This is a genomic window from Mycobacterium fragae (genome assembly GCF_002102185.1).
Lineage (GTDB): Bacteria > Actinomycetota > Actinomycetes > Mycobacteriales > Mycobacteriaceae > Mycobacterium > Mycobacterium fragae.
In genome coordinates, this window is the sequence record NZ_LQOW01000028.1 from 115,344 (window position 1) to 170,117 (window position 54,774).

Consider the following 54,774-nt stretch of genomic DNA (forward strand, 5'->3'; position numbering starts at 1 on the left):
GGACGTGTTTGGTATCGGCTCGCAACTTCGCGACGAGGCCGTTGTAGTAGGTGTGCGCGTCCTGGCCCAGCGGCTGATCGCCTTCGAGCACGATGACGGCGGCACTGTCGGAGTTGAACTCGCCGAATTTCTTCCCGATGTGCTTCATGGCCATGACCGACGGAGAGTCAGGGGCGTTCAGGGCCACCGAACGCTCGGTACCGACGATCTCGAGTTGGGGCACCAGCACGTTCGTCGCGCCGGCGACCCCGATCCAGATCAGAATGATCGGTAGGGCGAGTGTGCGGAGGACACGCGCTGCCCGAGAGCGCTCGGATCCGTCTGCTCCGTGCTGGCTCACGCCGTCTTGTCCAGACAGGCGATGTATCCGTTCACGTCGCTGGAAGACCTTTCATCCTTGACGATGCCATTGACGGTTATGCGGCAGGTGATGCTGCTCGAATCTCCCTGAGCGCGCAGGTCGGCGAACAGTGTCGGATCGTCGGTGACCAAGTCGTGCGACCACGGCAGGGGTGCGTTGTCGACGCGCTGGGGTTGAGCGTCCTCGTCGAGGAAGTTGATCGTTGCCCGCGCGCCGGGGTCTCCGAGGACCTGCAGCTGGACCCGTTTGGGGTTGAATCCGGTGTTCTCGGGCGAATCGGCTGAGGGCCTTGATGTTTGGTCCTGCGATCCGAAGATGCCGTGCAAACGGTAGACGCCGCTGACGACCAAGGCCACCACGATCATCGCCACGAGCACCGCCCAATGGCGGGTGGCTGCCCTTCGTACCGGCGATGTCGGCATGGGCACGTGGCCCGTCACCCCTGGACGCCTAGGGATTTGCGCAATTGTTTGTCGAAGATTCCGCGGGGCGCAAAGCGACGCATGATGCTGAGCTGACGCGCTGAGCCCGCGGGGTAGCGCAGCTTCGGCTTGGAGTCTGTTGCTGCGGCCACGATGACCTTCGCCACGACGACGGGATCGTCGCCGTTGTTGACTTGTTCGCCCACTGCCTCGTTGGAGCGCTCCCGCTGGCGCTCATAGGCCGCAAGCGCGTTGTCCGGTTGTGCGGTGTTGTCGTCGAATCCGGTTCGGGTGGCACCGGGCTCGACGAGGAGCACGCGGATGTTGTGTTCTCTGACCTCGTGGTCGACGGACTCGGAGTAGCCCTCGACGGCGTACTTCGTTGCGCTGTAGGCAGCCATGTAAGGCGCAGGCATCACACCGAAGATCGACGAGATGTTGATGATGCGTCCGCTGCCCTGTCTGCGCATGTGCGGTAGGACGGCGTTCGTCATCCGGATGACGCCAAACACGTTGAGGTCGAACAGTTTCTGCGTCTGGGCGAGCGAGTTCTCCTCGCTGGCTCCGGCCAGTCCCATACCGGCGTTGTTGACCAGCACGTCGATCCGCCCGAACCGCGCGATCACCGCCTCAACCGCCGCAGTAACGGACTCGTCCCGGGTGACGTCGAGATCGACGAACGTCACCCCCAGACTGGAATCCAGCCCTGCCGTATTGCGGCTGGTGCCCACTACGGTGAATCCTGCGTCGATCAGGCTGCGGGCGGCGAACTTGCCAAGACCCGAGCTGGCGCCGGTGACGAGTGCGATCGGTCGTGTCGTTGTCATTGGAACTTGTTTCCTAACCTCGTAGGGGTGGGTGTGCGTCAGTTCAGGAGAAGGCCGTGTCTGCGCAGGCCTGCCAGTGACCCCGCGAAGCAGTCCGGCCGCGAATACCCCTGGCCCCACGCGGGCCCTGGCCGTTCCTGCTGCACCGGCGGCTTAGCCCAGGTAGAAGTCCTTTCGGGCGGCCACGAACTCCTCGATCGACTGAGAACCGATGCCGGTTACGCGTTCGACGTCAGCGGAGGTGCGGTCGTAACGATTGTCGCGGTGGAGCTGGGCCATGGTGGCGAGATGCTGTGCGACGTGCGGCGAGATCCCGAGCTTGGGGAGCTGGGCGGTCCACGCCTCCGGAGGCAGGTCCACGTATGACACCGGACGCCCCAGAGCGCGAGAGAACGCGTCGGCCAGTTCCGTCATGTCGACTGAGCGCGGACCAGTCAGCTCGTACACCTGCCCGATGTGCGGAGCAGGGTCACTCAGCACGGTGGCAATGACCCGCGCGACGTCCTCGACGGCAATCGGCGAGGTACGCCCGGAGCCGAACGGCAGCGCGATCGTGCCGCTGTCCTGAATCGATCTTGCCGGCATCGTGGTGAATAGCGGACTGTCCAGGAACGCAGTCGGCCGGATATGCACCACCGGCAGCCGCGACCAGTCGAAGACCTGCTCCGCCAACCAGTGCAGCCGCTGCTGGTGCGATTCCTCGGTGCTGGTGGCGGTCATCTGTGACACGGTCATCTGCGACAGGTCGACCAAGGCCCCCAGCTTCCCGTACTCCTTCGCAACCGATGCGACGACTGTGGCGGCGAGCAGATGGTCCGGCGATGCCTGCATTCCGAAGTACATTCTGGACACCCCCTGCAGCGCGGCCGCCACCGTCTCGGGTTTGGTCAGGTCACCGATGACCACTTCGGCGCCGAGCGCTCGCAACTCCGCCGCACGCTCGTCTTCGCGACGGGCCATGAACCGCACAGGCACCTGTTGCGTCCGCAGCTGCTCAAAGATCGTGCGGCCCACACCGCCGGCTCCGGGAATGAGTACGAGGTTGTCAGAAACCATCGGAAGATCCCCTTTCGAACCGTCCGAGATCGGGGTTTTGGCCAGCGTCAGTCATGGTTCGGTCAACCCTTCGAGGTCTGGGTGGTTATTATGAACATAATCGTTTAATAGCGGAACGTCAACGTTCTATTCCCGGGCGACTACGATCACATCATGTCCTCGACAAAGCAACTCCCTGGTGTGCAAGCGCGCACCAGAGCCGCGATCCTGGCTGCTACGGCTTCTGCGCTGGCCGCCAACCGGAAGGCCACCATGCCCCAGATCGCCGCCGCGGCCGGGGTCGGCCGCACCACGCTGCACCGCTACTTCGCCGACCGCGAAACGCTGATCTACCAAGCGACCCTGGACGCGATCCGCGTAGTCACGGAAGCGGCGGACGAGGCCGCCACCGAGGACGGACCAGCACTCGATGCGATGCGGCGCTTCATCACCGCTGCCGTCTCCATCGGCGAACGCCTGGTCTTCCTCTTCGGCGACCCGTCAGTACTACGCGACCTCCGACCGGCCCAGTCCCCGACATATGAATTGGTGCTCAACCTGATCACACGCGGACAACACGAAGGCGTGTTCGACCCGGACCTCAACCCGATATGGATCCGGCACGCGCTCTACGGATTGATCCTGCAAGGCTGTGAGCAAGCCATGGCCGGCGCACTGCCGCGGCACACCGTCGCGCCACTGATCACCCGCACCTTCGAGCGCGGCATCTGCCCGGCGCCCTAGCGCAACAGCAATGTAACGAGGACCGCACTCCAATTCCGGGATCGCGCCGCGGCCGATGACTTCAGAGCCATGCGTGCTCTGCGGCGGCAAGGCGGGGCGATAGATCGAATTCCGTTGTCGCACTCATCAATTGGTCCGAACACCTTTATCGTAGACGCATTGTGCATCGCGGTAGCCAACAATCGGCCCGCCGCCGACAGTGGTTGCTCGGACATAAGCATCCCGAGGACTATCCGCACGTGTCGGCAACCGTGCATGCCATGGGTCAGTCGCATCGGCCGTTCAGCACCCGCCACCGCATCGTCACCGTCCAAGGCGAGACGCGTGACGTCGTGGTCATTGGCGAGGAACTCCGCGACGACAGCGGCACCCTGATCGGCACCCACGGCTACTACATCGACGTCACGCGCATTCGGGACGCCCAGATGGACGCCACCGTCGCCAACATCGTCGACACTCGTCGATGACGAACTTAAATGGTTCGTCGGCAGGCGGGTGAGGCAACCCGCCAACTGACCCGACGTAAGCGCAGGTTATCGGTGTGGGGCCAGGATGCGGGCGGCGGCCTCGACGGCGGCGGCGCGGTTGACGGAGGGAAGGTCGGGTGGGTCGGTGGGCCAGCTGGCCCAGGCGGTTCCGATACCGAACAGCATGATAAGTAGTTGCTGGGGTGGCCATCGCCGGTCGATCAGGCCAGCGTCTTGGGCTGCTGCGATCACTGCGGCGTCGCGTTCGCGAATGTTGCGGCCGTCGATTTCGGGTTCATCGAGTCGGATGCCTTCGAGCCGTGCCCACGTGATCATGCGGAGGTGTTCGGGCATGCGAGTGGCCAAGTCGAAGATGTCGCCGGCGAATTCGGCGACCGCGTCGGCCCGCACGGAGATCGCGCCGAAGAACTCCGTCGCGTCAGCGGCAACGACGTGCCGGAAGAGGGCTTCCTTGTCTCCGAAGTGGGCGTAGAGCCGCTCCTTGCTGGCGTTGGCGGATCTGGCGATCCGGTCGATGCGGGCGCCGGCCAAGCCGAACTGAGCGAACTCGGCGCGGGCGGCGGCGACGATTTCGCTGCGCAGTTCGGTGCCGTGAAACGGCACCGCCTGGTCGCGATCCGGTTCACTCCTGCGACGTAGCCGTCGACGTAGCCGTCCTCCGAGTGGGCGAGCAGGCTGGGCACCTCGGCCTGAAATCGGTTGCGGCAGTTCAATCTACCCCCGTACCCCAGGATTTGGGAACCTACACTAGCCCCAGTAAGCGAAGTTACATGTGGGCCGCGGTTCGCTCTTGAGAGACACAAGCTTGTCGCCGTTCATGATGATCGTGCAAGTGAGGGCGGTATCCCCGCCGTCGGCGGTGACCTGTGACTCCACTTCGTTGTAGACGGGGTACTGCTTTTCCCACGGCAGCGGCACATTCGTCTCGGTCTGTTCCGGGCCGCCGTTGATTCGGTAACGGATCGTCACCGGGGCGTTGCCGCCACGGACCTTCATCACCGCCGTACCGACCGGTTCGCCGGTTGGCCCCGCTGACGTTGGCATCGCTGACGTTGGCGCCGCAGGCGCCGACGTCGTGGTGTGCGACATCGCTGAACTGCTAGTGGTATCGGCGGCAGGTCCGGTGCTCTTGGCACATCCCGTCGCCGCAACGCCAGCCGACACAACGCTGACGATCACCCCGACGGCACAACCATACGAACGCATGCCCAAAGCCTACGAGTCAGCGGAAGCGGATGTTCATCGTCGCCAGGCCGAAAATTTTTCGGCCACCGGACTTCGCGGCGACAATGACGACGCCCGTGCGGGTCGCGGGATCCAGCGACTTGATCCGGCCGCTGAACTCGATGTCGGCGCCCTCCTTGGCCGGCACGATCGCGGGCGCGGACAGTCGTATCGCGTAGCGGGTAACCGCACCGGGGTCGCCCGACCATGCAGAGGTGAATCCCGCCCCCAAACCCATCGTCAGCATCCCGTGCGCGATCACGTCCGGCAGCCCGGCGAGCTTGGCGATGTCCTCATCCCAGTGAATCGGGTTCGCGTCGCCGGCCACACCGGCATAGTTCACCAAGTCGCCGCGGGACAGTCGCGCGTGGTGCACCGGTAGTTCGTCGCCTACCTTCACGTCATCGAAGGACGGCGTCGCCGGCGTTCGGGTCATGCCTGCCTCGGCGATCCGAACCTCGCCTTCAGGGCGCACCGTCTTCTCGTAGGCCGCATCGTTTTCGCCAACGGCGAGAATGTTCACGTCGTGCATCATCGCGTTCTGCACGGCCGTCTTGATTGCCGGATCGACATCCTCGGAGGTGAGACCGACGACGGTGGTGTGCAGGGTGTGGACCCGCTCCCCGGCAGTATCGGTGAACGTGTTGGTCACCGTGATGAAATCTCTGCCGGCGGTCCTGCGCACCGACGACAGTTCGACGTCGACGCGCAGCTCGTCGCCGGCCACGATCGGGCGGTGCTGCTCGAAGACTTCTTCGGTCTGGAGGTAGGTGTCGTAACCGACGACCACCGATTCGAACATGCGGCGGTTGCAGGTCATCCCCGGCGTCGAGGTGAAGGTTACCGGCGCTACCAGATCGGAGTAGCCAAGTTCTGCGGCGGCGGCGACATCCCAGTGCGCGGGGTGATAGTCCTGCACCGCGCGGGCGTATTCGCGTAGCTTCTCGCGGCCGACCAGGTACGGGTCGTCCATCTGGTAGTAGTGGCCGACCCGAGATTCGATCGGCGACGCTTCTGCTGCTGCGGTCATGAATTCGCCCAACTGTTCTGTCGGCTCGTTCGCTGAGGCCGACCAAAGCACCCTAACGCCCGGACTCGTAGAGATACTTGCCGATACGCCGGAGGCATCCGTCCAGCGCGAACTATTCCGGCTGATTCAGCTCGACCAAGTTGCCGAACGGATCGTGCAGGAAAGCCTGGCGCCCGGCGCCTGGGATGAACGGGACCCGGTGCACCTCGACGCCCTGCTCCTGCAGGTCGGTGACGGCGGCATCGATGTCGTCGACTCGGATCGCGAAGTGGTTCCCGCTGGGCGACCGGTTATCGGATTCCATCAGGTGCACCTGTTGGCCACCGGCGTCGAGCCAATAGCCCGGGCCGAGATCCGGGCGGGGCAGTTGCGTCATGCCAAGCACGTCGCGATAGAAGGCGAGACCCTGCTGCGCATCGGCGACGCAGATGGCGACGTGGTGTACACCGGCTGGCTTCATCGCTCAATTCTGCCTCGCATCCAAGCGCCATCGCGGCATAGTGGGGGCGCGACCAGGACACAGAGCTTCATGAGGAAGAAAACCGGCGGAGCGGTTGGCTCGCCAACCAGCTGTACGTGCGGCACGAGATATGTCGGCAAGACCATCGCGGTTGGAACTGTCGTCCTGGCACTCGCAGCCGCGTCGTCGGCCGGCTATGCGGCGCACAAAGCGGTAACAGCGGTAAGCCGTGGCGCGCAGCCGTCAGATGCCGCTCTCACGCCTGATTTCGCAACTGTCTCCAAGGTGATGAACGACGCGCTTGCGGCAGAGAGGTTGCCAGGTGCTGTGGTTGTGATCGGGCATGGGGGCAGGATCATCTTCGATCGGGCATATGGCTCACGCAAGCTTGCCGGCGAACCGGGACTAGACGGATCGCCCGCAGCCGCAGAGCCGATGACCGAAGACACGATCTTCGATATTGCTTCGCTGACGAAGTGCCTCGCAACGGCGACCGCCGTCATGCAGCTTTACGAACAAGGCAAGGTTCAGTTCGACGATCCGGTGCAGAACTACCTGCCCGACTTCAACGCCACCGCCAATCCACAGCGTGCAAAAGTGACCGTTCGCATGTTGCTCACCAACACTTCAGGCGAAGGGATTGACGTAAATCTCCAAGATCCGTGGGGACTAAGCGAAGCCAATAAAACCGAAGGCATTCATCGCGCCCTCACCACGCCGCTGCAGTCGGCGCCCGGTGAGGTATTCCGCTACTCCGACATCAACTACATCCTGCTGGGCGCGCTGGTCGAGAAAATCACCGGCGAGGCAGAAGACGTTTACGTTCAACAGAACATATTCGCGCCGCTTGGCATGAAAGAGACCCGTTATCTTCCTCCGGCGAAAGCATGCGGTCCCCACAAGCTCAGAGGGGCTGCGATTGCCTGGGCTCGCGCGCCAAAAGGCCGCATGCCGATCCCCTGTCCTCCGGGTACATGGAGCACCAGTCTTTTGTCGCGCATCGCACCAACAGCACACGACGAGGAAAGCCGAGGCGATCCGGGCAAAAATCCGAATTACGACCATCTGCTTCGGGGCACGGTGCATGACCCGACGGCGCGCCGCATGGGGGGAGTGGCCGGGCACGCGGGTGTCTTTTCGACGGCCCACGATGTGAGCATCTATGCGCAGGCCCTGCTCGACCGGCGCGCGGGCCGCCCGAGCAAGTTTCCGCTAAAGCAAACGACTCTGGAGTTGATGACAACTCCGCAGCAGCCCGGCCATTCAGCTCAACAACTCGAAGCAGCGAACCAGGCCGCGCGGGCAGCCATCGCAACGACACCAAGCACAACAGATCCGCTGCTCGCGCCGAACTATCCGGCGATCAACGGACAAAACCTGTTCGGCTTCGGGTGGGATATCGATACGGCCTTTTCCAAGCCGCGCGGCAAGGTCTTTCCCATCGGTAGCTTTGGCAACACGGGCTTTACGGGAACCTCGCTCTGGATGGATCCAGCCTCAGATACCTATGTGATTCTTCTCGCGAACTCAATCCATCTACGCGGCAGTCGACCGATTTCGGATCTACGAGGTGAGGTGGCAACTGCGACAGCCCAGGCGCTGCAGCTGCCATAGCTACCGAACCCGTAGAGCGGGTAACTCGAAGTACCGGATCGCCATTCGCCGAAAAACCGGAATGAAAAATCCAATAAATCGGAATTTTCGTTCACGAATCATCGGTGAGGAACAGCATCGATCAGCTACGCTCACCTCGCTCCCGGGAACGCACAGGCCCGGCCCGGCGCAGTGAACGAAACGAGGAGTCGAATCGATGGGGGCGACTAGCGACGACGCTGAGAACACTCCTGACGCCGGTGACCAAGACACGCAATTCGCAGTCGGTGCGCGGGTGCGAGTACATCCGGGGGCGGACAACGAATCCTTGGGCGTCATCCTCGAGGATTTCGGCGAAACGTCCGGGTTAGAAGTACGTGTCGGCGCGAATCAGATAGCCAACGCGGCGCGACGGTGGGCGGTGGCGTTGGATGACGGCACCTTGGTCTTCGTAGACAGCGACGAAATTACCGCCGATTAGACCGGCGGCGTCGCCTGTCCGCCGACGTTTAGCGAACACTCGTTCACGGGTAGTCCGGGGTTTCGGCGGTACGACTTGGCGCGGTCGCGATCGCGCCACCATCTGTTGGGGGAGAACGGTTGAAAGGATGAACGGAGACGTGACTGCAGCTCAAGCGGTGCCAGGCGTGCCCCATGAGGACCTTCGCCGTGGCCAACTGCTTGCACCCGAAGAGGACCCGTTCTATGAACCGCCGCCCGACTATCGGCACGCGCGTCCCGGCCAGCTGCTCCGCTCACGCGACGTTGAGCTTGGATTTCTCGGCCTGATCCCGCAGCGGGTGCGGGCCACCCAGCTGCTTTACCGCAGCACCAACCTGCACGGGGAGCCCGAGGTGGCGGTAACCACCGTTCTGCTACCCGAACAACGCGAGCGCGGACGCATCTGCCCGGTGTTGTCGTATCAGTGCGCGATAGATGCGGTGGCGTCACGATGCTCCCCGTCATACGCCCTTCGTCGCGGCGCCAAGCCGATCGGCGCCTTCGTCCAGTCCGAGTACCTGCTGGTCGCCGCCGCGCTGGCGGAGGGGTGGGCGGTCTCGGTGCCGGACCACGAAGGTTGCCACGGCATGTGGGGTGCACCCCACGAGCCCGGCTACCGGATTCTCGACGGTCTCCGCGCGGCTTTGCACAGTGACCGTCTGGGTTTGTCGCCCTCGGCGCCAATCGCGCTCTGGGGTTACTCCGGCGGCGGGCTGGCATCGGCGTGGGCCGCCGAACACAGCTCCGACTACGCCCCGGAACTCAACATCGTCGGCGCGGTCCTCGGGTCACCGGTCGGTGACTGCGGCAGCGTCGCGCGCCGGCTCAACCGCACCTTCTTCGCCGGCCTGGCCGCACTGATGATCGCGGCGTTGACGGACATCTTTCCCGGCGCGCAGCGTGTCGTCGACGAGCACGCCAGCGAGGAAGGCAAGAAATTGCTCGACGAGCTGCACTCGATGACGACGGCTCAGGCGGTCTGGCGGCTGCGGGGGACGGACATCGGCTCGTATGTGGACATGTCGGCCGATGAGCTCTGGGATCTACCCGAAGTGCGGGACATCTTCGACGCCACCAAGCTGGGTCAGTCGACCCCGGGTCCCCCGGTCTTGGTTGTGCAGTCGGTGCACGACCGGATCATCAGCGTCGACGCCATCGACAAGCTCGTCGCCTCCTACCAGCAGGCGGGGGCCACGGTCACATATCAGCGGGACCGATTCTGCGGTCATCTGCTGTTGCATCCGCTGTCGGCTCCGATGGCATTGCGATGGTTGCGTGACCGGTTCGCCCAGGCCGATGTCAGAAGGGGGCGCGCTCGCACTGTGTGGCCGACGGTATTCAACCCCTCGACCTGGGTCGGCATGCTCGAACTGGGCGTCATCACAGCGAAGGTGATCACCGGGCGGCCGGTCCAACGACATCGGTGAGTCAGCTTGTTCGGAAAGCGCTATTCATGCGCTGTTTGAACGCATCGTCGAAACGCCGGTAGGCGTCGCGCAGCTGAAGTCCGGGCCAATCCTCGGGGATGAGCTCGGCTGGCAGGAGGGGGTCAAGCTGAAGGTGGCGAACGACGGCGATGGACAAGGCGAATTGGAACCTGAAGCTATCGCTCGTGTCATCTTGCGACGTTGTGTCGAGTTCTCCCTGCATCGCGCCGATGAACCGAATCGCGTCGCGCGCCCAATCATCCAGGGCGAACAGCGATCTCACGGCGTGATGGTCGATGTCGGTGGCGGCGTTGTGGAAGTGAACGCACTGGCGGTCAAGGACGGCCCGCATCGTCGGGAGTCGTTGCGGGTCAAGGTTATCCGGGCGCAGCCAGACACCCTCGCGAAGCTCGGCCAAGTGCAGCGCCGTCGCGGCCCTGCGCAGCTCGAGGCGATCGGCCACCGACCGACGGTCCAGTGAGACGACCGCCAGCTCCCAGGTCCCATCCCATCGTTGTTTGGCGACATCGTCGATGCGCGACGCTTCGTCGACGCGTTCGCGTCGCTCCAGCAAGTGCCCTGCCAGCTCGTAGGTTCCGCCGTCGCTGGTCAGTTCCCCGTTGGAGACCATGCGCCACAGGCAGGTACGGGCGGCGCCGCCGCTAATGCCGAACAGTGACGCCACCGCAACGAGCTCGGCGACAGTGAGTCGCGGTTGGTCGGCGCCCAGCAGCGCGGTGGCCAGAACCGATCGCGCGCTCAGCGGGCGCTCTTCGATCAGGTCTGCGACCCGGGCTCGATGTGCGTGCACGGACGTATCTTTGCCGATCACCGACGAACCGGCGCCGTCGGCACTCAACGCAATGTCACAATTTGATTGACGTGTGACAGTCATAGTGTGATACTCACACGATGAGCACACGAACACAACCTCCGGTCGCCGAGGACGCTGAGGTCGTCCGGCGCGTCTTCGCCCATATCGACGCGGGCACCACCGACGAAGGCGAGGTGTGGCGCGAACCGGTCGAGAACTACGTGCAACCAAGCCGATTCGACAACGAGTTGCGGGCACTGCGGGCGTTCCCGAGTGTCTACCTGCCGTCGGCCGCTATTCCCAACGCAGGCGACCACGCCGAGCGCGTCACTTTTGGGGTGCCGCTGTTCGCGGTGCGCGGCCGCGACGGACGGGCGCGGGTGTTCCGCAACGCCTGCCGGCACCGGGGGATGGCGGTCGTGGAAGGGCGAGGCTGCTCGCGTGCGCTCGTGTGCCGCTATCACGGTTGGACGTATCGCCTGGACGGTTCGCTCTCACACGTCCCGCACGTCGAGGCGTTCCCGGGTCTGGACATGTCCACGCGCGGCTTGGTCGAGGTCGAAAGCCGCGAGGTCGACGGCCTGATAGTCATCGGTTCGCTGGATCCGCCGCCGACCGGTTCGCCGCGTCTTACCGATGCCGCGATGACGGCTCTGGCCGACGGTAGCCCGTGGCGGGACAAGCTGCTGCCGGCCGAGAAGCTGCTGTTGGTGAATGCTACTGCGCGACAGATGAATTGGAAGGTTCTCGTGGAGCAGTTTCTGGAGGGCTATCACATCCGCTCGACGCACAAAGACACCTTCTTCTCGCTCCAATACGACGACCTCAATGTCGTGGAGGCTTTCGGGCCTAATAGTCGGATCACGTTCCCGTACCGCAACATTGAGCGGTTACGCGACCGGCCGGAGTCGACGTGGAGCATCGATAGACGGGTCACATTCGTGTATCACCTGTTTCCCAACGTGATGTTTGCGACCTTCCCCGACCAGGTGTTGTTGATAGTGATCGAGCCGGTCGACGTCGGCAACTCCGTCGTGACGATCTATTCCATGGTCACCCCTCCAGTGGCCCAGAAGATTTCGGGCAACGGTGACGAGCACACCCTCCTCACGCAGGGCGCGCGCAGTTTGCTCGACGCAGGTGCGTTGGAGGACAACGAAATGTCGGAGGGCGTGCAGCGTGGGCTGCACGCCGGCGCGAACACCTTCCTGGAGTTCGGCCGCCATGAAAGCGCGATCGGCCGGTTTCACGCCACGCTCGATGAGCGGCTGACCCAAGTCGCGACGGCGAAGGTCTGACGACCAGACTGGTGCTGCAAACTGTGGCAGAACGGAGACCGACGTGGCGTGGGACTTTTCGACCGATCCGGATTTTCAGAAAAAGCTCGACTGGGTCGAGACGTTCTGCCGCGAGGAGGTCGAACCGCTCGAGTACGTGTTCCCATACGCGGTGCGTTCGCCCGATCCCACCGTGAAGGGCTACGTCCGCAGCCTGCAGCAGCAGATCAAGGACCAGGGACTGTGGGCGATCTTTCTTGACGAGGAGCTCGGCGGCCCCGGCTTCGGCCAACTCAAACTGGCGCTGCTGAACGAGGTCATCGGCCGCTACCCGCAGGCCCCACAGATGTTCGGCGCCGCCGCCCCTGATACCGGGAACATCGAGATGCTCGCCGCCTTCGGCACCGAGGAGCAAAAGAAGCGGTGGCTGGAGCCCCTACTGAACCAGGACATGTTCTCGGCGTACTCGATGACCGAGCCGCAGGGCGGGTCGGACCCCAACCTGTTCAAGACCCACGCCGTGCGCGACGGCGACCAGTGGGTCATCAACGGCGAGAAGTGGTTCACGTCGGCGGGGCGCGTCGCCGACATCCTCTTCGTGATGTGCACCAACGGAATGTTCGTCGTGCCGCGACAAACCCCGGGCGTGGAGATCCAGCCCGAGCCGCGCAACCACAACCACATCATTTACCGCGACGTCCGGGTTCCGCTGGATCACCTGCTCGGCCCGGAGGACGGCGCCAGGGTTCTGGCGCAACGTCGCCTTGGCGGCGGACGCATCCACCACGCCATGCGCACCATCGCCCAGTGCAAGCTCGCCTTCGACATGATGTGCGAGCGGGCGCTGTCGCGTGAATCGCATGGCAAGCTCATCGCCGAGCATCAGATGGTCCAGGAGAAGATTGCCGACTCCTATGCCGCCATTCGCATGCTGCGGCTCTTCGTGCTCGAGACCGCCTGGAAGATCGACAATTCGAGCACCAAGGCGGCCCGGACCGACATCGCCGCGGTCAAGTACACGATGGCCAAGGTGCTGCGCGAGGTGTCGTTCAACGCCCTGCACATCCTCGGGTCACTCGGGACGACCGACCTCACCCCGCTGCAGGCGATGTACGCGGCCGCGCCGACGATGGGGCTGGTGGACGGCGTCGACGAGGTCCACAAGGCGACCGTCGCCCGTCGCGTACTCGAGGACTACCGGCCCCAAGAACACCCGTACTGGCCCACCGAGTATCTCCCGGCCAAACGCGAGGCGGCGTGGGCGAAGTTCGAGCCGAAGTTTCAAGCCAACCCGCAGCTGCGTGCTGCGGCCGAGGCGTACAAGAAGTACTTCGCGCGCCGACGCTGACACGGAGACCCTCTAGGATGAACCGATGACGATAAGGCAACGCGATGCTCTTGTGATGGCCCTGGTAGCCATCGCCGTAATTGTCGTTTTTGTTTTGTTCGCCTGACGAAGCCGCCACGCGGCGTGACACGACCGCGCGGTGTTATGTCAGCGACGCGGCGTAAATCTCGTCGATATTCGATTTGAGCTTCTCGTCGAATTCCGCATCGGTCTGGTCGGCCGTCAACCCCTCCGTCAAGGCTCGCGAGAAACTCGCGATGAGGCCGTGATTACGGGCCAGGATTTCGCAACTCTGGGCAAGGCTGTAGCCGCCGGACAAGGCCACCACACGCAGCACCCGGGAATGTTCGATCAGCGGCGCATAGAGGTCGTCCTCGTCGGGCAGTGTCAGCTTGAGCATCACCTGCGTGTCCCCGCCGAGCTCGTCGAGCTTGGTGCTCAGCGCCGCCACCAGCATGGCGTCGGCTTTTGGTTTGTCGGGGCAGTCGATGCTCACCTCGGGCTCGAGGATCGGCATCAGTCCGCGCTCCGCGATCTTGTGCCCGTATTCGAACTGCTGGTCGACGATGGCATTGATCCCGTGGTCGTTGGGCTCTTTGACGAACGAGCGCATCTTGGTGCCGAAAATGCCCTTGTCGACGGCCCGATCCAACAGTGAGTCGAGCTTGGTCATCGGCTTCATGAGCTGCACACCGTTTTCGGCGTCGGCGAGCCCCTGGTCGACCTTCACGAACGGCACGATGTGTTTCTGCTTCCACAAGAACGCCGCGGTGTCCTCGCCGTTGATGCTGCGGTCCATGGTCTGTTCGAAAAGGATGGTTGCCAGCACCTTGTCGCCGGAGAAGCTGGGACTCGACATCAGACGCTCACGCATCTGGTGGATCAGATCGAACATCTGCTCGTCGTTGTCGTATGCGTCCTGTTCAATCCCATAGAGCTTGAGGGCTTTCGGTGTGCTGCCACCGCTTTGGTCCAGCGCGGCGATAAAGCCCTGCCCCGACGCCATCACCTTGCGTTGCTCTTCGTTCACTGCAGTCCTTCCATCGTTCGCGGCCCTCAAGTTCTAGCATCGCGCACCGCTGCCCCTTGCGGCTACCACTTCGGAGGGGCCGGCAAACCACCTCGCCCCATGGCCGGGGTGCCAGTCGCTACGGTTGGCAAAGACGGGAGGGGACCTGATGGGACACGGCGACCGCGACTCCACCGAAGGTCTGCTGCAAGAGCTGGTGTTGACCTATGGGCCGTGCGGCCAGGAGGACGTGGTGCGCGCGGTGTGTGCCCGCGAACTGGAACCTCTCGTCGACGACATGTGGACCGACCTCGCGGGAAACCTGATCGGCTATATCGCCGCGACCGACGGTGCTGCGGTACCCGACGAGCGTCACCGGTCGGCTGCGACGGCCGGCCCCAGCGCTGCGACGCGGGTGATGGCGCACATGGACGAACTGTCCATGCTCGTCAAGCGGATCGAGCCGGACGGCTCGCTGCACCTGACGCAGCTAGGGGTGATGTATCCCGGTAACTTCGGGCTCGGCCCGGTCGCCGTGCTCGGCGACCACGAGACCTTCACCGCGGTGCTCACCGTCGGCTCCGAGCACACCACCAAGGAGAGCCCGCGGATCTGGCAAACCAAACCCGATCAGGGCGACAAGGCGCTGGATTGGCAGCATGTCTATGTCTTCACCGGCCGCGACCCCAAGGCTCTGGCCGCCGCCGGAGTGCGCCCCGGCACCCGGGTATGTGTCGATCGCAGCAAGCGAACGCTGGTCGACATCGGCGACTACGTCGGCGCCTACTTCCTCGACGACCGCGCGGCGGTGACCGCTTTGCTGCGCTCCGCGCGTCTGCTGCGCGAGCGTGGACAGCGACCCGCCGACGACGTCTATCTCGTGTTCACCACCAACGAGGAGATCGGCGGGGTGGGCGGCTCTTATGCCAGCGCCTCCCTGCCCGGCACCCTCACCCTCGCCCTGGAGGTGGGGCCCACCGAGGAGGAGTACGCGACCAGCGTCACCGGCGGCCCGATCATCGGCTACAGCGACGCCTTGTGCGTCTACGACAAGGACATCGCCGACCGGCTGATGGCGATCGCCGACGAGCGTGGCCTGGCGCCCCAGGCGGCGGTGTTGGGCGCGTTCGAGTGCGACGCCTCCCACGCCAAGGCCAACGGGCTGACACCGCGCGCGGGCCTGCTGTGCCTGCCCACACTCAGCACCCACGGTTATGAAGTCATTTCCCGCAAGGCCATCGACGCCATGGCCGATGTCATCGTCGACTTCCTGCTACAGCCCGATTGAAACCAGGCCGCCTTCTAATCCGGCAGTCTCGGCGGAAACTCAGCGCGTTTACCAATGGCGTCCCGATAGGCGTACACCCGATCTGCAATCGTGCTCACCACCGCGATGGTGTGACCGCCGCGCCCGTAGGCAGCAACGAATTGCGACGTTCTGGGGTCGCCTTCAATTATCTGAAAAGAATCGTAATCGGTTGTGACACCTAGCAACTGGATCTTGAAGTCATATTGATCGGACCAGAAATAAGGTACCTCGTCGTAAGGCTCGGCATTGTCGCTGCCCGCCAACAGAGTTCGAGCCGCAGCAGCGCCCTGACGTGCGGCGTGGTCCCAGTGCTCGATACGCAGATGTTGCTCATATAGGGGATGCCACCAGCGGGCGACATCACCCGCGGCGACGACATCGGTTGCGCCCTCGGCCGCACCCGTCGCATCGCAGACGACGCCACCGTCGACACGCAATCCCGAGTCGGCCAGCCAGTCGGTGGCAGGAGCCACACCCAGGCCGACGACGACGACATCAGCCGAAAGCTGCGAACCGTCGGTAAGCCGCACGGCTTCCACCCTGCCGTTACCGATGAATTCGTCCACGCCGACACCGATGCGCACGTCGACGCCGTGCTGACGATGCAATTCGGCCCAGCAGGGCGCCAACTCCTCGCCCAATGCTTGTACCAACGGGCCGACAGCTTTTTCGATCAGTGCCACATCCAACCCCATCGACCGGCAAGTCGCGGCGACCTCGGCGCCGATGAACCCACCTCCGACCACCACTACCCGGGGACGCGACCCGAGCCGTTTCCGGATGGCCAGGCAATCCTCGACAGTGCGTAACAAGTACACCCCGTCTGGGACCGGGCCGCCCGGCCACTGGCGTGGATCAGCACCGCTTGCGATGACGAGGCCGTCGAACCTCAGTGACATGTCCTGGTTCTCGTCCCGGACCTGAACCGTGCGCGAGGACATGTCCAGGCCGACGGCAGATGCGCCTCTCAGCACGCGCGCATCAAGATCGAATTGCGGTGCCATGTCGATACCCGCCCGGTGCACCTTGCCGCTGAGCAGTTTCTTCGACAGCGGCGGTCGGTGGTAGGGGGCGTGCCGCTCGGCACCCACGATGGTGAGGGCGCCGTCGTATCCATCCAGGCGCAGGCTCTCTGCTGCCCGTGCCCCCGCCACGCCGGCACCGACGACGATGACCTGCTGTAGCTGATGATGCATCAGGTCAGTCCTTCACCGTGATCGCTTGGGTGGGGCACGACACTTCCGCGGCTTTCAACTTGCCGCGTAGTTCGGAACGCGGCTCCGCCTGCAGCACGTGCAGACCGTCCTCCCGCACGTCGAACACCTCATGGCAGAGACTCATGCAAACGCCGTTCCCGTCGCAGGTGTCAAGATCGACTGAAACCTTCATCCCACCTCGGCCTTTCCTTGCGACAACGCCCGCTCGCGGGCGGCTTTCGCTGCCGGTGAATACTCCAGATACTCGATCGCCATCTCGGTAACCGCCTCGGGGCCTGGATGATGACTCGGGCGCATATACCGGACCGGCGTCGTAACCAAAAGCTGCCAAGGACCCGGCAACTTGTACTGGCGGGCGGCACGCCACCAATCCCGCAAGCGCCACTTTGCGTCGATCGTCGGGTCTTGTGCCATCAGATATTTCGCGCCAGCGATCCACCAGCCGATGAACAGCGGCGCGGTCATGAACATCGAGAACGCTCTGATGAAATAGTTGCCGGACACGTGTTGGTAGACGTCGAACACCAGCGAGCGGTGCTCGACCTCCTCGGCGCCGTGCCACCGCAGCAGATCCAGCATGACGGGGTCGGTGCCCGCGTAATCCAGACCCCGATTCTGGAGCACCCATTGCCCCAACATCGCGGTGAAATGTTCCAGCGCCGCCACATCGGCCAGCCGCCGGTACAACCACCAGCGGTGCAACGCCTTAGGCAAAAACTTCGGAGGATCGCCCAGTGTCATCGACAACGTCTTGCGGAGTCGCTCGGTGTACGGCGCGGTTTCGATGCCCTGCTGGGCCAGATGGTCCAGCACCACCTGGTGGGCCCAGGCATGCCAAGACTCCTGCTGGATGAACGGTTTGATCGACGCCTCGAGATCGGGGTCATCGACCAGTGAGGACGCCTCCAGGACCGCCTTGATGAAATGTCGCTCCCCTTCGGGTAGCAGCAGGTGCAACACATTCATCATGTGCGTCGCGAATGGATCGCCGGGCACCCAGTGCAGCGGAGTGTTCTCCCAGTCGAAGCGCACCATTCGGCGATACTTCGGATGACCGTCGTGGTGAAGTTCGACCTCTGGCATGAGAGCTCCTCCCGGATTCGAGGCCGTCGTGTTGGACGCTTGCCAATTCGGAACAACTGTTCACTGAACTCGTACCCACCCGGGCGGCCGACTATGCGTGCCGGCGGCAGCCGCTTCCTGAAGATTTCCTAAACGGCCGCTCAGGCGCCGACCGCGCGCTCCAGATCTTTGAGCGACGTCTCCAGGTGTCCCAACAGACGCTGCAAGTGCGGGACACTGCGACGGCATCCGACCAGACCGAAGTCCAGGTTGTTTGCATTGTTGGTCACGGTGATGTTGACCGCCTGACCCTCCAGGGCGATCGACAGTGGGTAGTTCCCGTCCAACCGCGCGCCACGCCAGTAAAGCGGCTCAGGACGACCGGCCGAGACGTTCGAGATGACGATGTTGAACGGCGGTGCAGCGGCCGAGAGGTAGCCGGGGATCAGCCCGAAGAACAAGCCGCCGATATTGAACGCCGACAGCGCCAGCTGCTGCACGGGAGGCAGTTGCTGGAAAACGTCTTTGGTGTCGCGGATCGACGCGCTGATGATTTCGAGCCGCTTCGCCGGGTCGTCGAGGTCGGTGGCCAGATTGCATAGGAAGGTTCCCACCATGTTGCCGCCGCCGTCGTCTTCGCTCTTGCGGAGATTCACCGGCACCATCGCGGTCAACGGCTTGTCCGGCAGAGCGTTCTGCTCGAGGAGGTAGGCCCGAAGGGCTCCGGATGACATGGCGAGTATCACGTCGTTGACCGTCACGTCGGCGGCCGACTTGACCGCTTTGACGCGGTCCAACGACCAGGACTGCGCGGCCACCCGTCGGGCACCGCCGATCCGGACGTTGAACATCGTGCGCGGCGCGCGGAAGGGGAGCGTCAGTTGTTGTTCGAGCAGCGCAGCGCGCGCGAGCTTCAATGAGGACGGCGCCAGAGCGAGTGTCGACTGAGCGGTGCGGCCGGCCCGCTCGAGCAGCGACGGCCGCTTACGCCCTCCGCTGCGCTTGCGCCCAGCGAGGTTCCATGGAACCCGGACCTCGTCGTCGTCCGGATCGGGCGTGAACGCGCGTTGCATCAGCCGCAGCGCGGATACGCCGTCCATGAGGGAGTGGTGGTATTTCGTGTACACCGCGTACCGGCCGTCCTGCAGACCTTCGATGAGGTGCGCTTCCCACAGCGGACGGTGACGGTCGAGCAGGCTGCCGTGCAACCGGGAGGCCAGCTCCAGCAGGTCACGGACTCGTCCCGGCTCGGGTAGGGCCGAGCGGCGAAGGTGATAGTCGAGCTCAATGTCTTTGTCGAAGGACCATGCGACATTGGTGAGCCCGCCGAAGAAGGCGGGGTGCTTACGGAAGGTGGGTTGTACATCCGTGCACTCGAGCATGGCCTGATAGGACTCGGCGACGAAATGAGGTCCCGCGTCCTCGGGCTGCTCGAAGACCTGTAGCGCTCCTGCGTGCATGGGATGTTCGCGTGATTCACCGATAAGGAACAGCGCATCGGTCGGCGATATCGGTTCCATAGTCGATCCCGTTCCTTCCGGCTTTGCCATCCAGCTGATTGCTGGTTCATGTGCTTGTAGCCAAAGCCGGTGTCGCCCACACCTGAATCGGCACCTGGAAATGGCCAATGACGCGGTACCAGAATGACTTACGGAGACGGCCTCGAAGTCCAGAAGTCCGGACGAGCATTTACGTCCTCACTTTCAACATATAGCGCACCCCGGGGCTTGCGGCAAGGCCGGGGTCATGCTGCAAAATCGCTGGCCGGAGCCGGAACTCACTGAGGCGGGGGGCGATTGCTATGCGTGACCACGCAGTGGTGGTTGCCGGAGGAGGCCCGACGGGGCTGATGTTGGCAGGCGAGTTGGCATTGGCGAAAATCGACGTCGCCATTGTCGAGCGGCGGCCCAGCCAGGACCTGATCGGTTCGCGCGCGGGCGGGCTGCATTCACGCACCATCGAGGTCCTCGATCAGCGGGGCATCGCGGATCGGTTCCTCTCGGAGGGGCAGGTGGCGCAGGTTGCGGGGTTCGCTCAGATACGGCTGGACATCAGCGAGTTTCCGTCTCGGCATCCCTACGGGCTGGCGTTGTGGCAGAACGACATCGAGCGCATATTGGCAGGCTGGGTCAACGAGCTGGGAGTGCTGATCTACCGCGGCCGCGAGGTGGCGAGTATCGACCAAGACGCCACCGGCGTCGACGTCGGGCTGGTCGACGGTCAGCTCCTGAGGGCCGAGTATCTCGTCGGCTGCGACGGGGGACGCAGCCTGATCCGCAAAGCAGCCGGCATCGAGTTTCCGGGATGGGATGCGTCAACGAGTTATCTACTGGCCGAGGTCGAAATGGCACCTGACTCGGAACAGGTGCCGGAGTGGGGCATCCGCCACGACGCCGTCGGCGTCCATGCGCTGAGCATCTCGGAGGATGGGGGGCCGATGCGGGTCATGGTGACTGAGCAGCACCTCGGGCCGGGCAGCGAACCCACGTTGCGCGATCTGAGCGAGGCGCTCATCGCCGTCTACGGCACGGATTACGGAATTCACAGTCCCGCTTGGATTTCCAGGTTCACCGATACGGCGCGACAAGCCGCGAGCTATCGCGACAGGCGGGTCATGCTGGCCGGCGATGCCGCACATGTGCACCATCCCATCGGCGGACAGGGTCTCAACACCGGAGTGCAGGATGCGGTGAATCTGGGCTGGAAGCTGGCGCAGGTGGTCAAGCGAACATCGCCGGACAGCCTGCTGGATACCTACCATGCCGAACGACACCCCGTCGCCGCGCGTGTGCTGCGCAACGCGATGGCCCAGATGGCACTGCTCCGACCCGACGACCGCACCAAAGCTTTACGCGACACCTACGCCGAACTCCTCGGCATGGACGAGCCGCGCAAACGTTTCGCCGCCATGATGTCCGGTCTGGACATCCGTTACGACCTCGGCGAGGGACACCCGCTGCTCGGGCGCCGCATGCCCGACCTCGACCTGGTCACCGAAAACGGCGCTGTCCGGGTTTTCACGCTGCTGCATGATGCCCGACCGGTATTGCTCAACCTCGGCGAGCCCGGCGACCTCGACATCGCGCCGTGGGCCGGGCGGGTTCAGCTGATCGATGCGAAATATGTTGGCGACTGGGATCTTCCGGTGATCGGCGCCGTCGCCGCTCCCAGCGCTGTGTTGATCCGGCCCGACGGATACGTCGCTTGGGCGGGCGGCCCGCCCCACCTTGGCCTCGCCGACGCGCTCACCACCTGGTTCGGGCCGCCCAACGGGCAGGGGAGCGGGTAAGCGCTTACCTGCCAGTGCGCTCGCGGTGTTTGCACCCCGGCCAGCAACAGGGCCGGCGCTGGCCTTCTTCCAGCTCTTCCTGGGTCCGGCGAATGCGGCGCTTTCGAGTCGTCTCCTGCTTGGCATCCTCGACCCAGCAGATGAACTCGTTGCGCGCCAAGGGGGTGATGTCCTTCCACGCAGCCAGCGCAGTGGAGTTGGTGAGCAGCGCCTCGCGCAGGTCTGCGGGCAGATTGTGAACCACCCCGCCGGGAACTCGTGTGCTGGTCACCGGGCCAGGGTAGCCGAGGCCGCTGCGACTAGTCAGTCGGCGACGACAGAGCCTCGATGATTTCGTCCGTGGACACCACTGCGGTGGCATAGTTCGGGATGTTGACTTCCAGGGCGGCGTACATCTCTTTATCGGAGTAACTCGCGGTCGCATCCTTTATCACCGTGACCTCGTAGCCCAGTTCGGCGCCGTATCGAACCGTCGCCTCGAGGCAGGTATGTGCGATGAGTCCCGTCATGATGAGCTGATGAATGCCATGCCTTTTGAGGAGGAGATCCAGATCGGTAATGGCGAAACCGCTAGAACACCAATGCTCTTGAGCGACGACATTGCCCGGCTGGGGTTCTACTCGCGGCGCGATGTATGTCCAGCACTCGTAGTCGCCGGCCCTATACCGGTGGTGAAGCGCATAGAAAACGCGGATGCCGGCGGTGCGCGCAGCTTCCAGGATCTGGGTCATGTGCGGAACGCACTGGTTGGCTTCAGCGACGCCCCGAAGGCGATCCCATACTTTGCCGCCCTCGGAAATGAAATCGTTGTACGGATCAATTACCACCAGGCCGGTGCGGTCCTTGTTATAGATCACCTCGTCATCTTGCCTCTAGCCCGACGCCGCCGACCCTCTCGACCGTGATGCGAGTCAGATATCCCGGGGGTGATCCGGGCGGCGGAAAATTGGTGTCCGGTCCGGCGATCGCCGTGGCGAGCTCGCTCAGCAATTCTGGCGCGCCGCCCTCCTCGATGCGCGCCGTGCCCTTAATCGACAAATAGGGTGTCTGCAGCGTGCGGTCCGTGGATACGACGGTCACCGCCACCCGTGGATCACGCCGGATATTGCGGATCTTCTGGTGCTCCTGCAGAGAAGCGATGACCAGTTCGTCGTCGCCATCGGCTGTGCTCTGCACAACCATGTAAACCACGCTGACCTGCGGGCTGCCGTCGCGGTTGACCGTGACCAATGTCGCCGGTGTGGAACCGATGAGTAAGCGTGCGCTGTCTTCGAGTTTCATGTTCTCTTCTCCTGTAGTAGTCGCGATGTGAGGTACTGGGCGAGTCCTCGTCAATACGGAGGCGGCGAGTGCCTGAAACTCATCGGCATAGCCGGCTTTGGCCGATGAATTTGGGAACCAGCAGGCCTCTGTATTGGTGGAGGTGATTGCCGGTGAGGAGAGCCGCGGTGGTGCAGTACTCCACAACCAGGAAGGGCGCGCGACGCAACCGCGAACTGATCGAGGACGTCTTGTTCGAACTGGCTGCCCGAGATCCCGGCGGAGTCCAATATCAGGTATTGATGCTCGATGACGGGGTCGGATTCATCCATGTCGTCGCATTCGATGGCACCGCGGATCCGTTCGCCGACTGCGCCGCATATCACGAATTCCACCGAGATCTCGCCCAGCGCTTGGCGACAAAACCGGTCGTGACACATGCGGCGTTGATCGGCTCCTATCAGCACGAAAGAGGCAGCGGATCGGCATGAGCACCACCAGTGATGGCGGGTCAGGGGACTTCGCGCGGCTCGCCGAGCCGTTTCGCGGCGAGTTGATCGCGTACGGCTACCGTATGCTCGGCTCGGTCGACGACGCGGAAGAAATCGTGCAGGACGTCTATCTGGACGCGTGGCGGGCCTACGACCGCTTCGAAGGGCGTTCGTCGCTGCGCACCTGGCTGTATCGCATTGCCAGCCGGGCGTTCTTGAAGGCGCTCGAGCGCAGCAAGCGCCGCCCGCTCCCGTCGGACCTGCATGCTCCCGCCGCGGACCCGACGACGCGCGTTGTAGCCGCTGAGGCCGGGCTGGCATGGTTGCAGCCCGCGCCCGATTCGCTGCTGGCCGCCACGACCAGCGATCCTGCGACTGTGGTGGCTGCACGCGAAACCATGCGACTGGCTTTCCTGGCAGTGCTGCAGTTGCTTCCGCCCCGGCAGCGCGCGGTGCTGATCCTGCGGGACGTATTGGGTTGGCCCGCGGCCGAAGTCGCGGCGCTACTCGATTTGAGTGTGGCCGCGGTCAACAGCGCATTGCAGCGCGCTCGCGCACGCCTGCCCGCGGACAGCGACTCACTGGCCCAGCCGTCCGATGAGCGGCAGCGTGAACTGCTCGACCGGTACGTCGCCGCATTCCAAAACGCCGACGTCGACCAATTGGTCGCGGTGCTGAGCGAGGACGCGCTCTTTGAGATGCCCCCGTTCATCACGTGGTTTCAGGGCAGCGCGGCGATCGGCGCGTTCCTCGGCCCGCGCATGCGAGGCTTCGGCCAGACCCCTGTCATCCGCACCTCAGCCAACGGGCAACCCGCGGTTGCGCTCTACCCGGCAACTGCCGATGGGCAGCATTGCCTGCACGCCCTGCACGTGCTCACCGTCGGGCCACAGGGTGTCGGCCGCATCATCGCCTTTATGGACGTCGAGGCGTTGCGGCGCTTCGACCTGCCCCGCGTCCTGTCGACACAGGCAACCTGATTGCACTGCCGCACCGCAGCGGCAATTACACGGGCGCGCCGAGTTCGATCAAGCTGAACAAGGCATAGGCGAAGCAGACCAGGAAGTGCAACGTGACCAGAAGCAAGCCCACGAAGATCAGCGAGCGGGTGCCGCGGCGTTGCAGGCGCTTGAACTTCGCGCTGCGCTCGTCCCGCTCTAGCTGGCTGGCGATCAACGCGAAATTGAAATCCGTCACCTCGCTGGCCGCGACCGGCGCGCCTGCCATCATGGCCTGAAGGCGTTCCGGGGTGGCCGTGACGCCGACGCAAGCGAACTGCCGACTCAGCCGCCGCGCCTGCCTGCGGCCAAGAACCTGATGTCGGCTCTCTCGCCGATGCTTTGGATGCCCGCGTTCGTCCCGCCTTGGGGCCGACGGGGTCATCACAAGCCGGGATTCTAGTTCGGTTGGAGCTGGGAGTACATCACCTCGGCGATCTTGAGTATCTCCTCCCGGTCCGCCGGCAAGATGAAGCCCGCCTGAATCGCACTGTCGAGCGCCGCGGTGAATCGTTGCAGGTAGTCCGTGGCCCCGCCGGGGTAAAGGCTGCGCAGCGTGGCGGCGTCGAATGGTTCGCCAGAGCCGAAGATCGCCGACATGGCGGTTTCCTCCGAGCCGATCCCGGATGTGCGGGCAATCGGAACGTCCACCCACGGGGTCCTCACGCCGCCCTGCGCGAGCCCGTTCGCATCCGTGACGGGCTGCGGCGGGTCGGTCGCGCTCGACTCGATGGGATCGGCACTGGGAGGCGGCTGGCCCGTTTCGACCCACCGGCAAAGCGCAGACAGTGCCGCCTGCAGAACGTAGTGGTGTTGCGGAGCGAAGTTGATGCAATATCCCAACTGCTGACCCAGCAGTGTGTTGGTCGGCGCGTATGCCGCGACGATGTCGTCCAAGGCGGCCGAGCCGGTGTCGATCGCCGCCACCTGGATCGTGTAGTTGTCGGCGTGCGCGGTGCCGGCAACCTCCCACACCCGCAGCCGCTCGTTGTCGGGTTGCCTGGCAAGGTGATAACCCATCAGGGGGCTGAACAGGTCGGTCTCGGTGATCAGCGTGACGAGCGGGACACGCATGTCGCGACGAAACGCGACCGCCGTTGATGTGCCGATCTGCGATTCCTCGAATATAGATTTGCCGTCCAGCGCTGCGGCAGCACCGAATCGTGAGTGCACCAAAAAGGCGTCGTAGACCGATGCGAGTGGGTCGATGGCGTTGACATAGGTCGTCAGGAACAGGGCCGATTGGGACTCACCAAGAGCCACAACATTTTTCGGTGAGAGCCCGCCGAGAAGTTCAGGATGTTGCCCGTCCTTGAAGAGTCGGCCGACCCGGGAAAAGATGTCGTAGCAGAAGGCGTCGCCGGGGTGGTGCAGCGATGCATACCGGGCAGGATCTTGGCTCTTCAATGACATGTCGAGGTCCATGAGGTTCGCGCCCCCTTCGATGCCCACTTGCTGAGCCGAGACGGCGACGTAGGCGTAGCCGCTGCGCACGATCTCGCGGTGAGCCATCATCCAGACCGCCGGCGCGTCGATGCCGCCGCTGACGTTGAGCCACTCGACGAGCACTGTTCCGTTGAACGCGCTCCGATCCGCCGGGGTCAGCACCACCACCCGCGTGGTGAAATCGGCAGCGCCTGAGGGCTGTACGCTCCACCGGCCGTCCGAACTGAGCTCGGTTTCCGGGGCATAGCACGACGCTGTGCCGGAGATTGAGAACTCCTCGGCGACATAGCCGAGCTCAGCGACGTCGTATCCGCCCAGCAGGAGTGCAGGCTTGCCGGGCATTGGTACGACATTCGGGTGATCGGTCATCGACGGCACCTCAATCGGTATTGGTTTTCAGCAGGGACAGTATCTCCGTCGCGGCCCGACGTGTAATACTGACTGGCGTCAATAAGCTTCGTTGCTGTTGGGCCGGTAGGGGCGAGCATGGCTGTGGCGGAAGGGCGCGGCACCCGCGAGGCGAAGCGCTTGCAGACGCGGGAGCGGCTGCTGGGCGCGGCGATCGCGGAATTCAAGCGCTCCGGAATGACAGAAGCCGATGTCAGCGCAATTGTCGACGCCGCGGGCGTTGCGCACGGAACGTTCTTCTTTCACTTTCCCACCAAGGAACACGTCCTGCTCGAGCTCGAGCGGCGTGAAGAGGACCGCATCGCCAGGCAGTTCGGCCAATTCTCGGCGTCGCGCCACGATCTGCGTTCGGCGTTGAACGAGGCTGTGCGCCTAGTGATGGGCCTGGAGCGCCGGCTGGGCGACCTATTGTTCAAAGACTTCTTGGCGCTGCACTTTTCCCAAACCCGCCCGCCGGATGAGGGGGTGAAGGATCACCCGGTGGTCATCGGGGTTGCCCAAGAGATCGAGCAGGCGCGCGAGCACGGGGAAATCGATCCCGACGTCAACGCGATGAACAGCGCGGTGTTCTTTTTGCTTGGCCTCTACGCGTTGTTGATCACCACGAACGACTGGCCGACGCGCGACGCCCTGCTCGAGGACTATGTGAACCGCACCCTGCGCAGCATGGCTAGCTGTTGACAATTTCGATGACTGCAGTCAGTGTTGAGGCCGTTGCAGCAGCCGGTCCACCGGGGAGTAGTGGTGAATCTGCCAAGAGTGAACCTGCGCCGTGCCGCAGAACAGGGGACTGCCCCCGGCCGGGCTTACGACGATCACATCGAGGAGTCGCGGCGCGCCCAGCGTAGGGCCGACAAGTGGCTGATCGCCGGCAGCGTCTTGATAGGCACCGCGGTGTTGGGGATCGTCGGCCTGCCCTTGTTCCTGCGCGGAGTCTGGTTGCTGAGACAGGCGCAGCGCCAAGGGCTCTCGGTGCGACCCATGTTGGTCACCTTGATCGGTTACCTGGTGATCATCGACGCGGCGATCAATTCCTTTGGCTGGGCGCTCGACCTGGTCGGTAACCACACTCTTGGGGCCCGGGTCCTGCTCACCGGGTGGGGCAACATGTTCGACGCCGGCTATTTCTGGCATTTCAACGAGCTGTGGGTTGGCGGCGCGGCGGGACCGGGCGAAAAAGCCTGGGAGGTTGGCCTGATCCTGACCGTGTTCTCGATGCGCATCGCCGCAGCGATCGGGTTCTTGCAGATGAAGCGGTGGGGCCATCAGTGGATGATCATCACCTGCTGGATGGGCGTGGTGATCTGGATCGGCTACGTCTTCAACATGACGATGTATGCCGACGTGCGTTACGCCGGCGTGGTTTTCCCGGTCATCGGCTGGTGGCTCTACGACATCTTCTACATCACCCCGTTCCTCGCCATCCCGTACCTGCACACGGTCAACCGTGAAATCTTCTCCGACTGAACATCAATAGGAGGTCGCGAAATGCTCTGGGAGATCTGTCGTTACATTGCCGCGTGGGGCGGTACAGCGCTGATCATCGCGTTCTGGTACTGGCTGTTCTCCAGCCTGGGAACCTTCTGAGCAGCTGACCCGTCATGGCCGAGCTCTCCGACGCGCACGCGGCGTCAATCGAACGCAGTTGTGCGGTGACGGCCGTCGCGTTGAGCGAACGGCGTCGCGACGGTGCGCGTTTGGTGAGCGGAGAGAAGCGCAGCTTCAGCTTGGACGCGACGCGGCGCGTCGTGCTGATTCCCTATCCGCCGCCCGCACCCGACTGGACACGACGAACGTTGACGTGCGGGCTGGCACTGCAATGTTCGCCGTCGAAGGATCGCCTGGCCGAGTATCGATTGACGGACTTATCTACGCGGGAACTTTGCGCGTTGACCATCGTCGAAGCGGCGGTGGCTCTGGGCTGGGTGTCGACACGGTGGCCCGGCCTGTTGAACGAAATGCGTCGCGTGCTGCCCGACCTGGAAATCGCCGATGGCGGCATGGCAGCCGCGGCCATGCTCGACCGTGCGATCGAGCTGGCTCGAACGCGGCAACCGCTCGCTGCACATCCACTTCTGGGCACCTTGCCGTCAGCCTTCGCGATGCATCGCGGCCTGGCAACTGCGATTCGGAGGTTCGGCAGGATGCCGTGGAGCAGCGCGCTCAAGCGCCGTCCCCGTTCGTACTCGGTGCCCGTCGGCGGAGACGGCGGCGTGCGAAACCCCAATCTGCCGCCCCCGAGCAGGCCCGAGGAAAGCGATCTGGACATCGACCCGGCTCGTAGGCAAGGCATTCCCTACCCCGAATGGAACGTCTGGACGCAGAGCTTCCTGCGCGACCACGTCGCTGTCGTCGAGCGAAGCCGTACCGGTCGTGAACGCAAGCCCGCACCGGTGTCGGCCGAGCTGCGCAAGTGGTTCGAAGTGCACACCGATCGCGCGATGACGGGGCGTCTCGAGGACGGTTCGGAGCTGGACATCGACTCCTATGTCAGCCACTACCTCGACGTCGTGAGCGGAGAGGCCAAGGAACCACACGTCTTTCGCGACTTGTTGCCCAGTGGCCGGGACGTCACGACGGCGCTGCTGCTCGACGCCAGCTCGTCGCTGGGTGTTCATGGGGGCCGGATCTTCCGTCTGGAGTTGGCGTGCGCAGATGCGCTATCGCGCGCGATGACCCGCGCCCGTGAGCGACATGGCATCTTCGCATTCACCGGCAATACGCGCCATCACGTCAAGGTGCGCTGCCTGAAAGACTTCCAGGACAGGGACTTTGTGGCTCCCAGCGGCGTGGGCCTGATGACCCGCGGCTACACCAGGCTGGGCGCACCGGTACGTCATTTGACGAGCCGGTTGCTCGCACAGCCGTCCGAACGCCATCTGCTCATCGTGATCGGTGATGGGCTGATGTCCGACGAGGGCTACGAAGGCCGCTACGCCTGGGCCGACGTCGCACACGCGGTTGAAGAAGCCAACGAGGCGGGCGTGTCCGTGTACTACGTCGGCGTCGGGCCCACCCGAGTCGACCCGCTGCCGGAGGTCTTCGGCCCACGCCGCGCCCAACGGATCCGACGCGTGGAAGACCTGCCACGCGTGCTCGCCCACGTTCACCGCGAACTGGTATCCGCATGACTCACGATCACCGAGGGGACAGATGACGACCGATCTCTACATTGCGAACGGCAACGAAGTGCAGCTGTTCGAGCAGGCGTACCGCCGGCACATCCCCGTAATGCTTACCGGCCCAACAGGTTGCGGCAAGACACGCCTCGTCGAGCACATGGGCCTACTTCTCGAGCGGCCGGTGGTGACGATCAGCTGCCACGACGACCTCACCAGCTCCGATTTGGTCGGGCGCTTCATGGTAGTCGGCGGCGACGTGCGATGGACCGATGGGCCCTTGACCAAAGCGGTCAAGGCCGGTGCCATCTGCTACCTGGACGAGGTGGTGGAGGCGCGCCACGACTCACTGGCCATCTTGCACTCGCTGACCGATCACCGCCGCGTCCTCTACTTGGACCGCGCCGGCGAGGTTGTCAAAGCGCCGGATTCATTCATGCTGGTGTGCTCCTACAACCCCGCCTACCGCAGCTCACTCAAGGAGCTCAAGCCGTCGTTCCGGCAGCGGTTCGCCACGCTCCACATGAGTTACCTGCCGCCCGAGCGCGAGGCCGAAGTCATCGTCGCCGAAGCGGGTATCGAGCTGTCGGTGGCGCGTCGACTCGTCCACTGCGCCGTCGCCATCCGCACCGCGGACGAAGTCTTCCACTTCGAACCGCCTTCGACTCGGGCGCTGGTCACCGCGGCGCAGCTGATCTTCGCTGGTGCAAGCGAAATGGAAGCAGCCGAGGCGTGCATCCTCGCGCCCCTTACCACCGACGGCGCGATCCACGAGGGACTGCGTGAGGTCGCTGCCGCCAGCCTCCTCACCGCCAATTAGGAAAGGAAGCCGAGACATGGACCAGCAAGAGCGTAAACGCAAGAGGGCTCTCATCGTCTTTCAGATCTTCATCTACGGCTATTTGCTCGCGATGTTCCTGATCCAGCTGTACATGTCATTCGCCCGAGGGTGGTGGCAGCTGTGAATCTACCTCTCCTGCACCGCCGTTCAGGCAGCGACTCGGTCAGCCTCGAAGACCACCACGACGAATCGCGCGAGGCACAGCGCCGAGCGGACAAATGGATGATCATTGGCGCCGCCCTGATGGGAATGTGGGCACCCGGGGTCATCGGATTCCCGATTTTCATGCGCGGGGTATGGCTGCAGCGGCAGGCTCTGCGGGCCGGCCTATCGGTACGGCCCATGATCGTCACCCTGATCGGATACCTGGTGCTGATCGACGGATGCCTGAACAGCCTCGGGTGGGCACTGGACCTGGTCGCCAACCACACCTTGATCAACCGGGTGCTGATGGTCGGGTGGGGCAACATGTTCGACGCCGGCTACTTCTGGCACTACAACGAGCTGTGGGTCGGCGGCGCGGCAGGGCCAGGCGAAAAGGCGTGGGTCGCCGGGTTGATTCTGACCGTGTTCTCCATGCGGGTGGCCGCCGCGATCGGGTTCTTGCAGATGAAGCGGTGGGGCCATCAGTGGATGATCATCACCTGCTGGATGGGCGTGGTCATCTGGATCGGCTACGTCTTCAACATGACGATGTACGCCGACGTGCGTTACGCCGGCGTGGTGTTCCCGGTCATCGGCTGGTGGCTCTACGACATCTTCTACATCACCCCCTTCCTCGCCATCCCGTACCTGCACACGGTCAACCGTGAAATCTTCGTGGACTGAACATGATTGAAGGAGCACAACTGTGACTACTGATCTTCCGCCGGGCACCATTCCCTATTACGCGCGCATGCACAAATGGATCAAACGAGGCGTCCTGGTGTGCCTGGTCGCGCTGGTCATCGAGGGCGCTTTCACGTTGCCGTTCATGGCGGTCTACTACGGTTGGCCGACACTGAGCCTCACCCAGATTTGCAGCGAACTGTTGAAAGTCCGCTACTCCGACGACACCATGGAATGCCAATTCCCGTACCCGATGTTCGGCCCGCCGGAGGGCGCCGCCGGGAAAGACACCGCGCAGGACAAGTGGGGCATCCAGCCGACACCGAAGTACCACCGGCTTGGTTTCCGCGAACTGGTCAAGATTCACGACGAACGACTGGCCCACCAGGGGGCGGGACACGGTGCGGTGCCCGGCGGGTGACAAACTCGTGGCGGTATGAGCCGCAAACGCATTGTCATTGCGGGACTGGGAGACGTCGGTGTGCTGACCGCGATCCGGCTCGCCCGGTGCGCCGACGTCGTAGGCGTCTCGGGCAAACCCGCGCTGCTGAGCGGCCAAGAACTTGGTGTCCGGCTTTCCCGCCCGAACGACTGGGCCCGTGACTATTGGATCCCCTTCGACAGGTTTCGCCGCTTGGATCGGGTCCGGACGGTTCACGCCACGCTGACCGGGGTCGACCTGACGGCCCGAACCGTCTTCGGCCGGCGCGACGACGGCGCGACAGTCGCCGAGGATTACGACGCGCTGGTGATCTCGACCGGCGTCACCAACGGCTTCTGGCGCAGGCCGACGCTGCAGTCGGCCGCTGAGATCGGCGCTGACATACGCGCAGCGCACGATCGAGTGTCGGCAGCCGAATCGATGATTGTCGTGGGCGGCGGCGCGGCAGCGATCACCAGCGCCGCCAACATGGCAATCACGTGGCCGCACAAGAGGATTGACCTATATTTCCCCGGCGAGCGTGCGCTGACCGAGTATCATCCGCGGATCTGGAATCGCATCCAGGGAAGGTTGACCGACCTCGGCGTGGGCCTGCACCCCGGGCATCGTGCCGTCGTCTCGGACGGCTTCGCGGGCGATGAGATCACCAGCGAACCAGTCCGCTTCACCACCGGACAACCGCCGGCTTCCGCCGACGCCGTGCTATGGGCGATAGGGCGCGTGAAACCCAACACCGACTGGTTACCACGGGAACTGCTCGATGAGCACGGGTTCGTCCGGGTGACACCCGAGCTGCGAGCGCCCGGTCATCAAGGCGTGTTCGCCGTCGGCGACGTCGCCGCGACCGACCGTCTTCGCAGCTCTGCCCGCAATCGTGGAGATGCGTTGGTGGCCCGTAACATCCGCGCCGAATTCGCAGGCCGAAGGTTACGCACCTTCCGGACGCCGGGTCGGCGGTGGGGCTCGCTACTGGGTATCCAGGCCGACGGGCTGGAAGTCTTCTTCCCCACCGGTCATGCGTTCCGCTTCCCGGCATGGTCAGTCGACCGTGTGGTGATGCCGTGGATCGTTCGATGGGGCATGTATCGCGGAATTCGGGTAAACCGCCCGCTATAGGCTCACGCGATGGCGACACCAACGCTTCCCGTTTAGTGCGCGACCGTGGCGAACTCGCGCATCAACGCACACAGCCGCCAGGAACCTGGTACGCCCTTGAGTTCGTGTTCACCGCGATCGGCGAACCGATGTCGCGAGCCGGTGACGATGTCGCGCACCGTCGACGAGACCAGCACTTCGCTGGGTCCTGCCAGCGCGGCGACCCGCGCACCGATGTGCACGGCCATCCCGGCGACGTCTTCTTTTCGTGCGCCGCGCACTTCGACCTCGCCCGCGTGAATACCGACGCGCACTTCGATGCCGAGGACCCGCACGGCGTCGACGATGGCGTCCGCGCAGGCGATCGCGGCGCTCGGGCTGGTGAACGTGGCGACGAATCCGTCTCCGGCGGTGTTGACTTCGTGACCGCTGAAGCGATCGAGCTCGTGGCGGATGATGGCGTCGTGGTTGTCGAGTAGGTCGCGCCACCGGTCGTCGCCCAGCAGCGCGGCGCGCTCGGTCGAGCCGACTATGTCGGTGAACACGATCGTGGTGAGTACCCGCTCGGCGCCGTAGCCCCGCACACCGGTGACGAACTCCTCGATCTCGTCGAGCATCGGCGCGGTGTCGCCGACCCAGTACAAGACGTCGTCGCCGGGTAGCTCGACGAAGCGCGATCCGGCGATGTGCTCGGCAAGGTAACGACCGTTTGCGACTGGGCTGAAGTCGGTGTTGTCGCGGTGCAGGATCAGCGTCGGCACCGTGATGCGTGCGAGCACGTCGCGGACATCGATCTGCCGGATGATCTGGATCATGGCGCGCGCCATGCTGGGTGAGGCGGCACGGTTGCCGGCCATGTCCCACCAGGCCCGGAACGCGTCGTCGCCGGCGACGCTGGGAGCGATGATGCTGAGGATGTCGAAACCCTTGTCGACCGCGTCCGGCTCGATCGCCACCGTGGTGTACGGATCGGTGGCGTCGATGTCGGCGCCCATCGGGTAGTCGGGGGCCCGCAGTGTGCGGGCCGCGCCGTTGATGGTCACCAGGCTGCGGACCCGCTCGGGGTAGTCGGCCGCGAGAATCAGTCCGGTCGCTCCGGTGAAGCCGGGGGCCAAGATCGTCGCCTGCTCGCTTCCGACCGCATTCATGACCGAGATGGCGTCTTTTGCCCAGAACTTCGGGCCGACCACGTCCAGCGACGGAACACGGGACGACAGGCCAATCCCGCGCTGGTCGAGGCGGATCACCCGAGCGAAGGACGCCAGCCTCCGGTGAAAGCGGTACATCGACGGCTCGGCATCAATAGTGTCGATCGGGATGGACGGTCCCGGCAGCACGAGCAGGTCGGTCGGTCCCTCGCCAAAGACCTGGTAGGCGATGTCGACATCGCCGCAACTGGCGTAGCGAGTCCGCGGAACCTGCGCCACGGATCCAGGCTAGTGCAGGGCCAGCTATGCAGGAATTTGGTACGTGACGGGAGGAGACGCCATGCAGATGACCCGCAACACGATTCTGGTGACCGGCGGCGGCACCGGGATCGGCCGTGGCTTGGCGGAATCGCTGTACCGGCTGGGCAATCGGGTCGTCATCGCGGGCCGCCGCCGGGAACCGCTTAAAGAGGTCGCCGCGGCCAACCCCGGCATCGAGCATTTGTCACTGGATCAGAGCGACCCCGCCGACATTCGGCGGTTCGCCATCGAGCTGACCGACCACCATCCGGACGTCAACGTCCTGATCAACAACGCCGGCATCCAGCGGGTCGAGGACCTCACGACCGCCGGCGCCGGCACCGCGGAGCAGACCGTCGCGATCAATCTGCTGGGGCCGATCCGGCTGACGGCGGCATTGCTGCCCGCCCTGCTCGGCAAGCCACACCCGGCGATCATCAACGTCACGTCCGGGCTGGCATTCATGCCCATCGCGCTGACACCGACCTATTGCGCCACCAAGGCGGCGATGCACTCCTACACCCAATCGCTGCGCTTTCAGCTGCGTGACACTTCTGTCCAGGTGATCGAAATCGTGCCGCCGATGGTTCAGACGGCGCTGCAGGGCGAGCGCGGGTTCGACCCGAGGGCGATGCCGCTGGATGAGTACATCGCCGAGACCATGTCGCTGTTGCAGACGCAGCCGGATGCCGACGAGATCGTCGTGGAGCGGGTCAAGCAGTTCCGGTTCGCCGAGCGCGACGGCGTTTACGACGACCTCTACCACGCCGTCAACCAGGCCGTCGCGGCGGCGATGGGGCGGTGAGCAAGAGCTTCTGCTGAAAGCCACGCAGCTGCAGACACTTTCGTGTCAAAGCGGCGCTGTGCCGGGATAGGGCAGCAGCGCCATCTCGCGAGCGTTCTTGATCGCCGTCGCGACCTGGCGTTGCTGTTGAACGGTCAGGCCCGTGACCTGGCGGGAGCGAATTTTGCCGCGTTCGGAGATGAACATCCGCAACTTTGCGGCGTCTTTGTAGTCGATAACGGTCAGCCCGAGGCTGCTGAGCAGGTTCTTCTTTGCATGCTTCGTCTCGGGCGTGCCGGCTCGACGGGTGCGCTTCGACTTGCCGGCCATCACCAGCTGGCTTTGCGTATACCGGGAAGTTGGCCGTCATGAGCTAGCGCACGCACCCGAAGCCGGGACAGGCCGAACTTGCGCAGATGTCCGCGGGGCCGACCATCGACTGCATCGCGGTTTCGCACCCGCACCGCACTGGCGTCGCGCGGTTGGCGGGCAAGCGCGCGTTGCGCGGCCAGGCGCTGCTCAAAGGCGCTGGCCGGTGAGTGAATAACCAGCTTGAGCTCGGCCCGCCGCTCGGCGTAGCGCGCGACGATCGCGCGACGTTGGTCGTTCTTGACGATTTTGGATTTCTTGGCCATTCAGCGTTCTTCTCGGAACTCGACGTGCCGGCGGATCACCGGGTCGTATTTTTTGAGCGTGAGTCGGTCGGGATCGTTGCGCCGGTTCTTGCGGGTGACGTACGTATAACCGGTGCCCGCCGTGGAGCGCAGCTTGACGATAGGGCGGATGTCGTTGCCGGCCATCAGACGCGCTGACCCGATCGGCGTAGCCGGGCGACCACGGCTTCGATGCCGTCGCGGTCGATGACCTTGATCCCTTTGACGCTGACTCGCAACTTGATACGGCGATCCTCAGTGGGCAGATAGTACGTCTTGGTCTGAATGTTGGGCGACCAGCGTCGCCGGGTGCGGCGGTGCGAGTGCGACACCGCGTTACCAAAACCGACCGTGCGGCCGGTGACCTGGCAGCGCGCGGACATGGCTCTCCCTTCCCTCGTGCGTTGCTTATTGAAAACCGTTTTCGACAAGCTCCGCTTCGGACTGTACCGTGATTCCACGACTTAATGAAAATCATTTTCATCTAGGAGGGCGATGCGGACTCCTGTAGTTCTCGTGGCAGGCCAGGGCGACACCGACGCGGTGGCCGGCGCCCTACTGCGTCGGCCAGGCACGCTGGTTGTGGAGCACCGGTTCGACGGCCACGTGGTGCGGCGGACAATCGTCACGCTGCGGCACGGCGAATTGACCACCGCCGACGAAGTTTTGGAGCTGGCACACGGGTGCGTTGCGTGCACAATTCGCAACGACTTGCTGGTCTTGCTCCGTAAACTGCACTGCCGCGACGATGTCGACCGGATCGTCGTGCACTTGGCGCAGTGGCTGGAACCCGAGCCCATTTGCTGGGCGATCAACTACGTCCGTGTCCGCGTCGGCCCCGGTTACTCCGACCGCCCAGCCGCGCGCGATGTGGCGATCACCGCGGTACTGACCTGCGTCGATGCCTGCGACTGGCTGACGCAGGCACTGGGGGATGAGGAACTGCCCGACGGACGCACGGTCGCCCAGGTGGTGGTGGGTCAGGCTGAGTTCGCCGACGTTGTCGTGCTGAACCACCCGGAGCCGCTGACGCTCGCCGTCTTGCGCCGCCTCGCGCCCCGAGCGCGAATCACTGCGGGCCTCGACCGGGTCGAGCTGGCCCTGGCGCACCTGGACAACGACTCCCGGCGCGGCCGCAGTGATCATCCGCACAGTCCGCTGCTGGCCGGCTCGCCTCCGCTGGCAGCCGACGGAGCGGTCGGGATTCTCGAGTTCAGCGCACGCCGCCCATTTCATCCCGAACGCTTGCATGCCGCAGTCGATCTGCTGCTGGACGGGGTGATTCGCACGCGTGGTCGGCTGTGGTTGGCCAACCGGGCCGACCAAGTCATGTGGCTCGAATCGGCGGGCGGCGGACTACGGGTCGCGTCGGCCGGAAAATGGTTGGCGGCGATGACCGCCAGCGAGGTGGCATATGTCGACCCGGAACGGCGCGCGTTCGCCGATTTGATGTGGGATCACCGATTCGGTGATCGCCACACCTCGATGACGGTTCTGGTATGCGGCGCCGGCCCAGCGGAGATTATCGATGCCTTGAATGGCGCGCTCCTCACCGACGACGAAATGGCCTGCCCGCAGCGCTGGAACCGCTACGACGACCCGTTCGGTGACTGGCATGAAGACCCCTGCTACGAGATACCTGACATAGCAGGGGAATTCTCAGCACAACGCAACAGTGATGGAGAAGGTCGATGAAACCCGGCATCCATCCCGACTACCATCCGGTGGTATTTCAAGACGCCACCACCGGCGCGCTATTCCTCACCCGCTCCACTATCACCAGTTCACGCACGATCGAATGGCCAACCACCACGGGCGTGCAGACCTACCCCTTGGTGGTGGTCGAGGTGTCCTCGGACTCGCACCCGTTTTGGACCGGCACACGTCGCACGCTCGATACTGCCGGCCGCGTTGAACGGTTCTATCGGCGATACGGCCAGCGGTCGTCGTAACTCTGGAATGGCCACGGCTACAGCGTCAGTCGCGGATGACGCCCTTGTTGCGCATCAGGAAATCGGCGAGGAAGCCGCCGTGCGGCATTTCGGCTGCGGTGTGGTAGGTCGGCTTGGCGCCGCAGTACACGTTGGCGATGGTCGGCTCGGCCAGCAGATCGTCGATCAGGTCCGCGTCCGCCGTGATCGCGCTGATCACCAGCGAATGCCGCAACGGATCAACGCCGTCGGCGCGGGACCACGGCGAGACCCATACGCACGGAAACGGCAGCTCGACGTTGAGCTTGGCGGGGTCCGGGGTGGCCAGCAGGTGCACGGCCGGGCGCAGCGCCGCGCAGCCCTCGCTCAATGCGGCCAGCACCTGGTCGGCGCCCAGCACCGCGGTGGTCCCCGCCGCTTTGACGGCAAGGTGATCCACCAAAGCCTTTGCGGCGTCAATGGTTTGGGTGGGCAGCATAGCTCGCTCGTCCTCGGTCGGCAGCGGCGCGATCCGTGACAACCGCTCGGCGATCGCATGTGTCAGCGGGGCCGGGTCGCCCTCGTAGAGCACGGCGGTGGCGTTGACGCACGCCGTGCCGCCCAGGTTGGCCACCGAGTCGGCGATGACGTCGACGTGGTCACGCCAATCCTGCTCGGCGGTGATCAGAATCTTCGCCCGGCCCGGTCCGTTGACGAACACCGTCGGATCCTTGGCGTACTTGTCGACGACGTCCTGACTTCCGTAGACCATGGCCAGGTCGGCCGCCCGGATCATCTCGTCGGCTCCGCGGTGATCGGTGGGTAAATACACCGCGTCTTCGCGGCGAAATCCCGCCTGCCACAAGGCCTGAACCAGGCGGTGCGCGGTCAGCGGCTCACGGCGCGACGGGCGGACCGCCACCCGGTAGCCGAGCGCCAGCGCCTGGGGCCACAGCGCGTGCGCCCCCGGTCCGTTTCCGGAGGCGAGAACGGCGAACACCTCGCCTCGCCGCGTCCACACCGGAGTGCCTGCGCGGGTGCGCTCGTCGCGCCAATCCAGGGCCGCACCCGCCGGCCGAGCCGCCCGCACCGCGTCGAATGCCGACCCGATGGCCTCGGCGACACCGCGGGCCCCGGTGCGGATCACGGCGATCGGGACGCCGGAAATGCCGCTGGCGCGCCGGATGTACGCCTCGAAGTCCAGGCCGCCGATCACAGCCGTGGTGAAAGCCTCGGCGGCGCCGGCGAGCGTGGCCTCACGTCGCGGCCACGGCAATGGTCGGGCGCTGCGTTGAGCGCTGATGGTGCGCGAGACATACAACGGCGGTGCGATGCTGAGCGTCCCAACCTGCATGCCGGCGGTGGTGTTGACCGGCTCGCCATTGCGGGTCCGATACGCGCCGTCGGGACCGAGCGCGTCGATGTACATCCCTGTACTCAATAGACGCCTTCGATGACGGGCTCGCCGTCAAAGATGTTGACGGGGCGCACTTCGCTGAGCGAGTCGCCGATTTGGCCGTCCGGGCCGGGCATACGGATCGCGCTGTCGCGTTCCAAGTTGTTCGGTATGAACATGCCCTTGCTGATGTGGTGCATCAGCACTTGGCCGCGCTGCCCGTAGGGCACCTCGTCACCGGTGTCGGGATTCACCACCGAGAACACGACGTAGGGCGTGCGCGGATCGAAAACGAACGGGCCGCCGTCGGGATCCGCGCGGGTGACGGCTTGGGAAAGAATCATGGTGCTGCCGAACACCATGGTGATCGCCGTGTCCGGGAAGATGCCGCGCAGCAGATCCAATGTGTCGATGTCCACGTGGGCGCCACTGAGCAGCACGTAGCGGATGTTTTCGGTTACCAGGTTCGCTATTTCGTCATTGCGGGCAATCGCCTCCAACAACGGGGGAGTGGTATGCAGGTTCGCGACGTCTTGGGTCCGCAGAACCCATACGGCCTGCTCGACGAGGTGGTCGAGGTAAGCCGACACCTCCGACGTGGCGTTGCGGGCGGCGAGTTTCTTCACCCAGCGGGGATCCAGGTCGATTGGGTAGCAGATCGAGCCGAGCCGTTCGGAGACCACACGGTCGAAGTAGCCCACGCCGTGCGGGCCGCTGGGCATCAAGCACAGGAAACCGCCACCCTGCACAAAGCCGCCCGCCTGGAAATCCTCGGTTTGCCAGCGCACCACCTGCTCAACCCAATCCGGCAGTTGCACAGTGCGTTTGGGGGCGCCCGTGGTGCCACCCGATTCGAATATCTGCGGAACCGGAGGCGGTGACCCGTAGCCGCGCGGAATCAGATCCTCGACCGGCACGGTTCGCAATTGATTCAGCACGTTGGGGAATAACCGCAAATCGCCGAATGTGTTGACATCGGTCACCGGGTCGAAGTTCAGCGCGTCGGCCGCTCGCAACCAGAACGGGCTGCCGGTGCTTTCCCCGAAGTGCCAGGCGATCGCGGCGCGCAAATACGCCTCCGGATCATCGACCGGTGCCGATCGCGGCACATCCAGCAACGAAAAGTCGATTTCCGCCATGCCACCGATCATGTCCAACGCGGAGCAGACGAGCAATCCGCGAGCAGCCAAACCACTTCTCGTAAAAGCCTTTTCGCGTTCCGTTAACCGCCTGGAGCAGAGCAGTTCCCCGCAGCGACACCTCGCGGCCCGCAAAATGCACAGCCGGCATTCAGCGTGTTCACAGGACTGGCGGGTGAACGGTTGGTAAACTGACGGTTAACTATCGGCGCGACTAGGCGGGAGGTGACCCATGCCGAGCTTGCCCCCGATCGGTCTGGATAGCTCAGTCGACCCCGCAGACCGGGTCAGCGCGATCGACTTCATCAACCGGGTCAACTACCTCTTTGACGCCTGGGACATCGACGCGATGGTCGAGGCTTTCCTACCCGACGCGGTGACGTATCACACCCACGGCGTCAATCGTGGCTGGGCGGAGACGCGCCGCTTCTTCCAAGAGGCCTACCCCTACATCGTCCCCGGCGTCAGCCGCATCGCGACCAACCCGATCGTCGACGCCGACGGCGACGGGGTGATCGTGCGTTACCACAATCTTCTGATCCGCTACGCGGTCGGCGCGTCGTCCAACATCGTGTCGGGCGAGGTGCTCGACAGGCCTGGTGACCTGCCTGCGATCTGGGTTTACTCCGCAATGGCTGACCGGCTGCGCCGGGCCGGTAGCGGATGGCGGATCTTCGAACGCCACGTCGGGACGACCACCATGAACGACCAGCTGCGTCCCGCCACGTCAGACCCCAGCTACATCGACCCGTACCGGCGCCGGGTGACCCCGCGCCCGCACCGGCCGGTGGTCCCGCTGGCACGTTGATCTAGGTCCTACCGCTCCGGGGATGCCACGCGCTCTGCGCTGGCGGGGCCGTCGTACAGTGAACATTCCAGTGAATGTCCCGATGAATATTTCAGCCAAGGCTGTCAACCTTTTGGCCAACCCGGCCGGCATCTCCGATCCGGACAAGTTGCGTCGCACCGTCTCCGGCAAGACCGTCCTGGTGACCGGGGCGTCCTACGGAGTCGGCGAGGCGACCGCCCGCAAGCTCGCCGGGGCGCAAGCGAAGGTGCTCGTGGTCGCCCGCTCGGCGGATCGCCTCGGGGACTTGGTGGCATCGATCGAGGCCGGCGGTGGCACTGCGATGGCATACCCCGCGGACCTGACCGATGAGGCCGCGGTGACCGCGCTGGCGAAAAGGATCGGCGACGAGCACGGCGCGCTCGACATCGTGGTCAGCAATGCCGGTAAGTCACTGCGCCGCTCGCTGCACCACCAGTACGACCGGCCGCATGACTTTCAGCGCACGATCGGCATCAACTACCTGGGCCCCATCCAGCTGCTGCTGGGTGTGCTGCCGGCGATGCGCGAGCAGGGCCACGGGCACATCATCAACGTCTCGAGCGTGGGCGTGCGCGTCCCGCCCGGCCCGCAGTGGGGCGCCTATCAAGCATCCAAGGGCGCCTTCGACCGCTGGCTGCGCAGCGTCGCACCGGAATTGCACGCCGACGGCGTCGACGTCACCTCGGTGTACTTTGCGTTGGTGCGCACCAGGATGATCGAGCCCACGCCGATGCTGCGCCGACTTCCGGGCCTGGATCCCGATCAGGCCGCCGACGTCATCGCGAAGGCGGTCATCGAGCGGCCGCGCACCATCGCACCGCCCTGGGTAGGGCCGGTCGAGCTGGCGTCGGTGCTGCTGGCCGGACCCGCGGATCGAGCCGCCCGGTTGTGGTACCGGCGATTCTTCAACCGTTCCGGCGAGGACGGGCGATGACCGAGAACGTGGCCGTCACCGCGGCCCGTGCGCTGCTGCGTTCGCGACTGGTCAGCCCGCCCGGCCCGGTTGGGCTGGTCCGGCTGCTGAACGAGGCGCGTCGAGGTGGCACGAACCCCTACACCCTGCTGGCGGTCACCGCGGCGCGGTGGCCGAACCGGACCGCGGTGATCGACGACGACGGCGCCGTCAGCTATCGCGAGGTGCAGTCGGAGACCGAGGCGCTTGCGCAGGAGCTGTACCGACGCGGCGTTGAGCCAGGGCAGGCGGTCGGGGTGTTGTGCCGCAATGGCCGCCGCTTCGTCGAGGCGGTGTTCGCGGTGGCCCTGGTCGGCGCCGACGTCGTGCTCGTCAACACCGAATTCCGCACCGATGCGCTGGCGGCCGCGTTGAGCGGGCACGACATCCAAACCGTCGTCTGTGACGCCGAATTCATCGAGCGGGTGCAGGCCGCCGACGATTCGCTCACCGCCGTCGACCCGGCAACAGTCAAGCCGCGCGAGTCCGATTCGCGACCCAAAGTGGCGCGGGCCGGCCGGATCGTTCTGCTTACCTCCGGCACGACGGGAAAACCCAAGGGTGTGCCGCGTCCACCCCGGATCAGCCCCGGAGTGCTCGGCGTCGGCGTGACGATCCTCGAGCGCACCGGGCTGCGCACCGGTACCCGAATGGCGGTGGCAGTACCCATGTTTCACGGCTTGGGTCTCGGCATCGTGATACTCACCGTGGGCCTTGGCGGGACGATACTGACCCATCGGCGCTTTGACGCCGAGGCGACGCTCGCACAGGCGTCGCTGCATCGCGCGGACGCGCTCACCGCGGTGCCGGTGATGCTGGCTCGCATCCTGGAACTGCCGCAGGCCGTGCGGGCCCGAAACCCGGTGCGCTCGCTGCGGGTGGTGCTCTCGAGCGGCGCCCGGCTCGAGCCCAGCCTGGTGCTGCGGTTCATGGACACCTACGGCGACATCCTCTACAACGGCTACGGTTCCACCGAGGTCGGCATCGGCGCGCTGGCGACACCAGCGGACCTGCGAGAAAACGCCGAAACGGTCGGCAGGCCGTCGCTCGGCTGCCCGGTGCGCATCTTCGACGAAGACGACAATCCCGTCGGACCGCACGTCACCGGACGTGTCTTCGTCGGCGGCGAGCTGACGTTCGAGGGCTACACCGGCGGCGCCACCAAAGCCGTCATCGACGGCATGACCAGCACCGGTGATATGGGCTATTTCGACGAGTCCGGCAGGCTGTTCATCGTCGGTCGCGAAGACGACATGATCGTGTCGGGCGGTGAGAACGTATATCCGCGTGCGGTGGAAAACGCGCTCGCCGAACACCCCGACATCACCGACACCGCGGTTGTCGGCGTCCCCGACGAGCAGTTCGGCCAGCGGCTGGCCGCGTTCGTCGTCGCGCGAGCGGATAGCGACATCGACGAAGAGGCCGTGCGGGAGTACTTGAAAAGCAAGGTTTCCCGGTTTGAACAGCCGAGGGACATAAGCATCGTCGACAGCATCCCACGCAACCCCGCCGGCAAGGTATCGCGAAAAGAGCTACCGACGCCCTTTACGCATTGACTCTGCGGTGAGGGCGCGGCCTACTCGAACTTTTACGCCCTAGGCGCAGACTCACTCCTGATCGGCCGGCGCCATCCCGACTGTTTTGGCCAACCAGTTCGGCGCCAGCACCGAGAGACCAGTAGCCGCCGCAGTGGAGCCGACCACGCCGGCCCAGGCGACCGGCCCCAGCGGCGTGCAGCCGAAGAAGTGGCTGACGCCGGGGGTCTGGACGATGGCCACCAAAACCACCGAGCTGCCCAGCGCCGTCGCCACGACCAGCGGGCTGTGCCGCCGAGTCAGCAGTGTCTGCGCCAGCTGCGTCGTCACCAAAGCGGTCAACCCCATTGTCGCGGTGCGTCTTTCGGTGCCCGGTGTCCATCGCCCGATGGCCCATGCTGAGGTCGCGCCGGCAGCGGTGACGACGCCGCGAGTGATGATGTGCCGCATCAGCGGCACGTCCAGCGACGGGGTCGGCTCGGTCAGCACCGCCTGCTGGTAGGCCCGCCGCGCCGCTTCGGACTCGGCGTCGGTTTCATGCTCGTCCTCGTCGGGTTCGGCATGTTGGGAGGTGACGGCAACCGCGAGCGCCGGGAACATGTCGGTGAGCAGGTTCACCAACAACAACTGTCGGGTCCCGACCGGCGCCCGCCCGGCGCCGAACGCGGTCCCGATGATCGTGAACAGCACTTCGCCGATGTTGCCGCCGACCAGGATGGTCACCGCATCCCGCACACCGGCCCACATCCCGCGGCCCTCGACCAACGCGTCGAGAAGCACGCACAGGTCGTCGTCCGTCAGCACGATGTCGGCGGCACCGCGGGCGGCCGAGGAACCACGGCCGCTCACCCCGATGCCGACGTCGGCCATCCGGATCGCGGCGGCGTCGTTGGCGCCGTCGCCGACCATCGCCGTCACTTGCCCGCAGCGCTGCAGCGCCCCGACGATCTGCACCTTCTGTTCCGGACTGACCCGGGCGAAGACCTGCACGTCGGCGGCGAGTTTGGCGCAGGCCTCCTCGTCGAGCCCGGCGAGCTCGGCGCCGGTGACCACCCGCACATCCGTGGGCAGGCCGAGCTGACGCGCGATCGCTCGGGCGGTCACCGGATGGTCGCCGGTGATCAGCACGACCTTGCGCTCGGCGTCCAGCAGCGCCTCGATCAACGGACGCGCCGACGGTCGCGCGGTGTCCGCCAGGCCGACGTAGCCGATCAGCTCGAGGTCGTGCGCGGCCGCGTCGACGGCATCGGCGTCGGTGTCATCGTCATCGGCGGTGTCGTGCTCCCATGGCCGTTGCGCCACCGCCAGCACCCGCAAGCCTTGCTCGGCGAGGCTGTGCACCAACGACTCCGCATGATCGAGGTCGGCGTCCGGATCGGCGAACCGGCAGCGCGGCAACACGACCTCCGGGGCGCCCTTGAGCATCAGGATCGGCCCCTTGGCAGAACCGGTGTCGCCGTTCAGGGTGCCAATCGCGGCCGCGAAGCCGCGACTGGACTCGAACGGGACCTCGGCGATCACCGTCCACTCCGAATCACCTTGGCCGTCGAGCGAATTGGCCGCGGTGAGGATGGCCTCGTCGGTGGCGTGCGCATGGCCTTGCCCGTTGTGCGGCTGGGTGGATGCCCGCGCGGCGATCCGCAGCACCTTCGCGGCTTGAGGGTCGGCGGTGTCGGGGAACGGCCCGCGCGGGCTGGCGGTGGCCGGCACGGCGCGCACCACCCGCAGCCGGTTCTCCGTGAGCGTGCCGGTCTTGTCGAAACACACGGTGTCGACTCGGCCCAGCGCCTCGACGGTGCGCGGTGCGCGGACGAGCACTCCGCGCGCCGACAGTCGCCGCGCGGCCGCGAGCTGGGCGAGGGTGGCCACCAACGGCAGGCCCTCGGGCACGGCGGCGACCGCAATCGCGACGCCGTCGGCGACCGCCTGACGCAGCGAGGCGCGGCGCAGCAACGCCAACCCCGTGACGGCGGCGCCACCGGCGAGGGTGAGCGGAAGCACCTTGCTGGTCAGCTCTCGCAGCCGGGCCTGCACACCGGCCGCCGACTCGACATCGGCGACCGCCGAAATCGCGCGGTGGGCAGCGGTTCCGACGCCGGTGGCCACGACGATCGCCCGAGCATGTCCGGCCACGATCGTGCTGCCCTCGAACAGCATGCTGGCCCGCTCGGTGTCGGCGGCGGCGACGGGCTCGACCTGCTTGTCGACCGGCAGCGATTCCCCGGTGAGCAAGGACTCGTCGACCTCGAGGTCCTCGGCCACCAGCAGCCGCGCGTCGGCCGGCACCACATCCGGCGCGGCCAAGTCGATGACGTCGCCGGGACGCAGCGAGGTCGCGGTCACCGTGGCGGTGCGTGCGGTGTGCCGGGCGGCCTCCAGCCGGCGGCGGGTGGTGGCGACCGCTGGCACGACGACGCGGCGCGCGAATTGGTCTTGTTCGGCGAACAACTCGGCGGCGGCCGCGTCGGCGCGCAGCCGTTGTACGCCGCCGGTGACCGCGTTGGCGGTCATCACGCCGGCGACCAGCAGGGCATCGATGTTGCTGCCGACGATCGCCGAGGCCGCCGCTCCGACAGCCAGGATCGGGGTCAACGGGTCGGCGAGCTCGGCGCGGGTCGCGGCGGCCAGGCGGGCGACTCGGCGGGCCGGTTCCCGCAGTGGCGCCACCAGTGGGCTGTAGGACAGGTCTTCGAGGAATCGCCGCCACGGCGCCATGCCGGGCTCGACGGCCAGCGGCCGCGCGCCGCCGGCCAGCCGCGAGTAGACGATCTCGGGATCCAGTGCGTGCCAGGCGGTCAACGGTTGCGGAGTGGGATCGGGTAGCCGCAGCACCTTGGCCGCCGAGAAAGCACCGGACACCAAAGCGGTCGCGGCGGCGGCGTTGACAGGATTGAGCCAGCGCCGCACGGCAAGTGGGTTGGTCGGGCGGGGCTCGCCGGTGACAAGCAGCAGCCCGCCGAGCGTGGAGCCGCCCTGGGCGAGGCGCACCGACGATTCGCTGGCCCGACGCGCTGCGGGCAACGCTGAGAGGATACGGACGGCTGCGGCCAGGTCGGTGCCGGTGATGATGTCCGCGGTCCACGGTGTGGCCGCCTGGGGGTCGTCGAGGGCCACTCCGACATCGGCGACGGCCAGCGCGGCCAACGTGTCGGTCGATGCGAAGTCCCGGTGCAGTGCGGTGATCAGCAGCACCGGGCCGCGATCCGCCCGCAGTTCGCGAACCAACTTCAGCAGCGGCGTGCCGGGGGGGTGGCTTGCGGCGACGCTGGCGGCCAGATCCTGGGTGCCGGCGACGTGTCGCAGCACGACGCGGGCGCCGGTGCGGTGAGCGGTCTGCATCAGCGCGACCGCGAACGGGTCCACCTCCCAGCCCACCTCGACGCGGCCCACGCATTCGCCGTCGACGATGAGGTCGGCGCGTTCCAGACCCTGCGCCGGCGTGGCCGACGGGCCCTGCGCCGGAACCCATCGCAGCCGCGCCCCGGTGGCGGGCAGCTCGTCGGGGTCGGGCTCCGGCGGCTGCTCGGCGTGCAGCAGCGCGTCGGCGACCTCGTAGACGCGGTCTTCATCCCAGCCGGGCGCATCTCCGTGCGCCTTCAACACCGCCCGGGCGTCGCCGCGCAGCGCCGCGCCGTCGATGACGATCACCTGCACCCGGTCCAACCGGCGCAGCGCGCCCGGATCGAGAACCAGTTGCCCGGCATTGGCGAGGCCGCGGCCGAGTACCGCGGCGAACGTCTGCCGGCCTAGATGCGCGGCCTTCGGCACCCCAGCGAGCACAGCGCCCGCTGCGTCCTCGACGCCGCCGCCACCCAGCAGCGCGGCCGCCGCGGCAGCCAGCGAAGCGTTCGCCGCCTGATTGGCGTACTCCTCCACCGGCCCGGCCATCGATCCCTTCGCGGTGTCGATGGCGGAGTCGATGGCTCCGTCGACCACGACGTGCGACGCCTCGCCCGCTGCCGCCGCCGCCCAGTTGTGCCGCGGCGCGTGTGAACCGGGACCCGCGGACGAGATGACCGGGACCACCGGTGCCTGGGGGCGGCTGGGCGACGCCAGCTCAGGCTCCCGGCCGCGCCACCGGTCACGATGCGCCGCCGCCTCCGAAATTTGAAGAGTTCGTTGAGCGAGGTCGAGCAGCGGCGTGCCCACGGCTTGGGTCAATCCGTTCGCGGCCGCCGTTGAGGCGGCGAGGGCGATGTCGGTGCCGACTCGACCGAGCCGGGACTCCAGAAACGACACCACCCGCGGTTGGTTACTCATCAGAGCCGCCGCGGCCCGGGTGGTTCGGGGGGCGGCGGGCAGTCGGGTGACCCAGCCCGTCACGGCGGCGCCGATCGCCACCAGATCCATGGCCGCGGCGGTCAGCGGGACGAGGATCGCGAGCGGGTTACCCGGATCGGCGAACGGCGCAGTGCGCGGCGCCGATTCCGATGCTGCGGTGGTCAGATCGGCGGCAATGGAAACAACCGATTCCCGCACCTCGTCCAAGACTCTCTCGCTGTCGGTGTCATCGAGGTGGTCGTCGAGCTGGATCACCAGCCGGCCCAATGCACCCTCGACATGGGCCGCGGCCACTCCGGGAATCCGGCGAACCGGCTCTTCCACTACCGCCGCGTGCTCGTGCCAGCGGGGGAATGGCAGCAACGGATCCAGGTCCAGATGTGCCCGCCGCCCGCTCTGCCAGCGCACCGGAGGCTCGACCCTGTCCGGAGCACTAGTGTGCGGATCACTCGTCCCAAGCACTCGGCCGGTGGATTCACTCACCGTCCGCACCACCGGGCTGGCCAGCATCTGGACAGCGCCGGCGGCCGTTGCCACGCCTTGCACCCCGGCTTGCAGCGCCTGTATTGCTCCACCGGTCATCCCACCGACAACGGTGGCGACACCCGGAACCTTCATCGCGTCACCCTTCGAGGACGTTCTAGACCCCTACCGCGCCCAACTTACGGCGTTTTACGGGTTACCGCGTTGACGGCAGACCGAACAGGCTAAACAGCGCCGGATCAAGAAAGACGATGATCGAGGCAATCCCGGCCGCGCCCGTGGAAAGGACGTGTATCGAGTGGGCCCGCATGACACCGTCGGCCGTGCGCCGATACTCGGCGACGGCGGGCTGCCTGTTGGCAGCCGTCGGGACGAGCACCAGATCGCCCGGCTTCGCGAAGGCGCGCCGCTCGAGGAATCGTGTCACGGCGTCGCGGCCCTTGAACCAGACCGCCAGCGGCGGCATTTCGAGCCTGACATCGGTTTGGAGCAGCTCGGTGAGTGCGGCGAGGTCGGCGTTTTCGAAGGCCGCGCAGTACCGGTCGAGTAGCTCGCGGCGCGCGGCATCTTCCGGCTCGGCCGCATCCTCTTCGGTGGGAGCGACCTCGGCGAGGTGAGCGCGCGCTCGCTGCAGAGCGCTGTTGACGGCGGCCGGTGTGGTTTCGAGTAGTTCTGCGACCTCGGCGGCGCTGAACTGCACGACGTCGCGCAGGATGAGCACCGCCCGCTGTCGCGCCGGAAGCTCCTGCAGCGCGGTGGCCACCGCCAGCCGCACGCTGTGCCGTGCGGTGACCGCCGTCTCGGGCGTCAACGTGTCGGGCAGCGGCTCAAGCCACTGATAGCCGCCTTCGTTGCTGTCGAGGTCTGTGTCCGGATCGATCGAACCGGTGCCCACACCGGCGGGGAGCACCCGGCGGGCACGGTTCTCCAGCGCGCGCAGACAGGCCGTGGTCGCGATCCGATACAACCAGGTGCGCAGCGCCGCGCGCTCCTCGAATGCCTGATAGCCACGCCAGCCCCGCAAGTAGGTCTCCTGGACCAGATCCTCGGCGTCATGCACCGAACCGAGCATGCGATAGCAGTGCGCGATCAACTCGGCACGAAACGGCGCCGCCTGCTCGATGAAGTCCTCCTGGGCCGGCACGGCCACTCCTCATCTGTGATGCAAATGCCTACGCCAGTACAGATACACCCGGCGAACGAAATTCATCGGGCGCACACCGATGAATCCGCAGGGCGGCTCGTATCTGAACTAGTGCAGGCAACATCAACAAGGAGATCGTGATGGTGAGAATCGCCGACAATGCAGTTCTGATTACCGGAGGCAATCGCGGCATCGGCCGGGCGCTGGTCGAGGAAGCCTTGAATAGAGGCGCGAAGCGGGTCTACGTCGGAACTCGTGCAGCCCTGTCGCATCCAGATGACCGCGTCACACCGCTAGCCCTGGACGTGACCAACGCGGAACAGATTCGGCGAGCGGTCGATGAGGTCGAGTCCCTCGACGTCCTCATCAACAACGCCGGGGTGGCGCTCTACGACGACTTAAGCGATCGTTCTGCTCTCGAACGGCACCTGGCCGTCAACCTATTCGGCACCTACGACGTGATCCGTGCCTTCCTGCCGCTGTTAGCTCGCTCCAGCGGAGCCATCGTCAACAATCTCTCGGTGAACGCCGTTGCCCCTCTGCCGCTGATTCCGGCCTACTCGATCTCGAAGGCGGCCGCGTTCAACCTGACGCAATCGCTGCGGGCCCTGCTGGCTGGCCAGGGCGTGTCCGTCCATGCCGTCCTGACCGGCCCGGTGGACACCGACATGACTCGCGGTCTGGACATACCGAAAAGCTCCCCAGAATCCGTCGCGCGAGCCATCTTTGACGGAATCGAAAGAGGCGAGGAGGACATCTTTCCCGACCTCATGGCGCAGTCTGTGGCTGACAACTGGAGCAGCGGTGCGGCGAAGGCGCTCGAGCGCCAGTATGCGGCGCTACTCACAGAATCATCGGCGAAGTCGGCATAGGGAGTCGAACGACCATGAGCGAAACAGTCAATGGCCTCGCCGGCACCACCGCGATCGTGACCGGGGCGAGCCGCGGATTTGGTCGCGCAATCGCCGCGGCGCTGTCGGGTGCCGAGGTACGCGTCGTCGGCGTCGCGCGAACCGGTGCGCAGCTCGACGAGCTGCACGACGAACTGGGCGGCGCCTTCACTCCGGTGATCGCGGACGCCGCCGATTCTGCGACGGCTCGCCGACTCATCGACGAGCATCGACCGCAGACACTGGTGCTGTGCGCCGGCGCCACTCCGACAATGAGCCCGCTGCAGGAACAAACCTGGGAAAGCTTCAGCCAGAACTGGAGCGTGGACGTCGCGCAGGCATTCCACTGGATCGGGCATGCGCTGCGTCGCCCGTTGGCGCCGGGCAGCTCGGTGATCGCGATGTCCAGCGGCGCCGCGGTCAACGGCTCACCGTTGAGTGGCGGCTATGCCGGGGCGAAGGCGGCGGTGAAGTTCATCGCCGACTACGCCGCCGCCGAGTCGGAGCGGGCCGGCCTGGGCGTCGACTTCGTGTCCGTGCTGCCGCGGTTGACGCCCGCCACCGACCTGGGCGCCAAAGCCGTGGCGGCCTACGCCGGGCGGCAAGGCGTCGACGTCGACACCTTCGTGCAGGCGTCGGGACCCGCTCTCACCGCGGAGCAAGTCGGACGCTCCGTGCTGCAGATCGCCGGTGGCCAACACCGTGACCACCGCGCGTACCTACTCACATCCGCAGGCCTGTCGCCAGTGGCCTGAAGTAACCGAAATCGAAAGGCGGACAACGCAATGAACACACCTCCGATCGTGTCGGCACAGGAGTGGGAGGCTGCGCATCAAGAACTGCTGGTAAAGGAGAAGGAACTGACCCGCGCGCGTGACGCCCTAGCCGCCCAGCGCCGACGGATGCCATGGCTGGCGGTGGAGAAGGACTACACCTTCGACGGGCCTGAGGGCAAGGTGAATCTGCTGGGCCTGTTTCAGGGTCGGCGTCAGCTGATCGTCTATCGCGCATTCATCGAGCCGGGCACGGATGGCTGGCCCGACCATGGCTGCCGCGGCTGCTCCATGGTGGCCGATCACGTCCCCCACCTGGCGCATCTGAACGCCCGCGACACCACGCTGGTGTTCGCTTCGCGCGCCGCGCAGAGCGACCTGGAGCGCATCAAGACGCGGATGGGCTGGACGGTGCCGTGGTACACGATCACGGACAACTTCGACGCCGACTTCGGCGTGGACGAATGGCACGGCACCAACGCGTTCATCCGCGACGGCGACCGCGTCTTTCGCACCTACTTCATCAACAACCGCGGCGACGAAGCGTTCGAGAACACCTGGACCTACCTCGACATGACGGCGCTGGGCCGCCAGGAGACATGGGAGGACTCGCCCGAGGGCTACCCGCAGTCCCCGCCGTACGAGTGGTGGGACTGGCACGACGCATACGGCGACCACGAGCCCTCGCGCTGGTTTGGCGATCCGGACCCGAACAATCCCAACGACCCGCGTCCACCGCGCAACAGCTGAACCAGGCCTGCCGGTCGGAATGGCGATTAACATAGCTGTCGATGACTGGGCCGAGTCTGCCAAGCAGGTTGCGCCGGTTGCTCGATTTTGACCTGAGCATCGCCGAGCTGATCGGCGTCGCGCTGCTACTTACAGCGCCCTACCTCATCGTGGGCGGGGTCTGGGCGGGCACCCACGCCGAACGCCTTGAGCAACTGCGCGGCGTGGATTTGCTGATCTCGCTGCTCGGGTCGATCGCGTTGTGGCCGGTGCTGGTCCTTGCCAACGTCTCATGTTGATTCGGCTCCGGCAGGTGTTGAGTTACCGGGTCAGCATCGCCGGGCTGGCCGAAGTTGCCGTCTGGCTTGGTGCTGTCTACCTGACCATCGGGTTGGTGTGGTCGTTCCTGCACTTCGATCACGTGCAGCGAATGCAAGCTCAACTCGAAGAGCAACTACACCTGCCAGCAGGCAATGAGCTTGTGGCGCTTGGTGAAGCCAGCGTGTTGTGGCCGGTCATCTTGGTGCTGCCCGCACGCGGGTGCGCGCACTGAACCGAACAGAGCGGCCGTCCGTGATGCGGACATGACGACAATTGGACAAGCGGTCAGCCGCTACGGACTGGCCCTAACGCTGGCGTGGATCGGTTTCGGCAAGTACATCAAAATGGAAAGCCGCGTCCTGATCGAGCACAGCCCGCTGATGAGTTGGGTCTACCACGTTTTCAGCGTCAACACGGTCGCGTGGGGGTTGGGCACGATGGAGATCGCGGCCGCGGTCCTCATTGCCGCCCGGCCGCTCTCGGCGCGGCTTTCGGCCATCGGCAGTGCGATGGCGACCGTACTGTTCTGCGGCACACTGAGCTTTCTGTTCACCACACCCGGTGTGGTCAGCCGGTTCGCGGGCCCGATTCCGGTGTTGTCTGCGTTACCCGGTCAGTTCCTGCTCAAAGACCTTGTGCTGATAGGCGTTTCCATATGGAGCCTCGGTGAGGCTGTGCAAGCACACCGAGCGTCACTGGTTCTTGACGCCGACCGTGATAAGGTCCGAAATAGGCCGGGTTAACAGCGGCCGGGGGATCCGGTGCTGGTCGTCGATCGTGAACCCTGCGCCCTCGAACAAGCTCCGCACCTCGTCGGGCGACGCGTGATGGGCTGGTTTCCAGTTGCGGCCCAAGGGTCCCTGCAGACGCGGTTGCCGCGCAGAGAGGGCCGCGACCGCCACCAACCCGCCGGGGGAGAGGACGCGGTGGAATTCCCGTAGCGCCGCGGCTTGGTCGAAGAAGTGAAACGCCGACGTCGTCACAACGGCATCCAGTGCCGCGTCTTCGAAGGGGAGATGCTCCGCCGGGCCACGCAACCATTGCACTCGCGTCGAGCGGGAGCGAGCCTGGTTGAGCATCCCATCGGACATGTCCACGCCGTAGATTTCCTCAGGACCCAGTTCGCGTTCGATCCGGTCGGCGAGAATACCTGTGCCGCAGGCGATGTCAGCTATCTTCCGAGACTGGTGCGCACGCAGCTGCGCGATCACCTCGTCGTGCGCCGGACGGTATACCCAGTGCTGTAGAAATGGCAGGTCGTATGCCGGGGCGGCCAAACTCCAGAACCGGGTGACAAGGTCGTTGAAACCGCGCCGCTGCGGGGTGCTCATCTACTTCCTCGAGGTGTAGTAGATCGTATCGGCCATCGACACCGAATCATTGCTCTGCGGGATTGCCGCAAGCCCGTTGTCGGCCAACAGTTGACTCATCGGGGTACCGACCGACCGCCAACCCAACTCGTCCAGATAGTCGGCGACGTCGTTGCGCTCGCCCTCATAACCGAGGTCGGCGAACTCGAGCTCGAAGCCATGCGCGCGCCATTTTTCGGTGGCCTTGCGCATCATCTCCCGCGCGCGCTCGCGGTCCGCCTCCGAGATGTTTGGGACAGCCTCGGTGGCGAGCCGGCTGCCGTCGGCGCTGAGCGCGGAGATGTTGTCCAGCAAGCGGTCCTGAGCTTCCGGAGGCAGATACCCGAACAGCCCCTCGGCAATCCATGCGGTCGGGCGCCCGCGGTCGAAACCGGCTTCCGACAACGCCGTCGGCCAATCGTTTCGGAGGTCGATGGCGACCGCGCGGCGATCCGCCGTCGGGGCCGCGCCCATCTCCGCTAGGGTCGCGCTCTTGAACGCGATCACCTCAGGCTGGTCGACCTCGAAAACCGTCATCCCGGCCGGCCAGGCCAACCGATAGGCGCGCGCATCCAAACCGGAGGCCAGGATTACCGCCTGGCGGATTCCGGCCTGGGTTGCGTCGCGAAAGAACGAGTCGAAGAACCGCGTGCGGGCGGCCATCGCGACGGGCATGTGCTCGAGCTTCCAGCTTGACTCGTCGTCGTCGAGGTCGGCGGCTGCCAGGTCACCGGTGACCAACCGGGTGAAGAAATCCACGCCGACGGCGCGGACCAGCGGCTCGGCGAACCGATCATCGATTAATGGGTCCTCGGCCTTGGTGGCGATCGCGCGGGCCGCGGCGACCATTGTCGCCGTCGCTCCCACGCTGGTCGCCAGGTCCCAGGTGTCGTTGTCCGTGCGCGGCATCGTGCTCCTTGCGTCAGATCGGGCTGTTATTTAGCTAGCCTAGCAAGTAGTTAGTTAATTTAACAAGCTATTCCACCGGGTGGATGTCCCCTGACGATCTGCTTGCCCTCGCACGACGGCGCGGAGTGGCTTTTCTCGACTGAGTCGGCGCCGAGCCGCTCAGCACCGTTCGTGATCGCTGTGGCGATTGCCGGGTTGCGGTGCGTGCCTGGCAACCACCACCGTCGGGCCCCACCGTCTGCTGCGGAATTCGACGCTGATTGCCGGGTCCGCATGATAGGCGAGCGCACGCAGCGCCGACCGGCTGTATGCGCGCAGCGAGCTAATGAATGCATCGTGTAGCAGCGGGAATAGCCCAATGAACGGCAACGTCGCAGCCAACGTCACCAAGTGGAGTGGTGCCGGCGGCCTGCGGGCGTCAATGATTAACAACTTGTTCCCAGCACGGGTGCCTTCGGCGAACACACGGGCGGCCAGTGCAGGCGGCAAGTGATGCAAGGACAACGCAAAAACCACGAGGTCGTAATACCCGTCCGGGGCGTCGATTGCGGTGGCATCCATTTCTCGCACCGTGGCGCGGGGGTGACTGCCGAGGTCGCCGGCGGCGATAGCGGCCACCAACGTGGGATCGATGTCGGTCACCGTCACCTGCGCAGTGGGGTGATTCTCCAGCAGCTTGCGCGACAGCCCGCCGTGGCCGGACCCGAGTTCTAAGATCCTGGGAGTAGAGACATCGCCCACTTCATCAAGTGCCATCCGGGCAGCCTTCTGATGTACACCAAACAATCGTTCGGCCCGCTCGAGCGAACGGATCACCCTGCGCTTCAGGTCGTCGACATCGTTGCGGTCCAGGTATTCCGGCCGGTTAGTCTGCAACCGCCGGA

62 protein-coding genes (2 of these 62 running past the window's edge) are annotated in these 54,774 nt (G+C 65.2%); 31 read left to right on the top strand and 31 right to left on the bottom strand.

The window, feature by feature from the left end; genetic code table 11:
• The 4 genes from AWC06_RS17295 to AWC06_RS17310 form a co-directional block, all read right to left on the bottom strand.
• Positions 1-340, bottom strand: partial view of an MMPL/RND family transporter gene (locus tag AWC06_RS17295; RefSeq protein WP_085199235.1) — the start only. The gene continues 2,669 nt to the left of window position 1, outside the view; the window shows 340 of its 3,009 coding nt (coding positions 1-340); it begins with the start codon at positions 338-340; its stop codon lies off the left edge, out of view.
• Positions 337-783, bottom strand: a complete 447-nt coding sequence (locus AWC06_RS17300; protein WP_085199430.1) for an MmpS family transport accessory protein — start codon at positions 781-783, stop codon at positions 337-339. The genes AWC06_RS17295 and AWC06_RS17300 overlap by 4 nt, the downstream gene beginning before the upstream one ends.
• A 14-nt stretch (positions 784-797) precedes the next feature.
• Positions 798-1,610, bottom strand: coding sequence for an oxidoreductase (locus AWC06_RS17305; RefSeq protein WP_085199236.1), 813 nt, complete (start codon positions 1,608-1,610; stop codon positions 798-800).
• Positions 1,611-1,763: 153 nt separating this feature from the next.
• A complete protein-coding gene (locus tag AWC06_RS17310) occupies positions 1,764-2,666 on the bottom strand; it encodes an NmrA family NAD(P)-binding protein (protein WP_085199237.1) in 903 nt (300 codons plus the stop codon).
• A gap of 153 nt (positions 2,667-2,819) precedes the next feature.
• Between AWC06_RS17310 and AWC06_RS17315 the strand changes: the two genes are divergently transcribed.
• Together AWC06_RS17315 and AWC06_RS17320 are read left to right on the top strand one after the other, a co-directional pair.
• On the top strand, positions 2,820-3,389 hold the full coding sequence (locus tag AWC06_RS17315; protein ID WP_211281986.1) for a TetR/AcrR family transcriptional regulator: 570 nt from the start codon (positions 2,820-2,822) through the stop codon (positions 3,387-3,389).
• Positions 3,390-3,649: 260 nt separating this feature from the next.
• A complete protein-coding gene (locus AWC06_RS17320; protein WP_139820104.1) occupies positions 3,650-3,856 on the top strand; it encodes a hypothetical protein in 207 nt (68 codons plus the stop codon).
• Positions 3,857-3,922: 66 nt separating this feature from the next.
• Here the strand turns inward: AWC06_RS17320 and AWC06_RS17325 are convergent, their stop codons facing one another.
• From AWC06_RS17325 to AWC06_RS17340, 4 genes are all read right to left on the bottom strand, one after another.
• Positions 3,923-4,480, bottom strand: coding sequence for a TetR/AcrR family transcriptional regulator (locus tag AWC06_RS17325; RefSeq protein ID WP_085199239.1), 558 nt, complete (start codon positions 4,478-4,480; stop codon positions 3,923-3,925).
• A 144-nt stretch (positions 4,481-4,624) separates the two neighbouring features.
• A complete protein-coding gene (locus AWC06_RS17330) occupies positions 4,625-5,083 on the bottom strand; it encodes a hypothetical protein (protein WP_085199240.1) in 459 nt (152 codons plus the stop codon).
• Between the two features lie 16 nt (positions 5,084-5,099).
• Positions 5,100-6,131 (bottom strand): fused (3R)-hydroxyacyl-ACP dehydratase subunits HadA/HadB, encoded by a 1,032-nt coding sequence (locus AWC06_RS17335; protein WP_085199432.1) that lies wholly within the window; start codon positions 6,129-6,131, stop codon positions 5,100-5,102.
• A gap of 112 nt (positions 6,132-6,243) precedes the next feature.
• A complete protein-coding gene (locus AWC06_RS17340) occupies positions 6,244-6,591 on the bottom strand; it encodes a VOC family protein (protein WP_085199241.1) in 348 nt (115 codons plus the stop codon).
• Positions 6,592-6,879: 288 nt separating this feature from the next.
• On the opposite strand from AWC06_RS17340, the gene AWC06_RS17345 reads away from it, so the two are divergent.
• The 3 genes from AWC06_RS17345 (at position 6,880) to AWC06_RS17355 (ending at position 10,112) form a co-directional block, all read left to right on the top strand.
• Positions 6,880-8,205 carry a serine hydrolase domain-containing protein gene (locus tag AWC06_RS17345; RefSeq protein ID WP_139820111.1) on the top strand — a complete coding sequence of 442 codons (1,326 nt, stop codon included), beginning with the start codon at positions 6,880-6,882 and terminating at the stop codon, positions 8,203-8,205.
• A 196-nt stretch (positions 8,206-8,401) separates the two neighbouring features.
• Positions 8,402-8,665: a hypothetical protein gene (locus tag AWC06_RS17350; protein WP_085199243.1), complete on the top strand. Its 264-nt coding sequence runs from the start codon at positions 8,402-8,404 to the stop codon at positions 8,663-8,665.
• A gap of 127 nt (positions 8,666-8,792) precedes the next feature.
• Entirely contained in the window at positions 8,793-10,112 is a 1,320-nt protein-coding gene (locus AWC06_RS17355; RefSeq protein ID WP_085199244.1) for a lipase family protein, read from the top strand.
• 1 nt (position 10,113) lies between these two features.
• Here AWC06_RS17355 and AWC06_RS17360 read toward each other — a convergent pair whose 3' ends face one another.
• A complete protein-coding gene (locus AWC06_RS17360) occupies positions 10,114-10,923 on the bottom strand; it encodes a PaaX family transcriptional regulator C-terminal domain-containing protein (RefSeq protein WP_227371090.1) in 810 nt (269 codons plus the stop codon).
• A gap of 101 nt (positions 10,924-11,024) precedes the next feature.
• Here AWC06_RS17360 and AWC06_RS17365 point away from each other — a divergent pair, with 101 nt between their 5' ends.
• Both AWC06_RS17365 and AWC06_RS17370 read left to right on the top strand, forming a co-directional pair.
• Positions 11,025-12,224, top strand: coding sequence for an aromatic ring-hydroxylating oxygenase subunit alpha (locus tag AWC06_RS17365; protein ID WP_085199246.1), 1,200 nt, complete (start codon positions 11,025-11,027; stop codon positions 12,222-12,224).
• A gap of 43 nt (positions 12,225-12,267) precedes the next feature.
• Positions 12,268-13,551 carry an acyl-CoA dehydrogenase family protein gene (locus tag AWC06_RS17370; RefSeq protein ID WP_085199247.1) on the top strand — a complete coding sequence of 428 codons (1,284 nt, stop codon included), beginning with the start codon at positions 12,268-12,270 and terminating at the stop codon, positions 13,549-13,551.
• Between the two features lie 142 nt (positions 13,552-13,693).
• Here AWC06_RS17370 and AWC06_RS17375 read toward each other — a convergent pair whose 3' ends face one another.
• Positions 13,694-14,581 carry a fructose bisphosphate aldolase gene (locus tag AWC06_RS17375; protein WP_085199248.1) on the bottom strand — a complete coding sequence of 296 codons (888 nt, stop codon included), beginning with the start codon at positions 14,579-14,581 and terminating at the stop codon, positions 13,694-13,696.
• A gap of 148 nt (positions 14,582-14,729) precedes the next feature.
• Here AWC06_RS17375 and AWC06_RS17380 point away from each other — a divergent pair, with 148 nt between their 5' ends.
• On the top strand, positions 14,730-15,848 hold the full coding sequence (locus AWC06_RS17380; protein ID WP_085199249.1) for a M42 family metallopeptidase: 1,119 nt from the start codon (positions 14,730-14,732) through the stop codon (positions 15,846-15,848).
• Positions 15,849-15,862: 14 nt separating this feature from the next.
• Here AWC06_RS17380 and AWC06_RS17385 read toward each other — a convergent pair whose 3' ends face one another.
• The 4 genes from AWC06_RS17385 to AWC06_RS17400 all read right to left on the bottom strand — a co-directional run bounded on the left by AWC06_RS17385 (position 15,863) and on the right by AWC06_RS17400 (position 19,668).
• Entirely contained in the window at positions 15,863-17,065 is a 1,203-nt protein-coding gene (locus AWC06_RS17385; protein ID WP_085199250.1) for an NAD(P)/FAD-dependent oxidoreductase, read from the bottom strand.
• A 4-nt stretch (positions 17,066-17,069) separates the two neighbouring features.
• Complete coding sequence (locus tag AWC06_RS17390; protein WP_085199251.1) at positions 17,070-17,258, bottom strand: ferredoxin; 189 nt, start codon at positions 17,256-17,258, stop codon at positions 17,070-17,072.
• Positions 17,255-18,169, bottom strand: a complete 915-nt coding sequence (locus AWC06_RS17395) for a metal-dependent hydrolase (RefSeq protein ID WP_085199252.1) — start codon at positions 18,167-18,169, stop codon at positions 17,255-17,257. The genes AWC06_RS17390 and AWC06_RS17395 overlap by 4 nt, the downstream gene beginning before the upstream one ends.
• Before the next feature lie 140 nt (positions 18,170-18,309).
• Complete coding sequence (locus AWC06_RS17400) at positions 18,310-19,668, bottom strand: WS/DGAT/MGAT family O-acyltransferase (RefSeq protein ID WP_085199253.1); 1,359 nt, start codon at positions 19,666-19,668, stop codon at positions 18,310-18,312.
• A gap of 281 nt (positions 19,669-19,949) precedes the next feature.
• Between AWC06_RS17400 and AWC06_RS17405 the strand changes: the two genes are divergently transcribed.
• Complete coding sequence (locus AWC06_RS17405; RefSeq protein ID WP_085199254.1) at positions 19,950-21,437, top strand: FAD-dependent monooxygenase; 1,488 nt, start codon at positions 19,950-19,952, stop codon at positions 21,435-21,437.
• 4 nt (positions 21,438-21,441) lie between these two features.
• On the opposite strand, the gene AWC06_RS17410 is transcribed toward AWC06_RS17405, so the two are convergent.
• Genes AWC06_RS17410 through AWC06_RS17420 form a run of 3 tightly spaced genes read right to left on the bottom strand, consistent with a single transcriptional unit; the run spans position 21,442 to position 22,718 of the window.
• Positions 21,442-21,708 (bottom strand): YdeI/OmpD-associated family protein, encoded by a 267-nt coding sequence (locus tag AWC06_RS17410; RefSeq protein WP_085199255.1) that lies wholly within the window; start codon positions 21,706-21,708, stop codon positions 21,442-21,444.
• 28 nt (positions 21,709-21,736) lie between these two features.
• The gene (locus tag AWC06_RS17415; protein WP_085199256.1) at positions 21,737-22,294 is read right to left on the bottom strand and encodes a cysteine hydrolase family protein; all 558 of its coding nucleotides are present in this window, start codon (positions 22,292-22,294) and stop codon (positions 21,737-21,739) included.
• Positions 22,295-22,298: 4 nt separating this feature from the next.
• The gene (locus tag AWC06_RS17420; RefSeq protein ID WP_085199257.1) at positions 22,299-22,718 is read right to left on the bottom strand and encodes a PPOX class F420-dependent oxidoreductase; all 420 of its coding nucleotides are present in this window, start codon (positions 22,716-22,718) and stop codon (positions 22,299-22,301) included.
• Between the two features lie 152 nt (positions 22,719-22,870).
• On the opposite strand from AWC06_RS17420, the gene AWC06_RS17425 reads away from it, so the two are divergent.
• Together AWC06_RS17425 and AWC06_RS17430 are read left to right on the top strand one after the other, a co-directional pair.
• Positions 22,871-23,188, top strand: coding sequence for a hypothetical protein (locus AWC06_RS17425; RefSeq protein ID WP_139820105.1), 318 nt, complete (start codon positions 22,871-22,873; stop codon positions 23,186-23,188).
• Positions 23,185-24,168 (top strand): sigma-70 family RNA polymerase sigma factor, encoded by a 984-nt coding sequence (locus AWC06_RS17430; protein WP_085199259.1) that lies wholly within the window; start codon positions 23,185-23,187, stop codon positions 24,166-24,168. Before AWC06_RS17425 ends, AWC06_RS17430 begins: the two co-directional genes overlap by 4 nt.
• A 25-nt stretch (positions 24,169-24,193) precedes the next feature.
• On the opposite strand, the gene AWC06_RS23690 is transcribed toward AWC06_RS17430, so the two are convergent.
• A complete protein-coding gene (locus AWC06_RS23690; protein WP_227371093.1) occupies positions 24,194-24,571 on the bottom strand; it encodes a hypothetical protein in 378 nt (125 codons plus the stop codon).
• Positions 24,572-24,585: 14 nt separating this feature from the next.
• The gene (locus AWC06_RS17440) at positions 24,586-26,001 is read right to left on the bottom strand and encodes an alpha/beta hydrolase domain-containing protein (RefSeq protein WP_085199433.1); all 1,416 of its coding nucleotides are present in this window, start codon (positions 25,999-26,001) and stop codon (positions 24,586-24,588) included.
• 117 nt (positions 26,002-26,118) lie between these two features.
• On the opposite strand from AWC06_RS17440, the gene AWC06_RS17445 reads away from it, so the two are divergent.
• From AWC06_RS17445 to AWC06_RS17475, 8 genes are all read left to right on the top strand, one after another.
• The gene (locus AWC06_RS17445; RefSeq protein ID WP_085199261.1) at positions 26,119-26,721 is read left to right on the top strand and encodes a TetR/AcrR family transcriptional regulator; all 603 of its coding nucleotides are present in this window, start codon (positions 26,119-26,121) and stop codon (positions 26,719-26,721) included.
• A gap of 69 nt (positions 26,722-26,790) precedes the next feature.
• On the top strand, positions 26,791-27,507 hold the full coding sequence (locus tag AWC06_RS17450) for a hypothetical protein (protein WP_372458158.1): 717 nt from the start codon (positions 26,791-26,793) through the stop codon (positions 27,505-27,507).
• 134 nt (positions 27,508-27,641) lie between these two features.
• Positions 27,642-29,171, top strand: coding sequence for a nitric oxide reductase activation protein NorD (locus AWC06_RS17455; protein WP_085199262.1), 1,530 nt, complete (start codon positions 27,642-27,644; stop codon positions 29,169-29,171).
• Between the two features lie 22 nt (positions 29,172-29,193).
• Positions 29,194-29,979: a CbbQ/NirQ/NorQ/GpvN family protein gene (locus tag AWC06_RS17460; protein ID WP_085199263.1), complete on the top strand. Its 786-nt coding sequence runs from the start codon at positions 29,194-29,196 to the stop codon at positions 29,977-29,979.
• Positions 29,980-29,995: 16 nt separating this feature from the next.
• Positions 29,996-30,124, top strand: coding sequence for a hypothetical protein (locus AWC06_RS23825; protein WP_264032923.1), 129 nt, complete (start codon positions 29,996-29,998; stop codon positions 30,122-30,124).
• Positions 30,121-30,828, top strand: coding sequence for a hypothetical protein (locus AWC06_RS17465; RefSeq protein ID WP_085199264.1), 708 nt, complete (start codon positions 30,121-30,123; stop codon positions 30,826-30,828). Before AWC06_RS23825 ends, AWC06_RS17465 begins: the two co-directional genes overlap by 4 nt.
• Before the next feature lie 22 nt (positions 30,829-30,850).
• The gene (locus AWC06_RS17470) at positions 30,851-31,249 is read left to right on the top strand and encodes a hypothetical protein (protein ID WP_085199265.1); all 399 of its coding nucleotides are present in this window, start codon (positions 30,851-30,853) and stop codon (positions 31,247-31,249) included.
• A 15-nt stretch (positions 31,250-31,264) separates the two neighbouring features.
• The gene (locus AWC06_RS17475; protein WP_085199266.1) at positions 31,265-32,386 is read left to right on the top strand and encodes an FAD-dependent oxidoreductase; all 1,122 of its coding nucleotides are present in this window, start codon (positions 31,265-31,267) and stop codon (positions 32,384-32,386) included.
• A gap of 32 nt (positions 32,387-32,418) precedes the next feature.
• Here the strand turns inward: AWC06_RS17475 and AWC06_RS17480 are convergent, their stop codons facing one another.
• Positions 32,419-33,792: an adenylate/guanylate cyclase domain-containing protein gene (locus tag AWC06_RS17480; protein ID WP_085199267.1), complete on the bottom strand. Its 1,374-nt coding sequence runs from the start codon at positions 33,790-33,792 to the stop codon at positions 32,419-32,421.
• Between the two features lie 61 nt (positions 33,793-33,853).
• On the opposite strand from AWC06_RS17480, the gene AWC06_RS17485 reads away from it, so the two are divergent.
• On the top strand, positions 33,854-34,618 hold the full coding sequence (locus AWC06_RS17485; protein ID WP_085199268.1) for an SDR family oxidoreductase: 765 nt from the start codon (positions 33,854-33,856) through the stop codon (positions 34,616-34,618).
• A 45-nt stretch (positions 34,619-34,663) separates the two neighbouring features.
• Here AWC06_RS17485 and rpsR read toward each other — a convergent pair whose 3' ends face one another.
• Genes rpsR through rpmB form a run of 4 tightly spaced genes read right to left on the bottom strand, consistent with a single transcriptional unit; the run spans position 34,664 to position 35,633 of the window.
• Positions 34,664-34,927 carry a 30S ribosomal protein S18 gene (gene rpsR, locus AWC06_RS17490; RefSeq protein ID WP_085199269.1) on the bottom strand — a complete coding sequence of 88 codons (264 nt, stop codon included), beginning with the start codon at positions 34,925-34,927 and terminating at the stop codon, positions 34,664-34,666.
• Positions 34,927-35,232 carry a 30S ribosomal protein S14 gene (rpsN, locus tag AWC06_RS17495; RefSeq protein WP_085199270.1) on the bottom strand — a complete coding sequence of 102 codons (306 nt, stop codon included), beginning with the start codon at positions 35,230-35,232 and terminating at the stop codon, positions 34,927-34,929. Before rpsN ends, rpsR begins: the two co-directional genes overlap by 1 nt.
• On the bottom strand, positions 35,233-35,397 hold the full coding sequence (gene rpmG, locus AWC06_RS17500; protein ID WP_085199271.1) for a 50S ribosomal protein L33: 165 nt from the start codon (positions 35,395-35,397) through the stop codon (positions 35,233-35,235). It abuts the gene before it with no gap.
• Positions 35,397-35,633, bottom strand: a complete 237-nt coding sequence (gene rpmB, locus AWC06_RS17505; protein ID WP_085199272.1) for a 50S ribosomal protein L28 — start codon at positions 35,631-35,633, stop codon at positions 35,397-35,399. The genes rpmG and rpmB overlap by 1 nt, the downstream gene beginning before the upstream one ends.
• 112 nt (positions 35,634-35,745) lie before the next feature.
• On the opposite strand from rpmB, the gene mrf reads away from it, so the two are divergent.
• Complete coding sequence (gene mrf, locus AWC06_RS17510) at positions 35,746-36,945, top strand: ribosome hibernation factor-recruiting GTPase MRF (protein WP_085199273.1); 1,200 nt, start codon at positions 35,746-35,748, stop codon at positions 36,943-36,945.
• Entirely contained in the window at positions 36,942-37,202 is a 261-nt protein-coding gene (locus AWC06_RS17515) for a type B 50S ribosomal protein L31 (protein ID WP_085199274.1), read from the top strand. Before mrf ends, AWC06_RS17515 begins: the two co-directional genes overlap by 4 nt.
• 25 nt (positions 37,203-37,227) lie before the next feature.
• On the opposite strand, the gene AWC06_RS17520 is transcribed toward AWC06_RS17515, so the two are convergent.
• Positions 37,228-38,589, bottom strand: a complete 1,362-nt coding sequence (locus AWC06_RS17520; RefSeq protein ID WP_085199275.1) for an aldehyde dehydrogenase family protein — start codon at positions 38,587-38,589, stop codon at positions 37,228-37,230.
• Positions 38,590-38,597: 8 nt separating this feature from the next.
• Positions 38,598-39,695 (bottom strand): acyl-CoA synthetase family protein, encoded by a 1,098-nt coding sequence (locus AWC06_RS17525; protein ID WP_085199435.1) that lies wholly within the window; start codon positions 39,693-39,695, stop codon positions 38,598-38,600.
• A gap of 232 nt (positions 39,696-39,927) precedes the next feature.
• Here AWC06_RS17525 and AWC06_RS17530 point away from each other — a divergent pair, with 232 nt between their 5' ends.
• From AWC06_RS17530 to AWC06_RS17540, 3 genes are all read left to right on the top strand, one after another.
• Positions 39,928-40,503, top strand: coding sequence for a nuclear transport factor 2 family protein (locus AWC06_RS17530; RefSeq protein WP_085199276.1), 576 nt, complete (start codon positions 39,928-39,930; stop codon positions 40,501-40,503).
• An 82-nt stretch (positions 40,504-40,585) separates the two neighbouring features.
• Positions 40,586-41,458: an SDR family NAD(P)-dependent oxidoreductase gene (locus tag AWC06_RS17535; protein ID WP_085199277.1), complete on the top strand. Its 873-nt coding sequence runs from the start codon at positions 40,586-40,588 to the stop codon at positions 41,456-41,458.
• On the top strand, positions 41,455-43,032 hold the full coding sequence (locus tag AWC06_RS17540; RefSeq protein ID WP_085199278.1) for an AMP-binding protein: 1,578 nt from the start codon (positions 41,455-41,457) through the stop codon (positions 43,030-43,032). The genes AWC06_RS17535 and AWC06_RS17540 overlap by 4 nt, the downstream gene beginning before the upstream one ends.
• Before the next feature lie 51 nt (positions 43,033-43,083).
• Here AWC06_RS17540 and AWC06_RS17545 read toward each other — a convergent pair whose 3' ends face one another.
• Together AWC06_RS17545 and AWC06_RS17550 are read right to left on the bottom strand one after the other, a co-directional pair.
• Positions 43,084-47,910, bottom strand: a complete 4,827-nt coding sequence (locus tag AWC06_RS17545) for a cation-translocating P-type ATPase (RefSeq protein ID WP_085199279.1) — start codon at positions 47,908-47,910, stop codon at positions 43,084-43,086.
• A gap of 61 nt (positions 47,911-47,971) precedes the next feature.
• The gene (locus tag AWC06_RS17550) at positions 47,972-48,919 is read right to left on the bottom strand and encodes a sigma-70 family RNA polymerase sigma factor (RefSeq protein ID WP_085199436.1); all 948 of its coding nucleotides are present in this window, start codon (positions 48,917-48,919) and stop codon (positions 47,972-47,974) included.
• A gap of 140 nt (positions 48,920-49,059) precedes the next feature.
• On the opposite strand from AWC06_RS17550, the gene AWC06_RS17555 reads away from it, so the two are divergent.
• The 6 genes from AWC06_RS17555 to AWC06_RS17580 are packed head-to-tail and all read left to right on the top strand — an operon-like array spanning position 49,060 to position 52,375.
• Complete coding sequence (locus AWC06_RS17555) at positions 49,060-49,791, top strand: SDR family NAD(P)-dependent oxidoreductase (RefSeq protein ID WP_227371089.1); 732 nt, start codon at positions 49,060-49,062, stop codon at positions 49,789-49,791.
• A 14-nt stretch (positions 49,792-49,805) separates the two neighbouring features.
• Positions 49,806-50,564: an SDR family oxidoreductase gene (locus AWC06_RS17560; RefSeq protein ID WP_085199281.1), complete on the top strand. Its 759-nt coding sequence runs from the start codon at positions 49,806-49,808 to the stop codon at positions 50,562-50,564.
• A gap of 30 nt (positions 50,565-50,594) precedes the next feature.
• Positions 50,595-51,332 carry a DUF899 domain-containing protein gene (locus AWC06_RS17565; protein ID WP_085199282.1) on the top strand — a complete coding sequence of 246 codons (738 nt, stop codon included), beginning with the start codon at positions 50,595-50,597 and terminating at the stop codon, positions 51,330-51,332.
• Positions 51,333-51,373: 41 nt separating this feature from the next.
• Positions 51,374-51,610, top strand: a complete 237-nt coding sequence (locus AWC06_RS17570) for a hypothetical protein (RefSeq protein WP_372458152.1) — start codon at positions 51,374-51,376, stop codon at positions 51,608-51,610.
• The gene (locus AWC06_RS17575) at positions 51,604-51,864 is read left to right on the top strand and encodes a hypothetical protein (RefSeq protein ID WP_085199283.1); all 261 of its coding nucleotides are present in this window, start codon (positions 51,604-51,606) and stop codon (positions 51,862-51,864) included. Before AWC06_RS17570 ends, AWC06_RS17575 begins: the two co-directional genes overlap by 7 nt.
• A 31-nt stretch (positions 51,865-51,895) precedes the next feature.
• Entirely contained in the window at positions 51,896-52,375 is a 480-nt protein-coding gene (locus tag AWC06_RS17580) for a DUF417 family protein (RefSeq protein WP_085199284.1), read from the top strand.
• Here AWC06_RS17580 and AWC06_RS17585 read toward each other — a convergent pair.
• The 3 genes from AWC06_RS17585 to AWC06_RS17595 form a co-directional block, all read right to left on the bottom strand.
• On the bottom strand, positions 52,325-52,963 hold the full coding sequence (locus AWC06_RS17585) for a class I SAM-dependent methyltransferase (RefSeq protein ID WP_085199285.1): 639 nt from the start codon (positions 52,961-52,963) through the stop codon (positions 52,325-52,327). The two genes, AWC06_RS17580 and AWC06_RS17585, sit on opposite strands and share 51 nt — an antisense overlap.
• Complete coding sequence (locus tag AWC06_RS17590) at positions 52,964-53,890, bottom strand: SAM-dependent methyltransferase (RefSeq protein WP_085199286.1); 927 nt, start codon at positions 53,888-53,890, stop codon at positions 52,964-52,966.
• A 159-nt stretch (positions 53,891-54,049) separates the two neighbouring features.
• Positions 54,050-54,774: the 3' portion of a class I SAM-dependent methyltransferase gene (locus AWC06_RS17595; protein ID WP_085199438.1), read on the bottom strand. Its footprint extends 73 nt past the window's final position; 725 of the gene's 798 nt are visible here — the last part of the coding sequence; its start codon lies off the right edge, out of view; its stop codon occupies positions 54,050-54,052.

Excerpts from the sequence above, each read along its gene's own strand:
- AWC06_RS17300 (WP_085199430.1), bottom strand. The coding sequence starts at position 783 with ATGCCGACATCGCCGGTACGAAGGGCAGCCACCCGCCATTGGGCGGTG.
- AWC06_RS17305 (WP_085199236.1), bottom strand. The coding sequence starts at position 1,610 with ATGACAACGACACGACCGATCGCACTCGTCACCGGCGCCAGCTCGGGT.
- AWC06_RS17310 (WP_085199237.1), bottom strand. The coding sequence starts at position 2,666 with ATGGTTTCTGACAACCTCGTACTCATTCCCGGAGCCGGCGGTGTGGGC.
- AWC06_RS17315 (WP_211281986.1), top strand. The coding sequence starts at position 2,820 with ATGTCCTCGACAAAGCAACTCCCTGGTGTGCAAGCGCGCACCAGAGCC.
- AWC06_RS17320 (WP_139820104.1), top strand. The coding sequence starts at position 3,650 with ATGGGTCAGTCGCATCGGCCGTTCAGCACCCGCCACCGCATCGTCACC.
- AWC06_RS17330 (WP_085199240.1), bottom strand. The coding sequence starts at position 5,083 with ATGCGTTCGTATGGTTGTGCCGTCGGGGTGATCGTCAGCGTTGTGTCG.
- AWC06_RS17335 (WP_085199432.1), bottom strand. The coding sequence starts at position 6,131 with ATGACCGCAGCAGCAGAAGCGTCGCCGATCGAATCTCGGGTCGGCCAC.
- AWC06_RS17340 (WP_085199241.1), bottom strand. The coding sequence starts at position 6,591 with ATGAAGCCAGCCGGTGTACACCACGTCGCCATCTGCGTCGCCGATGCG.
- AWC06_RS17345 (WP_139820111.1), top strand. The coding sequence starts at position 6,880 with ATGAACGACGCGCTTGCGGCAGAGAGGTTGCCAGGTGCTGTGGTTGTG.
- AWC06_RS17350 (WP_085199243.1), top strand. The coding sequence starts at position 8,402 with ATGGGGGCGACTAGCGACGACGCTGAGAACACTCCTGACGCCGGTGAC.
- AWC06_RS17355 (WP_085199244.1), top strand. The coding sequence starts at position 8,793 with ATGAACGGAGACGTGACTGCAGCTCAAGCGGTGCCAGGCGTGCCCCAT.
- AWC06_RS17365 (WP_085199246.1), top strand. The coding sequence starts at position 11,025 with ATGAGCACACGAACACAACCTCCGGTCGCCGAGGACGCTGAGGTCGTC.
- AWC06_RS17380 (WP_085199249.1), top strand. The coding sequence starts at position 14,730 with ATGGGACACGGCGACCGCGACTCCACCGAAGGTCTGCTGCAAGAGCTG.
- AWC06_RS17385 (WP_085199250.1), bottom strand. The coding sequence starts at position 17,065 with ATGCATCATCAGCTACAGCAGGTCATCGTCGTCGGTGCCGGCGTGGCG.
- AWC06_RS17390 (WP_085199251.1), bottom strand. The coding sequence starts at position 17,258 with ATGAAGGTTTCAGTCGATCTTGACACCTGCGACGGGAACGGCGTTTGC.
- AWC06_RS17395 (WP_085199252.1), bottom strand. The coding sequence starts at position 18,169 with ATGCCAGAGGTCGAACTTCACCACGACGGTCATCCGAAGTATCGCCGA.
- AWC06_RS17400 (WP_085199253.1), bottom strand. The coding sequence starts at position 19,668 with ATGGAACCGATATCGCCGACCGATGCGCTGTTCCTTATCGGTGAATCA.
- AWC06_RS17405 (WP_085199254.1), top strand. The coding sequence starts at position 19,950 with ATGCGTGACCACGCAGTGGTGGTTGCCGGAGGAGGCCCGACGGGGCTG.
- AWC06_RS17420 (WP_085199257.1), bottom strand. The coding sequence starts at position 22,718 with ATGAAACTCGAAGACAGCGCACGCTTACTCATCGGTTCCACACCGGCG.
- AWC06_RS17430 (WP_085199259.1), top strand. The coding sequence starts at position 23,185 with ATGAGCACCACCAGTGATGGCGGGTCAGGGGACTTCGCGCGGCTCGCC.
- AWC06_RS23690 (WP_227371093.1), bottom strand. The coding sequence starts at position 24,571 with ATGACCCCGTCGGCCCCAAGGCGGGACGAACGCGGGCATCCAAAGCAT.
- AWC06_RS17440 (WP_085199433.1), bottom strand. The coding sequence starts at position 26,001 with ATGACCGATCACCCGAATGTCGTACCAATGCCCGGCAAGCCTGCACTC.
- AWC06_RS17445 (WP_085199261.1), top strand. The coding sequence starts at position 26,119 with ATGGCTGTGGCGGAAGGGCGCGGCACCCGCGAGGCGAAGCGCTTGCAG.
- AWC06_RS17455 (WP_085199262.1), top strand. The coding sequence starts at position 27,642 with ATGGCCGAGCTCTCCGACGCGCACGCGGCGTCAATCGAACGCAGTTGT.
- AWC06_RS17460 (WP_085199263.1), top strand. The coding sequence starts at position 29,194 with ATGACGACCGATCTCTACATTGCGAACGGCAACGAAGTGCAGCTGTTC.
- AWC06_RS23825 (WP_264032923.1), top strand. The coding sequence starts at position 29,996 with ATGGACCAGCAAGAGCGTAAACGCAAGAGGGCTCTCATCGTCTTTCAG.
- AWC06_RS17475 (WP_085199266.1), top strand. The coding sequence starts at position 31,265 with ATGAGCCGCAAACGCATTGTCATTGCGGGACTGGGAGACGTCGGTGTG.
- AWC06_RS17485 (WP_085199268.1), top strand. The coding sequence starts at position 33,854 with ATGCAGATGACCCGCAACACGATTCTGGTGACCGGCGGCGGCACCGGG.
- rpsR (WP_085199269.1), bottom strand. The coding sequence starts at position 34,927 with ATGGCCGGCAAGTCGAAGCGCACCCGTCGAGCCGGCACGCCCGAGACG.
- rpsN (WP_085199270.1), bottom strand. The coding sequence starts at position 35,232 with ATGGCCAAGAAATCCAAAATCGTCAAGAACGACCAACGTCGCGCGATC.
- rpmG (WP_085199271.1), bottom strand. The coding sequence starts at position 35,397 with ATGGCCGGCAACGACATCCGCCCTATCGTCAAGCTGCGCTCCACGGCG.
- rpmB (WP_085199272.1), bottom strand. The coding sequence starts at position 35,633 with ATGTCCGCGCGCTGCCAGGTCACCGGCCGCACGGTCGGTTTTGGTAAC.
- mrf (WP_085199273.1), top strand. The coding sequence starts at position 35,746 with ATGCGGACTCCTGTAGTTCTCGTGGCAGGCCAGGGCGACACCGACGCG.
- AWC06_RS17515 (WP_085199274.1), top strand. The coding sequence starts at position 36,942 with ATGAAACCCGGCATCCATCCCGACTACCATCCGGTGGTATTTCAAGAC.
- AWC06_RS17520 (WP_085199275.1), bottom strand. The coding sequence starts at position 38,589 with ATGTACATCGACGCGCTCGGTCCCGACGGCGCGTATCGGACCCGCAAT.
- AWC06_RS17525 (WP_085199435.1), bottom strand. The coding sequence starts at position 39,695 with ATGGCGGAAATCGACTTTTCGTTGCTGGATGTGCCGCGATCGGCACCG.
- AWC06_RS17530 (WP_085199276.1), top strand. The coding sequence starts at position 39,928 with ATGCCGAGCTTGCCCCCGATCGGTCTGGATAGCTCAGTCGACCCCGCA.
- AWC06_RS17535 (WP_085199277.1), top strand. The coding sequence starts at position 40,586 with ATGAATATTTCAGCCAAGGCTGTCAACCTTTTGGCCAACCCGGCCGGC.
- AWC06_RS17540 (WP_085199278.1), top strand. The coding sequence starts at position 41,455 with ATGACCGAGAACGTGGCCGTCACCGCGGCCCGTGCGCTGCTGCGTTCG.
- AWC06_RS17545 (WP_085199279.1), bottom strand. The coding sequence starts at position 47,910 with ATGAAGGTTCCGGGTGTCGCCACCGTTGTCGGTGGGATGACCGGTGGA.
- AWC06_RS17555 (WP_227371089.1), top strand. The coding sequence starts at position 49,060 with ATGGTGAGAATCGCCGACAATGCAGTTCTGATTACCGGAGGCAATCGC.
- AWC06_RS17560 (WP_085199281.1), top strand. The coding sequence starts at position 49,806 with ATGAGCGAAACAGTCAATGGCCTCGCCGGCACCACCGCGATCGTGACC.
- AWC06_RS17565 (WP_085199282.1), top strand. The coding sequence starts at position 50,595 with ATGAACACACCTCCGATCGTGTCGGCACAGGAGTGGGAGGCTGCGCAT.
- AWC06_RS17570 (WP_372458152.1), top strand. The coding sequence starts at position 51,374 with ATGACTGGGCCGAGTCTGCCAAGCAGGTTGCGCCGGTTGCTCGATTTT.
- AWC06_RS17575 (WP_085199283.1), top strand. The coding sequence starts at position 51,604 with ATGTTGATTCGGCTCCGGCAGGTGTTGAGTTACCGGGTCAGCATCGCC.
- AWC06_RS17580 (WP_085199284.1), top strand. The coding sequence starts at position 51,896 with ATGACGACAATTGGACAAGCGGTCAGCCGCTACGGACTGGCCCTAACG.
- AWC06_RS17585 (WP_085199285.1), bottom strand. The coding sequence starts at position 52,963 with ATGAGCACCCCGCAGCGGCGCGGTTTCAACGACCTTGTCACCCGGTTC.
- AWC06_RS17590 (WP_085199286.1), bottom strand. The coding sequence starts at position 53,890 with ATGCCGCGCACGGACAACGACACCTGGGACCTGGCGACCAGCGTGGGA.